54 protein-coding genes and 1 tRNA gene (1 of these 55 running past the window's edge) are annotated in these 57,671 nt (G+C 45.7%); 29 read left to right on the top strand and 26 right to left on the bottom strand.

Annotated features, from left to right (window positions below):
• A protein-coding gene (locus tag ABY436_RS01015; RefSeq protein WP_372737167.1) for a TonB-dependent receptor plug domain-containing protein crosses the window boundary here: on the top strand, window positions 1-1,608 show its 3' portion. Its footprint begins 477 nt before the window's first position; 1,608 of the gene's 2,085 nt are visible here — the last part of the coding sequence; its start codon lies off the left edge, out of view; it ends in the stop codon at window positions 1,606-1,608.
• A 2-nt stretch (window positions 1,609-1,610) separates the two neighbouring features.
• Window positions 1,611-2,183, top strand: coding sequence for a YfiR family protein (locus ABY436_RS01010; RefSeq protein WP_372737166.1), 573 nt, complete (start codon window positions 1,611-1,613; stop codon window positions 2,181-2,183).
• Window positions 2,184-2,381: 198 nt separating this feature from the next.
• Here the strand turns inward: ABY436_RS01010 and cysK are convergent, their stop codons facing one another.
• Window positions 2,382-3,350, bottom strand: coding sequence for a cysteine synthase A (gene cysK / locus ABY436_RS01005; RefSeq protein ID WP_372737165.1), 969 nt, complete (start codon window positions 3,348-3,350; stop codon window positions 2,382-2,384).
• 267 nt (window positions 3,351-3,617) lie between these two features.
• Between cysK and ABY436_RS01000 the strand changes: the two genes are divergently transcribed.
• The 3 genes from ABY436_RS01000 (at window position 3,618) to ABY436_RS00990 (ending at window position 8,968) form a co-directional block, all read left to right on the top strand.
• On the top strand, window positions 3,618-6,293 hold the full coding sequence (locus ABY436_RS01000) for an ATP-binding protein (protein WP_372737164.1): 2,676 nt from the start codon (window positions 3,618-3,620) through the stop codon (window positions 6,291-6,293).
• 17 nt (window positions 6,294-6,310) lie between these two features.
• Complete coding sequence (locus ABY436_RS00995) at window positions 6,311-8,422, top strand: putative bifunctional diguanylate cyclase/phosphodiesterase (protein WP_372737163.1); 2,112 nt, start codon at window positions 6,311-6,313, stop codon at window positions 8,420-8,422.
• Between the two features lie 63 nt (window positions 8,423-8,485).
• Window positions 8,486-8,968 carry a tetratricopeptide repeat protein gene (locus tag ABY436_RS00990; RefSeq protein ID WP_372737162.1) on the top strand — a complete coding sequence of 161 codons (483 nt, stop codon included), beginning with the start codon at window positions 8,486-8,488 and terminating at the stop codon, window positions 8,966-8,968.
• A gap of 53 nt (window positions 8,969-9,021) precedes the next feature.
• Here ABY436_RS00990 and ABY436_RS00985 read toward each other — a convergent pair whose 3' ends face one another.
• From ABY436_RS00985 to kdsA, 3 genes are all read right to left on the bottom strand, one after another.
• Window positions 9,022-10,422: a DUF4139 domain-containing protein gene (locus ABY436_RS00985; RefSeq protein ID WP_372737161.1), complete on the bottom strand. Its 1,401-nt coding sequence runs from the start codon at window positions 10,420-10,422 to the stop codon at window positions 9,022-9,024.
• Window positions 10,423-10,787: 365 nt separating this feature from the next.
• Window positions 10,788-12,755 (bottom strand): SUMF1/EgtB/PvdO family nonheme iron enzyme, encoded by a 1,968-nt coding sequence (locus ABY436_RS00980; protein WP_372737160.1) that lies wholly within the window; start codon window positions 12,753-12,755, stop codon window positions 10,788-10,790.
• 89 nt (window positions 12,756-12,844) lie between these two features.
• Window positions 12,845-13,690, bottom strand: a complete 846-nt coding sequence (gene kdsA, locus ABY436_RS00975) for a 3-deoxy-8-phosphooctulonate synthase (RefSeq protein WP_090728788.1) — start codon at window positions 13,688-13,690, stop codon at window positions 12,845-12,847.
• A 90-nt stretch (window positions 13,691-13,780) separates the two neighbouring features.
• Between kdsA and ABY436_RS00970 the strand changes: the two genes are divergently transcribed.
• The gene (locus tag ABY436_RS00970; protein ID WP_372737159.1) at window positions 13,781-14,284 is read left to right on the top strand and encodes a HugZ family protein; all 504 of its coding nucleotides are present in this window, start codon (window positions 13,781-13,783) and stop codon (window positions 14,282-14,284) included.
• Window positions 14,285-14,355: 71 nt separating this feature from the next.
• On the opposite strand, the gene ABY436_RS00965 is transcribed toward ABY436_RS00970, so the two are convergent.
• From ABY436_RS00965 to ABY436_RS00950, 4 genes are all read right to left on the bottom strand, one after another.
• Window positions 14,356-15,288, bottom strand: coding sequence for a GIDE domain-containing protein (locus ABY436_RS00965; protein ID WP_372737158.1), 933 nt, complete (start codon window positions 15,286-15,288; stop codon window positions 14,356-14,358).
• Between the two features lie 12 nt (window positions 15,289-15,300).
• On the bottom strand, window positions 15,301-15,879 hold the full coding sequence (locus ABY436_RS00960; protein ID WP_372737157.1) for a LemA family protein: 579 nt from the start codon (window positions 15,877-15,879) through the stop codon (window positions 15,301-15,303).
• 60 nt (window positions 15,880-15,939) lie between these two features.
• Window positions 15,940-16,146, bottom strand: coding sequence for a DUF2788 domain-containing protein (locus ABY436_RS00955; protein ID WP_372737156.1), 207 nt, complete (start codon window positions 16,144-16,146; stop codon window positions 15,940-15,942).
• 496 nt (window positions 16,147-16,642) lie between these two features.
• Window positions 16,643-16,726: transfer RNA gene (locus tag ABY436_RS00950), tRNA-Tyr, on the bottom strand.
• Window positions 16,727-17,314: 588 nt separating this feature from the next.
• On the opposite strand from ABY436_RS00950, the gene nrdA reads away from it, so the two are divergent.
• The 3 genes from nrdA (at window position 17,315) to yfaE (ending at window position 21,069) form a co-directional block, all read left to right on the top strand.
• Window positions 17,315-19,579 (top strand): class 1a ribonucleoside-diphosphate reductase subunit alpha, encoded by a 2,265-nt coding sequence (gene nrdA, locus ABY436_RS00945; RefSeq protein WP_372737155.1) that lies wholly within the window; start codon window positions 17,315-17,317, stop codon window positions 19,577-19,579.
• Window positions 19,580-19,664: 85 nt separating this feature from the next.
• Entirely contained in the window at window positions 19,665-20,795 is a 1,131-nt protein-coding gene (nrdB, locus tag ABY436_RS00940; RefSeq protein ID WP_372737154.1) for a class Ia ribonucleoside-diphosphate reductase subunit beta, read from the top strand.
• A gap of 10 nt (window positions 20,796-20,805) precedes the next feature.
• A complete protein-coding gene (yfaE, locus tag ABY436_RS00935; protein ID WP_372737153.1) occupies window positions 20,806-21,069 on the top strand; it encodes a class I ribonucleotide reductase maintenance protein YfaE in 264 nt (87 codons plus the stop codon).
• Between the two features lie 430 nt (window positions 21,070-21,499).
• Here yfaE and nth read toward each other — a convergent pair whose 3' ends face one another.
• The 9 genes from nth to cysD all read right to left on the bottom strand — a co-directional run bounded on the left by nth (window position 21,500) and on the right by cysD (window position 31,461).
• Window positions 21,500-22,144 carry an endonuclease III gene (gene nth, locus ABY436_RS00930; RefSeq protein ID WP_372737152.1) on the bottom strand — a complete coding sequence of 215 codons (645 nt, stop codon included), beginning with the start codon at window positions 22,142-22,144 and terminating at the stop codon, window positions 21,500-21,502.
• Between the two features lie 267 nt (window positions 22,145-22,411).
• Entirely contained in the window at window positions 22,412-23,128 is a 717-nt protein-coding gene (locus tag ABY436_RS00925; RefSeq protein WP_372737151.1) for an electron transport complex subunit E, read from the bottom strand.
• On the bottom strand, window positions 23,125-23,778 hold the full coding sequence (gene rsxG, locus ABY436_RS00920) for an electron transport complex subunit RsxG (RefSeq protein ID WP_372737150.1): 654 nt from the start codon (window positions 23,776-23,778) through the stop codon (window positions 23,125-23,127). Before rsxG ends, ABY436_RS00925 begins: the two co-directional genes overlap by 4 nt.
• Entirely contained in the window at window positions 23,778-24,827 is a 1,050-nt protein-coding gene (locus ABY436_RS00915; RefSeq protein WP_372737149.1) for an RnfABCDGE type electron transport complex subunit D, read from the bottom strand. The genes rsxG and ABY436_RS00915 overlap by 1 nt, the downstream gene beginning before the upstream one ends.
• A gap of 15 nt (window positions 24,828-24,842) precedes the next feature.
• The gene (rsxC, locus tag ABY436_RS00910; RefSeq protein WP_372737148.1) at window positions 24,843-27,416 is read right to left on the bottom strand and encodes an electron transport complex subunit RsxC; all 2,574 of its coding nucleotides are present in this window, start codon (window positions 27,414-27,416) and stop codon (window positions 24,843-24,845) included.
• Window positions 27,413-28,024 carry an electron transport complex subunit RsxB gene (rsxB, locus tag ABY436_RS00905; protein ID WP_372737147.1) on the bottom strand — a complete coding sequence of 204 codons (612 nt, stop codon included), beginning with the start codon at window positions 28,022-28,024 and terminating at the stop codon, window positions 27,413-27,415. The genes rsxC and rsxB overlap by 4 nt, the downstream gene beginning before the upstream one ends.
• 13 nt (window positions 28,025-28,037) lie before the next feature.
• Window positions 28,038-28,619, bottom strand: a complete 582-nt coding sequence (gene rsxA, locus ABY436_RS00900) for an electron transport complex subunit RsxA (RefSeq protein ID WP_372737146.1) — start codon at window positions 28,617-28,619, stop codon at window positions 28,038-28,040.
• Between the two features lie 163 nt (window positions 28,620-28,782).
• On the bottom strand, window positions 28,783-30,462 hold the full coding sequence (cysN, locus tag ABY436_RS00895) for a sulfate adenylyltransferase subunit CysN (RefSeq protein ID WP_372737145.1): 1,680 nt from the start codon (window positions 30,460-30,462) through the stop codon (window positions 28,783-28,785).
• A gap of 81 nt (window positions 30,463-30,543) precedes the next feature.
• Entirely contained in the window at window positions 30,544-31,461 is a 918-nt protein-coding gene (gene cysD / locus ABY436_RS00890) for a sulfate adenylyltransferase subunit CysD (protein WP_372737144.1), read from the bottom strand.
• Between the two features lie 268 nt (window positions 31,462-31,729).
• Between cysD and ABY436_RS00885 the strand changes: the two genes are divergently transcribed.
• The 7 genes from ABY436_RS00885 to ABY436_RS00855 all read left to right on the top strand — a co-directional run bounded on the left by ABY436_RS00885 (window position 31,730) and on the right by ABY436_RS00855 (window position 38,648).
• Window positions 31,730-32,515, top strand: a complete 786-nt coding sequence (locus ABY436_RS00885) for a sulfite exporter TauE/SafE family protein (RefSeq protein ID WP_372737143.1) — start codon at window positions 31,730-31,732, stop codon at window positions 32,513-32,515.
• Window positions 32,516-32,646: 131 nt separating this feature from the next.
• Window positions 32,647-34,305, top strand: a complete 1,659-nt coding sequence (locus tag ABY436_RS00880; protein WP_372737142.1) for a nitrite/sulfite reductase — start codon at window positions 32,647-32,649, stop codon at window positions 34,303-34,305.
• Window positions 34,289-34,792: a DUF934 domain-containing protein gene (locus ABY436_RS00875; protein WP_372737141.1), complete on the top strand. Its 504-nt coding sequence runs from the start codon at window positions 34,289-34,291 to the stop codon at window positions 34,790-34,792. Before ABY436_RS00880 ends, ABY436_RS00875 begins: the two co-directional genes overlap by 17 nt.
• Window positions 34,793-34,864: 72 nt before the next feature.
• Window positions 34,865-35,488, top strand: a complete 624-nt coding sequence (locus ABY436_RS00870) for a phosphoadenosine phosphosulfate reductase family protein (RefSeq protein WP_372737140.1) — start codon at window positions 34,865-34,867, stop codon at window positions 35,486-35,488.
• A 111-nt stretch (window positions 35,489-35,599) separates the two neighbouring features.
• Window positions 35,600-37,048 (top strand): siroheme synthase CysG, encoded by a 1,449-nt coding sequence (gene cysG, locus ABY436_RS00865; RefSeq protein ID WP_372737139.1) that lies wholly within the window; start codon window positions 35,600-35,602, stop codon window positions 37,046-37,048.
• 71 nt (window positions 37,049-37,119) lie between these two features.
• Window positions 37,120-37,365 (top strand): CDGSH iron-sulfur domain-containing protein, encoded by a 246-nt coding sequence (locus tag ABY436_RS00860; protein WP_372737138.1) that lies wholly within the window; start codon window positions 37,120-37,122, stop codon window positions 37,363-37,365.
• A gap of 74 nt (window positions 37,366-37,439) precedes the next feature.
• Complete coding sequence (locus ABY436_RS00855; RefSeq protein WP_372737137.1) at window positions 37,440-38,648, top strand: alpha/beta fold hydrolase; 1,209 nt, start codon at window positions 37,440-37,442, stop codon at window positions 38,646-38,648.
• Window positions 38,649-38,763: 115 nt separating this feature from the next.
• Here ABY436_RS00855 and ABY436_RS00850 read toward each other — a convergent pair whose 3' ends face one another.
• The 3 genes from ABY436_RS00850 to ABY436_RS00840 all read right to left on the bottom strand — a co-directional run bounded on the left by ABY436_RS00850 (window position 38,764) and on the right by ABY436_RS00840 (window position 41,064).
• Complete coding sequence (locus ABY436_RS00850) at window positions 38,764-39,192, bottom strand: SRPBCC family protein (RefSeq protein ID WP_372737136.1); 429 nt, start codon at window positions 39,190-39,192, stop codon at window positions 38,764-38,766.
• 242 nt (window positions 39,193-39,434) lie between these two features.
• A complete protein-coding gene (locus ABY436_RS00845) occupies window positions 39,435-40,310 on the bottom strand; it encodes a hypothetical protein (protein WP_372737135.1) in 876 nt (291 codons plus the stop codon).
• A 148-nt stretch (window positions 40,311-40,458) separates the two neighbouring features.
• Window positions 40,459-41,064 carry a M15 family metallopeptidase gene (locus ABY436_RS00840; RefSeq protein ID WP_372737134.1) on the bottom strand — a complete coding sequence of 202 codons (606 nt, stop codon included), beginning with the start codon at window positions 41,062-41,064 and terminating at the stop codon, window positions 40,459-40,461.
• 764 nt (window positions 41,065-41,828) lie between these two features.
• On the opposite strand from ABY436_RS00840, the gene ABY436_RS00835 reads away from it, so the two are divergent.
• On the top strand, window positions 41,829-42,206 hold the full coding sequence (locus tag ABY436_RS00835) for a thioredoxin family protein (RefSeq protein WP_372737133.1): 378 nt from the start codon (window positions 41,829-41,831) through the stop codon (window positions 42,204-42,206).
• Between the two features lie 88 nt (window positions 42,207-42,294).
• On the opposite strand, the gene nhaD is transcribed toward ABY436_RS00835, so the two are convergent.
• Window positions 42,295-43,539 (bottom strand): sodium:proton antiporter NhaD, encoded by a 1,245-nt coding sequence (gene nhaD / locus ABY436_RS00830; protein WP_372737132.1) that lies wholly within the window; start codon window positions 43,537-43,539, stop codon window positions 42,295-42,297.
• Between the two features lie 167 nt (window positions 43,540-43,706).
• On the opposite strand from nhaD, the gene ABY436_RS00825 reads away from it, so the two are divergent.
• The 9 genes from ABY436_RS00825 (at window position 43,707) to ABY436_RS00785 (ending at window position 51,111) form a co-directional block, all read left to right on the top strand.
• Window positions 43,707-43,970, top strand: a complete 264-nt coding sequence (locus ABY436_RS00825) for a GIY-YIG nuclease family protein (RefSeq protein ID WP_372737131.1) — start codon at window positions 43,707-43,709, stop codon at window positions 43,968-43,970.
• Window positions 43,971-44,166: 196 nt separating this feature from the next.
• Complete coding sequence (locus ABY436_RS00820) at window positions 44,167-44,799, top strand: DUF2796 domain-containing protein (RefSeq protein WP_372737130.1); 633 nt, start codon at window positions 44,167-44,169, stop codon at window positions 44,797-44,799.
• A 17-nt stretch (window positions 44,800-44,816) separates the two neighbouring features.
• Window positions 44,817-45,521 carry an ABC transporter ATP-binding protein gene (locus ABY436_RS00815; RefSeq protein ID WP_372737129.1) on the top strand — a complete coding sequence of 235 codons (705 nt, stop codon included), beginning with the start codon at window positions 44,817-44,819 and terminating at the stop codon, window positions 45,519-45,521.
• Window positions 45,511-46,767, top strand: a complete 1,257-nt coding sequence (locus ABY436_RS00810; RefSeq protein ID WP_372737128.1) for an ABC transporter permease — start codon at window positions 45,511-45,513, stop codon at window positions 46,765-46,767. Before ABY436_RS00815 ends, ABY436_RS00810 begins: the two co-directional genes overlap by 11 nt.
• Before the next feature lie 97 nt (window positions 46,768-46,864).
• The gene (locus ABY436_RS00805) at window positions 46,865-47,413 is read left to right on the top strand and encodes a DUF3299 domain-containing protein (RefSeq protein WP_372737127.1); all 549 of its coding nucleotides are present in this window, start codon (window positions 46,865-46,867) and stop codon (window positions 47,411-47,413) included.
• Between the two features lie 197 nt (window positions 47,414-47,610).
• Window positions 47,611-48,075, top strand: coding sequence for an ATP-dependent zinc protease (locus tag ABY436_RS00800; RefSeq protein WP_372737126.1), 465 nt, complete (start codon window positions 47,611-47,613; stop codon window positions 48,073-48,075).
• Window positions 48,072-48,977: a 30S ribosomal protein S6--L-glutamate ligase gene (rimK, locus tag ABY436_RS00795; protein WP_372737125.1), complete on the top strand. Its 906-nt coding sequence runs from the start codon at window positions 48,072-48,074 to the stop codon at window positions 48,975-48,977. The genes ABY436_RS00800 and rimK overlap by 4 nt, the downstream gene beginning before the upstream one ends.
• A 180-nt stretch (window positions 48,978-49,157) precedes the next feature.
• On the top strand, window positions 49,158-50,306 hold the full coding sequence (locus tag ABY436_RS00790) for a pyridoxal phosphate-dependent aminotransferase (RefSeq protein WP_372737124.1): 1,149 nt from the start codon (window positions 49,158-49,160) through the stop codon (window positions 50,304-50,306).
• Window positions 50,307-50,316: 10 nt separating this feature from the next.
• On the top strand, window positions 50,317-51,111 hold the full coding sequence (locus ABY436_RS00785) for an amidohydrolase (protein ID WP_372737123.1): 795 nt from the start codon (window positions 50,317-50,319) through the stop codon (window positions 51,109-51,111).
• A gap of 38 nt (window positions 51,112-51,149) precedes the next feature.
• Here ABY436_RS00785 and ABY436_RS00780 read toward each other — a convergent pair whose 3' ends face one another.
• The 3 genes from ABY436_RS00780 to ABY436_RS00770 form a co-directional block, all read right to left on the bottom strand.
• Window positions 51,150-52,139: a ChaN family lipoprotein gene (locus ABY436_RS00780; protein ID WP_372737122.1), complete on the bottom strand. Its 990-nt coding sequence runs from the start codon at window positions 52,137-52,139 to the stop codon at window positions 51,150-51,152.
• Between the two features lie 192 nt (window positions 52,140-52,331).
• Complete coding sequence (gene hpf / locus ABY436_RS00775; protein ID WP_372737121.1) at window positions 52,332-52,703, bottom strand: ribosome hibernation-promoting factor, HPF/YfiA family; 372 nt, start codon at window positions 52,701-52,703, stop codon at window positions 52,332-52,334.
• Between the two features lie 163 nt (window positions 52,704-52,866).
• Window positions 52,867-53,187 carry a hypothetical protein gene (locus ABY436_RS00770; RefSeq protein ID WP_372737120.1) on the bottom strand — a complete coding sequence of 107 codons (321 nt, stop codon included), beginning with the start codon at window positions 53,185-53,187 and terminating at the stop codon, window positions 52,867-52,869.
• Between the two features lie 128 nt (window positions 53,188-53,315).
• Here ABY436_RS00770 and ABY436_RS00765 point away from each other — a divergent pair, with 128 nt between their 5' ends.
• Window positions 53,316-53,789 (top strand): DUF2947 domain-containing protein, encoded by a 474-nt coding sequence (locus ABY436_RS00765; RefSeq protein WP_372737119.1) that lies wholly within the window; start codon window positions 53,316-53,318, stop codon window positions 53,787-53,789.
• Between the two features lie 133 nt (window positions 53,790-53,922).
• On the opposite strand, the gene ABY436_RS00760 is transcribed toward ABY436_RS00765, so the two are convergent.
• Window positions 53,923-54,294 carry an STAS/SEC14 domain-containing protein gene (locus ABY436_RS00760; RefSeq protein WP_372737118.1) on the bottom strand — a complete coding sequence of 124 codons (372 nt, stop codon included), beginning with the start codon at window positions 54,292-54,294 and terminating at the stop codon, window positions 53,923-53,925.
• Between the two features lie 54 nt (window positions 54,295-54,348).
• Window positions 54,349-54,993: a TetR family transcriptional regulator gene (locus tag ABY436_RS00755; RefSeq protein WP_372737117.1), complete on the bottom strand. Its 645-nt coding sequence runs from the start codon at window positions 54,991-54,993 to the stop codon at window positions 54,349-54,351.
• 89 nt (window positions 54,994-55,082) lie between these two features.
• Here ABY436_RS00755 and ABY436_RS00750 point away from each other — a divergent pair, with 89 nt between their 5' ends.
• Window positions 55,083-56,168 (top strand): efflux RND transporter periplasmic adaptor subunit, encoded by a 1,086-nt coding sequence (locus ABY436_RS00750; RefSeq protein WP_372737116.1) that lies wholly within the window; start codon window positions 55,083-55,085, stop codon window positions 56,166-56,168.
• Between the two features lie 13 nt (window positions 56,169-56,181).
• On the top strand, window positions 56,182-57,671 hold a 1,490-nt coding region (locus ABY436_RS00745), incomplete at its 3' end, for an efflux RND transporter permease subunit (RefSeq protein ID WP_372737115.1).

The raw sequence follows: 57,671 nt of genomic DNA, 5'->3' as shown, positions 1-57,671 counted from the left end.
GTTGGGTTATTGGGAAACCAGAATCGCGAAGTGGGATTGCGTTATGCTGGTGAGCTAAACAATAACAGCAGTTACCGGTTTAGTGTTAAAGGGTTAATGAACGAAGAGAACTCGCCTACCTCACATTCAGGTTTTGGTCAGGGTGCTGTGGCTAATGATGATGCCAGGCACACACGATTTTCATTGCGCACGGATACAGACTTTGGTGATGGAGAGTCATTATTGTTGGATGTTGGTTACTTTCGTGGAGAGTCAGATCAGCGTTTATTCGCTTCCGAAAAAGTTTCATCAGGGCCCGACTTTAATACGATCGTGGCTCCGGCAATTAATAATATGTTGCTTAATGGTGCCTCTGAGGATCAAGTATTTGCTGCCTTAGCGTTTCCGCAGTATGGACTGTGTACATTTTGCATGATGGACATCAGGGATAATCAAAAATACTCAGGTGCTCATCTGTTGGCTCGCTGGAAGCAGGTGAGCGATAATGATTGGCAAACTGTACAGGCGTATCTGGATTACTCGCAGCGGGAAGATTACCAATTAGATCAGCAAGCTAATGCACTTGATATCGACTTTGAGCGTGGCTGGAAAAATAGTCTGGGAAAGTTTGCCTGGGGTATGGGCGTCAGGACTGAGGCGGATGATCTGCAGCCCAATTTGTCACCCACGTCAGTTGTTTCTTTTGGGCCTGCCTCCCAGCGTAATAATGTGATAAATGCATTTGTGCAGAGTGAATTAAATGTTTCAGAGGATATCAGAGTCTTAACTGGGGTGGGTTATGAATATTCCTCAATTTCCGGTAACCAGTGGCAACCGACGATCAGAGGGATATGGTCAGCAAGCCCTGAGACTCAGCTATGGAGCGCTGTGTCTTACACTTCGCGCGTTCCTTCCCGGTTAGAAACCACGAACGCTAGTCCTAAGAATGCTTATGAGCTTACCGGTAATCCAAATCATGGCTCAGAAAAGCTCACTTCATGGGAGTTAGGTTTTAGGTATAATCCACAAAATACGTTAGCGTTCGATGTGACTGTATTTCGTTATTGGTACAGTGATCTAACGACTATTAATATTGATAATCTGTTTAATCCATTTATAAGCACTAGCACCCCGGGTCAACTGAGTATTCATAATGGTGCCAAGGCTGATGCCTATGGTGTTGAATTATCCAGCCGGTGGACGGTACAGCCAAATTGGCGTTTGGAGGCTTCCTACAGTGTGTTACAAACGTCGATGCGTCGCTTGCCCGCATTCACAGAACCTATGATATCTACAAATAAAGCCCCGGAACATCAGTTTTCACTACACTCTAGCTGGGATCTGACAGCAACTCTGGAGTTGGATCTTGGGATCTATTATGTATCATCGCTATCATCGACCGGATCAGACTTCCTGGTATTCGGAGACGATGCTATTGATGATTATGTCAGAACAGATGTCAGAGTCGGATGGCAGATCTCACCGGAGGTGGAGCTAAGTATTATCGGGCAGAACCTTCTTCAGGATACGCATCAGGAGTTTAGTTCATCACCTTTGAATGTAGGTGGCTACCCGGAAAGTACGGAAATAAATCGAAGTGTTTCAGCCAAAATCACGGTCAGGTTTTAAGTATGGGAATGCTATATTCCAGACTTAATAGTATTTTCAGACGACTATTATTGAGTGGGTTACTGGCCGCCTCCATGCTGACTGTTTCTCTACTGACTGGTAAGGAGGCCTTAGCTGATGGTCATGTTGTCGATAATATTAAGACGGTGTATATCTATAATTTCTTATCCTTTATTCAATGGCCTGAACATAAGAGTACATCTGCTGAATATCGGTTATGTACGCTTGCTGACCAAGCTTTGGTCGATAAACTGACGGCGGTTGTAAAAGATGAACAGATGAATGGCCGTTCACTGATTGTTGTACCTTATCGTTACGTCTCAGAGGCTGAAAACTGCCATCTTATCTACCTGCAGGAGAGTGCATTGTCGGAGGCTGATTCGTTGCTGGATTTTGATCAGCCCGGAACATTACTGATTGGTGATGCGGATGGTTTTGTATCAGGGGGAATGGGTATGGTCGGTTTTGAGACCCGGGGACGTAAAGTACGTGTGGCAATGAATCTGACACGTTTACAGGAAGCGGGCTTTAAAGTAAGTTCAAAGTTATTGCGGCTGGTTAGAATCGAGCGTTAATCATTCAGAGACCTTTGCACCTTTGCTCCTTTGTTTTCTGGCGGCGTTAAAAGCGAGCTCAATCGGTCATTTATAAACATAAACTCCCTTACTTCGTGCGCTTTTTCCTTGCCGGTAAACGAAATTCCTGCTCGTGCAAAGGCCTCGTTAAATATTAAATAATGGCCACACGAGGCGAGTGACCTTTGGTGCTTATTTTTACTGAACTTGTTCGTTTTCGGTAAATATTCCGTCATACAAAACTGTCGACAGGTAGCGTTCGCCTGAGTCAGGTAAAATCACGACAATGGTCTTTCCTTTGTATTCCGGGCGTGCCGCAAGTCGCAAAGCGGCGGCTGTTGCCGCACCACAGGATATGCCTGCCAGAATACCTTCCTCTTTCATTAAGCGTTGTGCCGTGGCGATTGCTTCTTCATTGCTGACCTGCTCAACAACATCCACGATGCTTAAATCCAGGTTTCCAGGTATAAAGCCCGCACCTATCCCCTGAATTTTGTGTGGCGAAGGTTTTAGTTCCATTTTATTTAAGGACTGAGTAATGACGGGTGAGTCGACGGGCTCGACAGCAACGCTGACAATGGCTTTGCCCTTATTTTGTTTGATATAACGAGAAATACCGGTAATTGTCCCACCCGTGCCAACGCCAGCAACGAGTACATCAATGCTGCCGTCAGTGTCATTCCAGATTTCAGGCCCAGTGGTTTGTTCATGGATGGCAGGGTTGGCTGGGTTCTGGAATTGTTGCAGCATTAAATTTTGTTCAGGGTTGCTATCAACAATTTCCTGGGCTTTATCGATGGCACCCTTCATACCTTTTTCCGGAGGTGTGAGGATGATTTCAGCTCCCAGCGCTTTCATTAATTTGCGCCTTTCAATACTCATAGAAGCGGGCATCGTGAGCTTTAACGAGTAACCACGTGATGCGGCGACAAAAGCGAGAGCAATGCCCGTATTACCACTGGTTGGTTCAACCAGCGTTATGCCGGGCTTGAGTTGACCCGATTTCTCAGCAGCCCAGATCATACTGGCACCAATGCGGCATTTTACCGAACCTGCCGGGTTGCGAGATTCTATCTTAGCTAAGATGGTCGCATCAGGTGCAAGTCTGGCGAGTCTGACGAGAGGGGTATTTCCAATAGAGAGTGAATTGTCTTGAAAAACCGGCATTTTGTTACCTTATCTTATTGGGTTCAGTTGCCTGAAGTGTACTGCCGATAAAGTTATTTTTACAGGTTCCTTTGCTATATGTTTATTGTTGATCATACTTAACTCATTCATCTTCTGTTAATTTTGCCAGGCGAATGTTATTTTCGAACGATTGTTCTAAAATATTGTGAAGTATGTATTGCCATAACCTACTGTTTAAATGGGTAATTATTTTTGAAACGGTTGCTCCGTAATCTGCCAGTTCGACACAAGTTGTCAGCTCTCGTCATGCTGACAGCCTCAACCGTACTGGCAATTTCCTATGCTTTTTTCATTGTCAATTTCTGGATCAGCAGCCGGGAACAATTGGTCAGCTCAGTTCACACGTTAACAAAGGCCGTGAGTATTAATGCAACAGCGGCACTGGTTTTTCACGATGAGCAGACAGCAACAGAGTTGTTAAATACGCTTAGCGCCGATATGGATATTGAATATGCTGTACTAAGGAATGCGAAAGGAAATGTATTTGCTGAATACCGGCGGATGAATAGTGCGCCGGAAAAGGAAACAGATCATCAGCAGCACATGACAGAGCTCTTGAAGGTTGAGGATACTACTGATTGGCACTATAAGTTTTATGCTGATCATTTAGCAGTTGAGCAGTTGATAAAAGAAAAAGATCGGTTTATCGGAAGTCTTGGAATTCGGGTGAGCCTGTCCAGTTATAAACACATGCTAAATAACTGGATGTTTTTTGGATTATTGGGGCTCTTAGTTGTGCTGTATTTTGGGTATTTTATCTCTTCCCGATTACAGGATGTCATTATTAAACCCATCGAGAAATTGATTCATGCGATGCACGCTGTATCTGAAATCAGCGATTATTCGAGACGCGTTGAGAACACTTCAACTGATGAGTTTGGTGTGATGGTTGATGGTTTTAATACCATGATAGAGCAGATTCAAGAGCGTGATGAGGCGCTAAAGCTCGCCAGAGATACTGCTGAAGAAGCGAGTTTGGCAAAATCTCGTTTTTTGGCAACCATGAGCCATGAAATCCGTACACCGATGAATGGCGTTTTAGGCATGACTGAGCTGTTGTTAAACTCATCCTTATCGCCTGAACAAAAACGCCAGGCTGATACAATTCAGCGCTCTGGTAATGCATTGCTCAATATTATCAATGACATTCTGGACTATTCAAAAATTGAAGCGGACCAGCTTAAGCTGGAATCTATCCGGTTTGATTTATATGAACAAATTGAGGAAGTTTTGCAGTTATTAAGTGAAACTGTAAATGGTAAAAAATTAACCGTTTCTCATGATTTTGATCCTGACTTTAATGGAAAGATGCTCGGTGATCCAGTAAGGATCCGGCAAATTCTGCTTAACCTTGTGGGCAACGCACTTAAATTTACGCATGCCGGATCTGTCAGTGTCGATGTCGCCGTTGTGTTTTCGGCTAAAAAACCTTACGTGCGCATTGAAGTTCATGATAGTGGTCCTGGTATTTCAGAAGATGCTAAGGAGAAAATTTTTGAATCTTTTTCACAAGCCGACTCCTCTACAACACGTAAATATGGAGGGACAGGGTTAGGGCTGGCTATTTCAAAACAACTGGTCGGGTTGATGCGAGGTAAAATTGGTGTTGAAAGCGAACTGGATACAGGATCAGTTTTTTGGTTTGAGCTACCTTTGGATCGTCAGAGTTTTAAATGTGTAATACAAGGCAAAACATTGCTTCAGGATATCCGGGCACTCATCTATGGGCAGAATAACGCCGAAATGGATTTCTTGCATGATTTGTTGGCGGGCTGGGGAGTGGTTATTGAAAGAGTAGCCGTCCAAAGTGAAGTAGAAGAAAAAATACAGGCGGCTGTAGAAAAACATAACGCTTTCAATTTAGTTTTGCTCGACACATTGGGCAATGAAACTGAGTTGGCTCGATTTATTCATGCGCTTAACTACCGGTATGGGCAATTTGCGACTAAGTTTATGGTGTTAGCTTCGAAAACATCAACTCTGATGGGGCTGCCGGGATACGTAGGCATCATTCGGGAAGATCAGGGGGAGATAAAGCCGTCGGTATTTTTGGCTGCATTATGTGATTTGTTAATTCCGGAAGGGAATGTCAGGAACTCAACTGCGCCGCTGATAGGAAAAACTGATACGGCGTTAGCTGAATTACAGGGACACATTTTATTGGTTGAAGATAATGCTGTGAATCAGCAGGTAGCCACAGGTTTGTTGAAGATGATGGGGTGTTCGCTTGATACAGCCACAAATGGGGCTGAAGCTATCGATAAATGGCGTAATCACCCTTACGATCTGATTTTAATGGATATAGAAATGCCCATTATGGATGGCATTACAGCCGCTTCCTATATACGTGAAGAGGAAATACGGCAGCATTTGTCCTATACACCTATCGTGGCAGTAACGGCGAATGCAATGGATGGTGATAGTGCATTGTATCTGAGTAGAGGGATGGACGACTATTTAAGTAAGCCTTATAGCCGTCAAAGCTTGCATCAAATGCTGACCCATTGGCTAAAAGAGCAAGTTCCTCTCAGGTTTTCTGACATGGATGTAATACAGAAAGTGAGTATTGATAGCGAGTTGTGTGATCTTAATATGCAGCAGGTGAATAGTTTTAATGGTCTGCAGGATGACGATGGTCAGCCTTTATTAGGCTCGTTGATTGCTACCTATATTGAGAACAGCAATCAAATTATTTTTGAGTTGAACGAGGCACTTAGCCAAAAGGATTTTGAAGAGATTCGTCGGCTTTCGCATGCTTTAAAGTCATCTAGCGGGACGCTCGGGCTTGATAAGGTTTACGCTTTAAGCAGGGAAATAGAAGAGGGGTGCAGGATGTCGCATACAGATAATATACAGGCGCAGTATCAATTATTGGTTAAGGCTAACCAAACATCACAGCAGAAACTTGTCAATTTAATGTGATGGAGCAAAAATCTGTTATGCCCAGAACCAATCGCCAGACAATACTTGTTGTCGATGATGACCCTACGATTCGAATGGTAGCGGCAGCACACCTTCGTCAGCAAGGATACGCTGTCGCATCAGCTGAAAATGGGCAGATGCTTCTCGATATTTTGCCGGATATCAATCCTGATCTGATTATGCTCGATGTAGACATGCCGGTGATGGATGGTTTTGAGGCGTGTCGGCGACTCAGAAAAACCCATTCAGGAAAGGCTGTTCCGGTTTTGATGATGACTGGGCTGGAGGGCGATAACTCGATAGAAGAGGCTTATAAAGCCGGAGCGACAGACTTTATTGCGAAACCGGTAAATTGGACGCTATTGAAGCAGCGCTTGCGTTTTATGTTACGCGCCGTTGATGCAATGAGTAGCCTTGTAGAAAGTGAAGCAAGGTTGGCAAAAGCACAATCAATCGCACGTCTGGATTACTGGCGTTGGGATGTGTTTAAGAACAAGATGATTATCTCTGAAGCACTAGCGGAAAGATTGCAGCTGGATGTGAATAATATCATGGCTGAACAATTGCTCTTCCAGGTAGCAGAGATCGATCGATCCCGCATTAGTCAAATAGTACAGCGTGCAGTCAACCAACAAACAATTCCTGCTGATTTTGAAATAACGCTTAACGCTGGGGGCGGTTCGACTACACATCAGGTTTTTCGGGTTCAGTCTGAACTTGAGTATGATAATCAGGACCAATTGGTTGCCATTGAAGGCACTCTGCAGGATATAACTGACCGTAAAGAAACCGAAGCGCGTATTCAGTTTCTTTCCCGGTTTGATCGCTTGACCGGTTTACAGAACCGGGAGGCCTTTAATCGTGCTATGCATGATTTGATTGGTGAGTGTGTCAGCAGGGATGGATGTATAGCCCTTATACTAGTAGATATTGACCGTTTTGTTCGAATCAATGACATGTTCGGGCATCGCACTGGTGATGCTGTTCTGATAGAAGTAAGCCGCAGAGTCGTAGCGCTTGTAGACCAGCTTAGTAAAAAAATGGGAGATCTGAGAACTGAAGCATGCCGTTGGGGAGGTGATAAATTCAGTTTAGCTATCTGCTGCTCCGCTGCTCATCCTTGTCATGTTGAGGTAGCGGCAATGCTGCTCGACTGTATATCGGCTCCTTTTAAAGTTAATGGGCATGAAGTGTCGCTTACCTCGTGTATTGGTTATGCCTACAGTGCTGATAGCGAATTGGACTTGGGGACTTTGCTTCGCAATGCTGAAAATGCAATGCGCCATGCTAAACGTCAAGGCCGCAATATTATATGCTGTTACGATAAAAGTATGCTGGCGAATACCCGGCGTCGTATGTTGTTGGAGGTCGAGCTGCACAAGGCATTACCAGAACAGCAATTCAGATTACACTATCAACCACGCATCAACGCAGATGATAAGCGTATTGTGGGTGGGGAAGCCTTGTTACGTTGGCAGCATCCGGATATCGGCCTTATCTCCCCTGATGAGTTTATACCCGTTCTAGAGGAGATGGGCGCAATCCACGAGGTTGGAGCCTGGGTGATGGAGGTCGCCTGTCAGCAACTGAAGCGCTGGCATGACGCTGGGCATACAGACTTTGTTATGTCGGTAAACTTAAGTGCCGTTCAATTCAGAGATATTCGTTTAGCTGAAGCAATCGGAGAGGTGATACAACGCATCGGCATTAATCCTGAGTTTTTAGAGGTTGAATTGACCGAAACCGCTATTATGGAGGATGTTTCCCAAACACAAACGACGCTGGCTTTACTCAAAGAGATAGGGGTACGTATTGCTGTTGATGACTTTGGTACGGGTTATTCATCATTAGGCTATTTGCGGAGTTTTCCACTTGATACATTAAAGATAGATCGAACTTTTGTTTCGGAGCTTCCCGGGAGCAGAGAAGATAGATCATTAGCGTTGGCTATTATTGCAATGGCGCGTTCACTGCATCTTCGGGTGGTAGCTGAAGGGATTGAGACTCAAGCTCAGGCTGCTTTTTTACAGGAGCAGGATTGTGACGAATTCCAGGGGTTTCTGTATTCGAGGCCTATTGATGATCAGGCTTTTGATCTGTTGTTGAGGAAAGGAATCATTGTCGTATAAGTGTGCGGATATTGTCAGAATAAATGATATATTAACATCATCTGATTTTAAGGTGGTTTGATAATGAATACTCTGATGAAATGGCTGGCTCCAGGAATTTTTAAGCTCGCATTTCTTCTCTTTCGTGCTCCATTGTTTAAAAGCTCCCGACGTAAACATCAGTGGATCATGCGTATATTTCGCTTTGCAGCGGATAATGACAGTTGTCAGGCGTTATCCGTTTATGGGCACCTGCTCCATTTTCGGGGGGAGGGAAAGGATAATCGCATACAGGGCGGTATCTACTTACAACGTGCTGCCGATAAAGGTGATATGAAAGCGCAGTACCAGATGGCCAGAATTTATGAGTCTGGTTTTGAACATTACTTTCCTGCTTCGAATGAAAAATCATTTCATTACTATCAGCTGGCGGCCTCACAAGGGCATGCGCTGGCCATATCACGACTGTTGAAGATATATCAGTTGGGAGAGTTGGGGCAGGCGGTTAATCCCAAAGAAGTTGAGCGTTGGCAGTCACTGCAACCAACGCTCACTGTTACTCCATAACTGACTGCGTAGGTTTTTAACACCGCCGGGAGTCTGTCGGACTTAACGCTGAGCTACTGCGGTTTGGTCAGTCTCACTCGCATAGTAAGTAATGATTCGCTGTTTCCTGGAACGGCTATTTTCCATTTTGCCATGCCTGCGTTTTGTTCAACGGGCTTTGATGTACTGCTAATGAGTTTCCATGGTTGTGAGAAAAGACTCGTCACTTCGATATCGCGGCTACTCAAAGCGCTGTTTCTGATACGTACTTCATAGGCAGTAACCGTACCGTCAAAAGCGGTCTGAAAATCAGTTTGTTTTCTAGTGATAGTGACATCAAACGCTTTCCCCATGGCTAATTCAACGTGCTCATCTTTTGCCGTCTGGTTGATATGGGAGCTGCCGATATAGTGGAGTTCACCTGTATTATCGGGTGAGAAAAAACGGACCTGACCCGCCGGTAACGGAGTCCCTAATCCGTGTTGCTGATTATTTGTGAAACGTATGAACGACTCAGGTTTAAGGATATGGGTTTGGTTATCGACACCATTACTCATATAAAACTGGTATCTTTGTAATGCTTTAATGCCAACCTTGTCAGCATGCATCAAGGGAACCTGAGTGCGCTGTTGATGCTGCAGGGTTACACGTTCCCCTAATGTATATAATTGGTAGTCATTGAGTGCCTCCGGCATGGGCGAGCTGGAGTCTTCAGCCATCGACTGCGCCATCATCACAGTTTTAGCTCTGTGGCGGGGGCTACTATCCTGATATACATCGCCAGCCAGAAGGCGTATGCGAGCATTCTTTAAGGGAGTGCCGGTATCGTTCATTAAAGAAGCCAGACCCTCTAGTCTAAGCTCACTACTATCCTCATTTAACGTCATCACATAGTCCATCTGCCAGCTAAGGCCATGAGTCAGATAACTGAATTGGGCCGTGCCTGCTGTGTGAGTGCCTTCGCTTCGAAAAGTCAGGCTTGGCTTTAATAAAAGATCGGCCGGGCTTGTCGGAAAAATAATCCGCCATTCTGACGAGAGCGGAATTGATTCAATACGGCCATTATTCTCAACAAGTGCGGTAGAGCCTTCTACATTGAGTAACTGAACCGTCTGTTGTATCTCCTGACCATTAGTTTGGCTGCGTGCCAGAATGATATTTTCTCCGATATGACGCTCTAACAATGCATAGTAGTTAAGTGATGCAGTATTTAGCGTCTGCTCTTTAATGGCGCCGGCATTTCTGATCTGTAGTGTTTCGGTTTGCATAAGCTTGCTAATATCGCGAATAACAATCGTTTCATCTTTTTTCAGAGGAGGGATGGATCTGCTATCTTGAATGAGGCCCAAATTTTGAGTGTATAAGGTAACTGCAAGATCTGTCTGTTCCTCATCAGTAATAACAGTGTTCGCTTGTGTGGCTAGCGGATAGAGAAGCGCAGTCAAGAGAGTGAATGAGAGAAGTTTAAATGGCATAGATGTAGTCCTTTATTCATTGCGATTCTGTGTGAGTATGCTGTGTAGAAGCTTCTATGTAGAAAGCTTCTATTTAGAAAGGTTCGATTAAAAGGCCTCTATGTAAAAAGCCTCTATGTAAAAAGCTGATATGTAAAATGCACGTGAAAAAACCAGTCACATTTCAACTGGATTGAGCCAAGATCCAGCAGGTCAGCGGTAGTGACATGATACTCCGGTGTTTTTGGTTATTCTGTACTGGCGGCAATCATTTTTGATGATTATGCCTGAGTTTTCGACGATCCCGCAGGAGGATTTTTGCTACAAGTAAGACGGGCGATACGCTTGAATGATTCAACCTGTAAACGTTAATCCGTCTGTAAATGTTAATCAGTCGATTTTTGTTCATTAGAAAGATCCAGTGCTACACGAAATCCCCAGGTATTGCGTGCCGCATCAGGCGGGTGTCGATAGCGGCTGGCAGAGCGAATAACCCGGCTAATATCAAACCATGAACCGCCGCGCATGGCGCGGTAAGCGCAATTGCTGGCTACGCGCGCACTGCCATCTGTCGGATGTCCGGTATAAGTATCTGAATAACAATCCTGCACCCACTCATCGACGTTTCCGTTCAGATCATGCAGCCCCCAGGGATTCGCGGGTAACGCGCCAACGGGTGCCGGCTGTTTTGCATCCCAGCGCGAGCCGCAACCATCACATACGGCTCGTTCGGTTGATAATTCATTACCCCACCAATAGGCTGAATTCGTGCCGCTACGTGCGGCGTATTCCCATTCTGCCTCTGAAGGTAAGCGGTAGGCTTGACCGGTTTGGGCAGCGAGCCATTTGACATAGGCGTTAGCGTCCTGCCAGCTCACATTAATGACGGGTTGTAAGCCGCGTCCCCAGCCTTCGTCTTCGGGGCGTTTTCTTTTTGTGACGTCAGCAAAATGATCATATTCATTAAACGTGACTTCATAACGGGAGAGGGCGAATGAGTCTGAAAATATGATGGTTTGGATGGGTTTTTCGTTATCGTCGCCCTGATTGTTCAGATCTCCCATCTGAAATTGGCCGGCAGGTAAGCTGATCATCTGCGGCCCATAAGCACCATCCAGCAAGGTATCCTGGAAAATCTTGAAGTTCTCCTGAGCTGGACTTTCTGCTCTGGACAATGGCTCTGTAGTATTGATATCAGTTGCATTTTGATTAGCGAGTTCTTCTTCTAATCGGGTTATCTTATTGGCTTGATCATCCGCTGTGGTTTTCCATATTCCGGCTTGCTCTTTCCAGGCGGCAAGATGCTGGTCGGTTGATGTCTGTTGCTGTTGATTGAAGAGGAAACTAGCAAAAAAACCTACTGCCACGCCTGTAATAAAGAGTGTGCTGCCTATGAATATAGAAGACCAGAATCGACTGAAGCCGCCGGATAGCTTGGCAGTCGTTGAAGCATCCGTTGTCTTAGTTTTCAGGGGCACACTTTCTGCAACAGGCGATGTGCTTTTATCCGCTTCCTCGATGAAAAGTGCACTGATAAGTTCAGCAGAATTGCGTTGACGTAGTTCCGGGTCAGTAGCGAGCGCTTGTTGTAGTGATGCCCATTGGTTTTTGTTTAAACCAGAAGGTTGCTTTAGCTCTTTGCGGACATGTAAGGCTTCATCCTCTTCCAGCCCGAATGGTGGGGATCCTGATAATGCCGCATAAGCGATACACGCCACTGAATAGGTGTCCGCAGCGTTGGGCAACAGATTGGGGTGAAATGCCTCGGGTGCCTGATAGGCAGGGAATTGAAACGCCGGGTCGAGTTTGAAGCTGGTTTTTTCCAATAAAATTCGTGGGCTAATGGGTAAAACTTTTACGCCACCCTGACGGTTAATGTAGATCAGATCCGGTGCCAGTGCTGCGTGAGGTTTATAGACTTTATTTATATAGACGTCAGCAGCGCTCGCTATTTGTGTGAGTAGGCCCTGTAATTGATTTTTTTTCAGTTTATTAATTTTTTTTGTTTGAATGAGCGTTTGCAGCGTTAACCCATCCAGCGCTTCACACGCAAAAAACAAAATTCCACCGCGTTGAACAAAATAGCCGTAGATAGCGGTGATATGCTTATGACGAAGATTCTTTGCAAGAATGATCTGCTGTTTGAAAGCGGCCAGGAATTCTTTATGTTTAGTAAGATTTTCTGAAAGAACTATCAGTGACACAGGCGTGGGGCTGGGCGTGCTGATATCGTCAGCTTGCCAGAACTCACCCAGAGGGTGAGGCGTGGCTGTACCTTTGAGTCTGAATTTATGGTGTTCCGGGCCAATGATCTGGCCATCATTCAGTGAAAGTGCTTGTTGTCGGATATCCATTGCCCGTGCCTGTCAGTATTTACTACTTAATAATAGACAAGAACGGGCAATGTTTTAAGTAAAATCAGTTGTTTATCTATTCCGCCTGGCTAGTCGGTCTGTAATGGCGGGAAGCTTTTAACCAGTTCATCAACGGCTTTCAGCTGAGCCAGATAAGGCTCAAGTTTGTCCAGAGGTAACGCACAAGGGCCGTCACATTTTGCTTCAGCCGGATTAGGGTGTGCTTCCAGAAACAAACCTGCAATCCCCTGAGAAATGCCCGCACGTGATAACTGAGCGACTAAACCGCGGCGACCATCAGCAGAGTCTGCACGCCCACCGGGTACTTGCAATGCATGAGTCGCATCAAACATGATTGGGTAACCAAACTCTTTCATGATGGCAAAGCCCAGCATATCAACTACCAGATTGTTGTAGCCAAATGTGCTGCCGCGTTCACAAAGAATCAGGCGATCGTTACCGGCTTCCTTACATTTGTGCAGAATGTGCTTCATTTCATGGGGGGCCAGAAACTGAGCCTTTTTGATATTGATCACAGCACCGGTAGCGGCCATCGCCTGAACAAGGTCGGTTTGGCGGGATAAAAATGCTGGTAGCTGAATAATGTCACATACCTCAGCAGCCGGAGCTGCCTGGTGTGGTTCGTGCACATCAGTGATTAATGGGACATTAAAAGTCGTTTTAATCTCTTGAAGAATTTTTAAACCTTCATCCAGGCCGGGTCCACGGAATGAAGTCAGTGATGAGCGGTTCGCTTTATCAAACGAAGCTTTGAACACGTAAGGAATGTTCAATTTATCGGTGACAGTGACGTAGTGTTCGGCAATACGTAATGCCATATCGCGTGATTCCAGTACATTCATGCCGCCGAATAGCACCATTGGTTTATCATTCGCAATTTCTATTTTGCCTACCTGAACGACTTTCTGTTGCATGATCTCTAACCTGATAACAGCTGTAAAGCCAGCATTATACGTGAAGGCTTGATAAAATGGTGCAAGTGATACTTGAAAATGAGTTTTCAGATGAATGATGAAGAAACAAAACGCCTTAAGGACTGTATGACTTTGCTGAATACCAGCAAAACACTGCAGTTAGCAACGGTTGATTCACAGGGAATACCGCATATTAGCTATGCCCCTTTTGTGCGACAGTGTGAACATTTTTTTATTTATGTCAGCCAGCTAGCCAGCCATACGGCGTATTTACAGCAAACACCTAAAGCAAGTCTGATGATTATTCGTGATGAAGCGCTGAGCCAGAATCTCTTTGCCCGTGAGCGCTTGATTGTTGAAGCTGACGTTGAAATGCTTGATCAGGTGGCTAACGTCACAGTCCTTGATAGTATGGAGGCGTCGTTAGGAGGAACGGTTGGCTTGTTGAGAAGCTTGCCTGACTTTTTGTTGTTCAAACTCTCGGCTGTTAGCGCTCGCTATATTGCGGGTTTTGGTAACGCATTTCAGTTAGATCTTCAAAAGCCGGAGCTGGCGCATGTCAGTGCTGAAAAACTGGCAGGTCGATCGCGTTAGTAGACTCTTTTCCTTAAAACGGCTATTAAATTATCGTTATAATTATGGGGCAGCAATACCATTAAACGCGGCTAACTCATTAAGAAGTGATGCAACAGGGTGCCTTCCCCGATGAGTGCAAGTAATGCTGCAAGGGCGTACCAGCCATATCGAATGGCGAGTTTCTCTTCGTCAAAAGTTGATATCAAAAAGGGGTTGTTGTTATCGGTCGGGCAGCAAAGGACATGCATAGTAGGAGCTGATGCCATGTCCGTTCGGCGTTTTACGGCTTCTTTTTGTGCGGCCTCCTGAACGTCGCTCCACTCCGGCATATCGAGTTTTTTGTCGTTATTTCTGTCAAAACGCTGCAACAGGTCATTATAAGACTGTTTCCATTCGCGGATAACTTCTCCCGAGAGTTGTTGCAATGGTGTCAGGTGCCTTCCCCCGCCAACACTTTGGAATTGTCCTAATGCGTATATCTGTTCATGAGTAAACAGCAAGGTTTCTTGATAGCGATAGCGTGAACCGCTCAGCTCTGTAAACAGCCGCTTGTTCAGGTCGAATCCTGATTGATGCATTGTTGGCTTATTCGGGTGGTGCGCCGCGTGCTTGTTTGGGTTGGGCGTGTCACCATACCAGGTGCGAGTGTTGATAGTTCTCACGGTGGCGCCAGCAGGGTCTATCAACCCGGTCGCAGTACCATCATTCACCTGAAACCAGGTATCAGATTCACCGCTGCGCTCTGTTCTCCAGTGCTTGGTTTTTCCGCTGCTTTGCAGGTGGGAAACTGAATACCGATACCATACACATTCCCGACCCGATAAAGGGGCTATTAAAGGGCCGTATTCGCCTTCAATAATATGGCCGGTAATTTCAACATAGCCTTGATGGGCTGAACGAATACGAGAGGTGGGCGTACCTGTTATCAAGCGGTAATGCTTTAGGTAGGCAAAGCCTTTCCACAGCGTAAAGGCTGTCGCTGCTAAGGTAATCATGATGCCAATGGCTGACTCGCTGATCATCAGACGTTCAGATCAATGGCTTTTGAAAAGCTGGCCGATATTGACATCCGTAAGTTCGGTATCTTTGAAAACGAGTAATGCCCGGGAGCTGAAATTTAGCTGCCGCGCGATGATCAGGTCAGGAAATTGTTCAATACGGACATTGTAAATATTGACGGATTCGTTATAAAACTCACGACGGTCTGCAATTGAGTTCTCAAGGCCGGTAATGCGGCTCTGCAGGTGTTGAAATGAGTCGTTTGCCTTGAGTTCAGGGTAATCTTCAGCAAGCGCAAACAGGCTTCCAAGGCCAATTCGCAGTTGAGTTTCAGCTTGGCCTAGTCCATTGATGTCTTGTTTTTCTCGCGCGGTCGCGACCTGTGAGCGAGCTTCAATGACACGGGTTAGCGTCTCCTGCTCATATTGCATATATTCACGACAGGTATCGACCAACTTTGGCAGCTCGTCATGACGTTGCTTTAGTAATACATCAATATTAGACCAGGCTTGAGATACATTGTGTTTCAGGCGCACCAGGTTGTTATACAGCGAGATAGCATAGAAGGTGATGATCGCGATAACGCCAATAAAAATCAGAGTACCTGGTTCCATTTTAATGATCCTTTAACAACTAAACACAAAAAGAAAGCGAGTCAGTTGTTGATCAGCACGCTAAACGTGACCTCCTATCATCTCGACGGCAACGGTCTTGATGATAAAGGCTGCTAATCCTAACCCTAAAGCAAAAAATAGCACAAGAGTTCCGAATTTGCCGGCATTAGAACGTTTTGCAAGATCATAGATGATGAAAAAAATGAAACAGGAGAAAACAATAATCCCGATGTTCAGCATCAGGCCTTCAATATCAGCTAGTCGCATAGTAGAAAAACCGAATATGTTTGAGAATATGGCGCGATATTATACATCAAAGATATACGTGAAAGGTATAGGTGTAAGAAATAGATTTATGGGCGGGTTTGTCTGATGATCAGAGTAACACTAAGAGTAATATTAAAAGTTAAATGCCTGGGCTGGAGGCTGGTTTGTCGCTTTTTGAAATGAGCATAGGCAAGGCTGCGACAATCATATCAACGGGGCGTTGGTGGTTTCCCGGGTTTGCTATGATGCAGTGGCTGCGGATATGTTGTTTCAGTTCGTTCGGGTTTAATTGTTCCCGGTCCGCTGGCTTGGGTGCCTGGCGCTAAAAGTCAGTAGGCTGGATATTTAACAGGTATTTTCAAAAGGATGAAAATCAGTGCTGCAGCGTTAGTGAAATCATGTTTTAAGCAGGGCATAAGCGTTAACAGAATTGTGCGTGGGGTCTATAAGGGGGTTGGATAAAACAGTTGTTTGTAAATGAAAGGCAATTAAAAACTGGTGGTGAGGGGTGGATTCGAACCACCGAAGCTCGCGCGTCAGATTTACAGTCTGATCCCTTTAGCCACTCGGGAACCTCACCAGAAGGGCGCAGATAATAGACTTAAATTTTCTGATTGTAAATGCCTGAACGGCACTTATTCGCATGTTTTTTAACATGAGTGTTTTGTTCGGTATTTGAACAGGCGCACCCCGTTGATTTGTAAGTTAGCTTAAGGGCTTATTAAGGAAGCAAAGCAGTGTTAACTTTACTCATGGTATGCTTTCTTGATCACCCTGCCAGTCGTGCCTTAATTAGCCAAAATAACAACCGCATTCTGCTGCATTTGTAAATCATTAAAGTACATTTTCAGTAAGTTTTTCTGCGTGATAAATGATGCATAGATATTCAAAAATTATCTAAAAATTCTTTTTAATTTGCTTGATTTTAGTGGCCGCCGCATGGGCGCTGTGTTTGCGTCAATCAGCCTCGGTTCGGCACAACAGATGATGAAAATCAAGACTGAAATAAGCTTGAAATAAAGCCGAATATAGCTATATTTAGTGCCGGATAACCAGCGGCGTACAAGATGTTGTGTGTTTTTTGCGACGATGGCACTAGTGAGCATTGCGAAAAAAAGCAACATGTTTTTTATAATTATTATATTTGGCGGAACGAAAGAGTCTTATTATGCAGAAAGATTTGATGGTCACTAAGCGTGACGGACGTCGTGAAAAAATTGATCTGGAAAAAATTCATCGGGTTGTTATCTGGGCAGCAAATGGCCTGGATCAGGTGTCTCCTTCTGAAGTAGAGTTAAAGGCACATATCCAGTTTTACGATGGCATCAAAACTTCTGATATTCATGAGACATTGATTAAATCTGCGGCTGACCTGATCTCTGAAACAGCGCCGGATTATCAATATTTAGCAGCCCGCCTGGCGATTTTTCACCTGCGTAAGCGTGCTTTTGATAGCTTTGATGCACCGCATCTGTTTGATCATGTTGCCAGTATGGTCGAGATGGGCCGGTATGATAAGCATCTGATAGAAGATTACAGCCGTGAGGATTTTAATCAGCTTAATGAGCATCTCGATCATAGCCGCGATATGAATTTCAGTTATGCAGCGGTTAAGCAACTGGAAGGAAAGTATCTGGTTCAGAATCGTGTATCCGGCGAAATTTATGAAAGCCCACAGATTCTTTATATGCTGGTGGCTGCTTGTTTGTTTGCTTCTTACCCGAAAGAAACGCGTTTAGGTTACGTTAAACGTTTTTATGATGCGACTTCGCTGTTCAAGCTGTCTTTGCCCACGCCTATCATGGCGGGCGTACGAACGCCTACACGTCAGTTCAGCTCCTGCGTATTAATAGAGTGCGGCGATAGCCTTGACTCTATTAACGCGACAGCAAGTTCTATTGTTAAATATGTATCGCAGCGTGCGGGTATTGGTATCAATGCCGGGCGTATTCGTGCGATAGGCAGCCCAATCCGCAATGGCGAAGCTTTTCATACGGGGTGTATTCCTTTTTATAAGCACTTTCAGACAGCCGTTAAATCATGCTCTCAGGGTGGTGTACGTGGTGGTGCTGCAACGCTGTTTTACCCACTGTGGCATCTTGAGGTTGAGTCGTTACTGGTGCTGAAGAACAACCGCGGCGTTGAAGAGAACCGTGTTCGCCACCTCGACTATGGTGTGCAATTGAACAAACTCATGTATCAGCGTTTGATTAAGGGCGGAAATATCACCCTGTTCAGCCCGCATGAAGTCCCTGGTCTGTATGATGCTTTCTTTGCAGATCAGAATGAGTTTGAGCGTCTTTATCAAATGTATGAAGCTGACGATTCTATCCGTAAACGTACGGTTAAAGCGGTTGAGCTGTTTGGTTTGCTGGCTTCCGAGCGTGCCTCTACTGGCCGTATCTATATTCAGAACGTTGATCACTGTAATACGCATAGCCCGTTTGACCCTGCTGTCGCGCCTGTGAAACAGTCAAATTTATGTTTGGAAATTGCGCTGCCTACTAAAGCGATGAACGACATTAATGATCCAGAAGGTGAGATCGCACTCTGTACTTTATCTGCATTTAACCTGGGTGCACTGAGTAATCTTGATGAGCTGGAAGAACTATCCGACCTGATTGTCAGAGCTTTGGACAGCTTGTTGGATTATCAGGATTATCCAATTCTGGCGGCACAAAATGCGACAGATAATCGTCGCACCTTAGGCGTAGGGGTGACAAATTTTGCCTATTATCTGGCAAAAAATGGTACGCGTTACTCAGATGGTTCTGCCAATGGGCTGGTGCACCGTACGTTTGAAGCGATTCAGTACTATATGCTGAAAGCGTCTAACCAACTGGCAAAAGAACTCGGCCCGTGTCTGAAATTTAAGGAAACAACGTACGCTAAAGGTATTCTTCCGATTGATACTTATAAGCGTGAAATTGATGCGTTCTGCGAGGAGCCATTGCATTATTTCTGGGAAACGCTGCGTGAAGATATTCGGGAGTTTGGTCTGCGCAACAGTACATTAACGGCGTTGATGCCTTGTGAAACCTCATCACAAATTACTAATTCAACCAATGGTATCGAACCACCGCGCGGTTATGTATCCGTTAAGGCCAGTAAAGATGGCATCATGAAACAGGTTGTACCTGATTATGTTGCATTAAAAGACAGTTATGAACTGCTTTGGAATATTCCAAACAACGAGGGGTATCTGCAGTTGGTCGGAATCATGCAGAAGTTTGTGGATCAGTCGATATCGGCTAACACTAATTATGATCCGAGTAAGTACCCGGGCGATAAAGTGCCGATGAAGCAATTATTAAAGGATCTGCTGACAGCTTATAAGTACGGCGTAAAAACACTTTATTATCATAATACCCGTGACGGTGCCAAAGATCAGCAAGACGACGATGGTTGTGAAGGCGGTGCCTGCAAGCTATAGGTTTAAATTCTGAGTGGCAGATATCCGCTGATAAGGCGTGATATCTGCTTAACCTCCAGTCAATGAATTAGCAGATTACTTATCAATGTCTTACTCTACTTTTAACACCAGCGGGCATGATGCTACGCTTGAGCCTATGTTTTTTGGTCGCAGCGTCAATGTGGCGCGTTACGATAAACAGAAATATCCGATTTTCGAGAAGCTCATTGAGAAGCAGCTGTCTTTTTTCTGGCGTCCGGAAGAGGTTGATCTATCAACTGACCGTAAAGACTTCATGAATATGCCTGATCATGAGCAGCATATTTTTCTGAGTAATCTTAAATATCAGACATTGCTGGATTCTGTGCAGGGTCGATCTCCGAATGTCGCTTTTTTACCTATCGTTTCATTGCCTGAGCTGGAAACCTGGTTTGAAACCTGGGCATTCAGTGAAACCATTCATAGCCGCTCTTATACGCATATTATTCGTAATATCATTACCGAGCCTTCAGAGGTGTTTGATGCGATCGTCACTAATGAAGAGATAGTAAAACGTGCGGAAGCGGTAACGCGTCTGTATGACGAGCTAATCGAGCTGACCAGTGTCTATTCCGTGCATGGCATCGGCGTGCATGTGATTGCAGGAAAAACGCATGATGTCAGCATGCGTAACCTGAAGAAAAAGCTATACCTGACATTGGTCTCGGTTAATGTACTGGAAGCTATTCGTTTTTATGTTAGTTTTGCCTGTTCATTTGCGTTTGCTGAGCGTGCCATTATGGAAGGTAACGCCAAGATTATTAAGCTGATTGCGCGAGACGAAGCGCTGCATCTCACCGGTACGCAGCATATGCTCAATATACTGGCGTCAGGGGCAGATGATCCGGAGTTTAAAGAGATCGCAATCGAATGCAGGGAAGAAGCGATCGCTATCTTTGCAGAAGCCGCTCAACAGGAAAAAGAGTGGTCGACCTACCTGTTTCGTGATGGCTCCATGATTGGTCTGAATGCGAAAATTCTCAGCGACTATGTTGAATATATTACCAACGTGCGTATGCGTGCTTTAGGCTTTGCTGATTTGTTCCCTGCCACACAGAACCCCTTACCCTGGATGAATGCCTGGTTGAGTAGTGACAATGTTCAGGTGGCGCCTCAGGAGTCTGAGATCAGCTCCTATTTAGTAGGGCAGATTGATAACCAGGTTGACGATAGTGATTTTGATGATTTTGACCTCTAAGGGGTAAGTGATGGCTATACCAAGAATCAAAGTTAATCACTTTCATACATTTTATTATCAGTATGAATCTACGCTGCTGGATGCACTGGAAGTTCAGAATATCCCGGCACCTTATAACTGTCGCGGGGGTTACTGCGGCTGTTGTAAAGTGCGCCTCATCGATGGGGAGGTAGAGTATGTTCAGGAAACACTGCTGGATATGGATGACGGAGAAATTCTGACCTGTTGTTGTATTCCTAAAACGCACCTGGAAATAGAGATCCCGGAAGCCTGATTGATAACAGGGTGCTTTCCTTCCAGTGAATCCCTTCTCGTGATAGTTCTCTTTATCTGTCAGCTCGCTTTATCGTGAGTAATTTTTCAGCTAATGAGGCTATTTCATGATTTTATCCACTGCGCAATCTTTATTCATCGAAAAAAGCCCAGATAATGACATTATCTGGGCACTTTTTATTGCGTCATCCACAAACCCTAATTCGATAATAGAATTTATATAAAAAACAACCAGAAAAATTAATATTTTACTATTGTAAAACATAACTCCTTGAAAAATATGAAATTATTTATTCTGTGTGAAATTCGGACAATTTAACATGGAGTGAGTAATGACGGGCGCTGCAGGTATCTACTCAAAAGATTTCCACAGAATTATCCACAGATTTTGGGGGTAACTATAAATTTATTGAGGTACTCAATTTTTATAGTTATTCACAGTCCATTTCCGTTTTTTCTTTGAATTCACACAGGTCTTCAATTAAACAACTGCCGCATTTCGGTTTACGTGCAGTGCAGACATATCGGCCATGTAAAATCATCCAATGGTGGGCATCGATCAAAAACTCTTTCGGGATTACCTTGAGGAGTTTCTTCTCTACTTCCAGTACATTTTTTCCGGGGGCTATCCGGGTACGGTTAGCCACTCTGAATATATGCGTGTCTACCGCCATGGCCGGCTGGCCAAAGGCTGTGTTCAACACCACATTGGCAGTTTTCCTGCCGACACCGGGAAGGGCTTCCAGGGCTTCCCTGTTATCAGGCACGATAGATTCGTGTTGATCCATCAAAATCTGGCAGGTTTTAATGATGTTTTCAGCTTTGGTGTTATATAAGCCAATAGTTTTGACATAGCTTTTTAGCTTTTCAATGCCGAGCTGCAAAATGGCTTCAGGCGTATTGGCAACAGGATATAGCTTGCGGGTTGCTTTATTGACGCCGACATCGGTCGATTGAGCCGACAGCAAAACAGCAATGAGTAGTTCAAAAGGGCTGCTATATTCCAGTTCAGTGGTTGGCTGTGGATTTTCTTCACGCCAGCGGCAAAAAATCTCGTGTCGTTTCAGCTGATTCATGTGTATTTCTGTTGATTTAAAGAGCCAGTATCTTATCGAGCTTGCGGGTAAAAAACCAATCTTCTCAGCCGGGAATGTCGTCAGCAGAGAGGGTGGTTAGAGGAATGCGCCGGTAATACAGAATGTCGTTAGAAAAGAGTGTGGTAAAAGCAGGGGTGGTAAAGAAGAGATGGGCAAGGAGAGATGAGCAAGAAGAGATGAGCAAGAAGAGGCAAGCAGACCCGGTGGCGTGTTTACGCTTTACCGGATCCTGCCTGGAGGTGCTTATTAGCTTATCTGGCCGGTTACCCGAACGCGTTTACTGCCAGCGTCCTGACTGTGCGCAGGCGCTTTAGCGGACTGGCGATCCTTAAGACGCTTATCAATGATATTTTTTAACGCGATGAGCAAGCCTAAGCCGACGAAAGCGCCGGGCGGCAAGATGGCGAACAGGAAGCCTTTGTAATCATCCACAAGAACAATCGTCCAGTTTTCAGCCATAGGACCGAACAGCAGGTGCATATCGGCGAATAAAGTCCCCGACCCCAAGGCTTCACGCAGGCCGCCTAACAGTACTAATACAGCGGTAAAGCCAATACCCATCATCGCACCATCCAGCAGTGATGCGGATACTGGGTTTTTAGATGCGAACGCATCTGCTCTGCCCATGATGACGCAGTTGGTAACGATTAACGGAATGAAGATTCCCAGAATCTGATAAAGTTCGTAAGTGACGGCCTGCATCAGCAGCTCGATACAGGTAACAAACGACGCGATGATCATCACAAACACCGGTAAGCGTACTGCATCAGGCACAAACCTTCTGAACATTGAAATCGTCAGGTTTGAGCCTGTTAATACCAGAGTGCTGGCGATGCCAAGGCTGATGGAGTTGACGACTGACGCAGTAACCGCCAGTAATGGACACAAGCCTAATAACTGCACAAGTGCAGGATTATTATGCCACAGCCCGTTTAATGTGATCTCTTTATAGTCGATACTCATGAAGCCTCCTTATCAGGCATAGAGCTTGGAGTGCTGGGGCTGGGAGTGAGAAGTGTGCTGCGATTGTTTTGAAAAAACTGAAGCGCACGACTAACGGCGATAACGATGGCACGTGGCGTAATAGTGGCGCCGGTAAATTGGTCAAACTGACCGCCATCTTTTTTCACCGCCCAGCGTTGGTCATCTGATCCCTGCATGCGGGTTTGGTTGAAGCTCAGTATCCAGTCTGATTTTCTCAGGTCGACTTTATCGCCAAGCCCGGGCGTTTCTTTATGTGAAAGAACCCGCACACCTGCAACGGACGCGTCAGCATTAATACCAACAATCAAAGATATGTCGCCGGAATAACCATCGGGTGTTATGACAGGAAGAATCACTGCAGTGACCTGGCCTTTTTGCATTGCCTGATAGGCTTTGGCATGAGGGTGGCCCAGCATAGGTGCCTGAATGTCGATCTGATAGTGTAACAGGTCATTATCGATACTATCTGCCGGGATAATTTCGTAAAGCGCTTTGGCTTGCTGTGCGCGCTCGTTTTCAATGATCTGTTCTTTGGTTGACACTTGTGTAAGGGCGATCAGTCCTGCTGTGACAATGGCAAAGATAGAAATGCCCAGTGTGTTTTGTCGAAGTGATATCAGGAGTTCCATCAAGCTTTTCCTTTCAGGCCGCTATTGGGTGCTTTGTGGCCATAGGCGCGCGGCTGTGTGTACTGATCAATAAAAGGTGCAGCAAGGTTCATTAACAGAATGCTGAAAGCCACCGCATCTGGGTAATTTCCCCAGGTTCGAATGGTGAAAATCAAAACGCCGATGCCAATACCAAACCAGATTTTGCCTTTATTACTGGTGGCCGAGGAGACCGGGTCGGTAGCGATAAAGAAGGCACCTAACATGGTTCCGCCTACCGTCAGATGAAAGAAAGGGTCGGCGTAAGTGTCGGGCGAGATAACATAAAAGAGGGTCGACATGGCGCCTAAAGAGATAAGTACAGCCGCCGGGGTGTGCCATGAGAATATTTTCTTATAAAGCAGAAAAATGCCGCCCATAAAGTAAGCGGCACTGACCGCGTGCCAGGCGCCGACATTCGCCAGAACATCTGATGCTCTCCATGCTTCCTCTGTCGTAAGGCCACCACGGTGACGCATGACGTCCAGAGGTGTGGCTGACGTGAAGGCATCGGCATGCTCAGCCCAGCCGCCAAATATCAATTGTAGCGTGTCCACAAAACCGAGAACATTCCAGCCATCACCCTGAAGCATAAAGGGGGCTGTCCAGCGGGTCATTTCCAGCGGAAATGAGATCAATACCAAGGCGTAAGCTACCATTGCCGGATTAAATGGATTTTGCCCAATCCCTCCGTAAAGTTGCTTGGCTATGACAATCGCAACAAACACAGCGACAGCGGTTAACCACCAAGGCACAAACGGTGGCAACGCCAGTGCTATCAACACGGCTGTTAGAATAGCGCTGTAATCTTTCAGATAAAAATAGAGCGGGCGTTTTCTCGCCTTTATGCAGATGGCTTCAAAGGTCACGGCCAACAGGGAGGCCCAGATGATATTGATCAGTGTGCCCCAGCCAAAGAAAAAAGTCATAGCCAGCAGGCCTGGCAAGGTGGCTAGAATCACCAGACGCATGATACCAGCCGTATCGACGGGTTTATGTACGTGGGGTGATGTGATACGAATCAGCGCCATAATCTACCGCATTTCCTATTCAAATTGGCTAAGTGTTTGGGTGAGCTTGTCTGCCTGCTGCTGGGCGGTAATCAGTTCTGCCTGCAGCGCATCCAGATTTTTTTGTTCAGATTCCTGCTCTTTTTTGATCGATCGTTGCAGTTTAGTGGCGGCGGCGCGGGCAAGCGCAGCGTCAATTTTTAACTGTTTAAGGTCAATGCCCTGAGCCGCGGCCGCTTTGATTCTAATGGCCTCTTCAGCGTCAAGTTGCGCTTTGGCTTCTGTATGCAACTGAGTCAGACGTGAAATCTCTTGTTGCAACTCAGAGGCTTCTGTTGAGTTCTCCTCTGCTGCCTCCAGCAGTTTTTCAGCTTTTTTCAGCTTGGTGCGCATAATAGAAACATTTTGTTTCAATGCTTTTAAGTCTATCGGTTTACCTTCAGCCGCTTGTTGGCCAGTAGATTTCTGGCCAGTAGATTCCTGAATAGGAGGTTGCTGCGTTTTGCTGCTCTGTTGCAGTTCAGATAATGCTTGTGTGTATTTGAGTTTTAGTTTTTCAACACCGGCTTGCATCTTGTCTGCTGCCGGGCTGTTTTTTTCTAATGCTGTGGCCAGAGCGGCTTCTGCTTTTTGTAACGTTTGTAATGCTTTGTCGGCAGCTTCCTGAAGCAGCGCTGACGGTTGAGAAGCGGCTCCGCCTGAACTATTACTCGCTTCAGCATCAGCAAATGCCTGTTGTGCATTGGCTGCTTTGGTTTCCAGCTGTGCTACCGTATTACGTAGCGTTTCTACACCCTCATGGCCTTTTTCTTCAGCCATTTTAAGTGCTTGTTGCGCTTTTTTGAGCTTGGTGCGTGCCACAGCAGCCTGTGTTTTTAGTTGTTTAATATCGGCTGTATTACTGGTCGCTGCAGAGGCAGATACAAGTGCGCCTTTTTCTGTGGCCTCAAGTGTTTTTTGTGCCTCTTCGGCCGCATGTTCCGCCTGCTTATATTGAAGGTCCAGTTGTGCGATATCATCACTGCTTTCAGCTTTGGCTTTTTCCAATGCAGCGAGCGCTTTTTTTAGCTTAGTGCGTGTTACTGCCGCTGCAGTTTTTAGCTGTTTGATCTGGTCTTCGGGGTTTGCTTGTGCAGTCTCAAGTGTGCTTTTCTTAGCTGCTTGAGCCGCTGCTGCCTGTGCAGCACGTTCTTTACGGCGTGTTTCTTTGTCAATTTTGTCCTGTTCCAGACGAGCCTGTCTGGCTTCAAAACGTAGCCGCGCCTGATCCGCTTTACGCTGTTCTGCTTCCTCGGCACGTATTTCGTTTTTAGCAAAACGGTAGTACTGCACTAATGGAATATTGCTTGGGCAAACATAGGAGCAGGCGCCGCATTCAATACAATCAAACAGGTTATGATGTTTGGCCTTTTCAAATTCTTTGCTTTTGGCAAACCAGTAAAGCTGTTGCGGTAGCAGGTCTGCGGGGCAGGCCTGTTCACATAGTCCGCAACGAATGCAGGCTTGCGCGGGTGGCGCTGGCGGCATCTCTTCTGCCGTCGCTGCAATAATGCAGTTGGAAGTTTTTATGATGGGAATGGAATCATTCTCAATGGTGTAACCCATCATAGGTCCCCCCATCACCAGTCTGCTGAGTTGGTCGTGGTTGATGCGGGCGGTTTCCAGCAAAGTATTAATGGGCGTTCCAATCAGCACTTCCAGGTTTTGCGGTTTGCTGACGGCACCTCCGGTGACGGTCACGATGCGCGAGATCAGAGGGATGCCGTGGTTAACGGCTTGGTTAATGGCCGCCGCCGTACCGATATTCTGGCAGACAATGCCGACATCGGCCGGGATATGCCCGCTGGGTACTTCGACACCTGTTAATAGCCGAATGAGCTGTTTCTCGCCGCCTGACGGGTATTTTGTCGGAACAACGATAATATCGATATTGAGTTCTGTGTGACGTAAGGCGTCTTCAAGAACGCGAATCGCATGTGCTTTGTTATCTTCAATACCGATAAGGATGTGAGTTGGCTTGAGCAGGTAATTGATGATCTCTATACCGCCAACAATCTGCTCAGCCCGTTCGCGGATCAGCATATCATCAGCCGTGATATAAGGTTCGCACTCGGCGGCATTGATAATCAGGGTGTTAACAATATGATCATCACCCAGATGTAGTTTTACATCGGTGGGAAATCCTGCGCCTCCCATACCCGCAATACCATGATCACGGATGTATTCGATAAGTACTTGCTTGGGAACGCGTCGATAGTCCTCCAGGCCCTGATGATCAATCCACTCATCTTTGCCGTCTGTATTAATGCTGATACAGGGGGCGTCGAGGCCGGAAGGATGCGGTACTGGCCTGGGGCTGATATCGGTGATAGTGCCTGAGCTGGAGGCATGGATAGAAACACTGATTCGGCCTTGCGCTTTCGCTATGATCTGGCCTTTTTGTACATAATCACCAGTCTTGACACAGGGTTTAGCGGGTGCGCCGATATGCTGCTGGATAGGAATCGTCAGCTGTGCGGGAACCGGAGCAGGGCGAATCGGAGATCGTGTCGATTGTTTTTTATTCTCAGGAGGATGAATGCCGCCATGAAAAGCAAAAATTTTACTCATGAGGCGGTCTCTTCTTCACGTAATGCTTTATCTAATCGTCTGCCGCTATCTGTCGCAATTAATTGCACACCCGGTACAGGAGGTGTCCACTTCCAGTTATTTAATGTGGTTTCAATCGGTATCATATCAATACAATCAACGGGACAGGGTTCAACACAAAGGTCACATCCGGTGCATTCCGAAATTATCACCGTATGCATCTGTTTGGCGGCGCCTAAAATAGCATCGACCGGGCAGGCCTGGATGCACTTGGTGCAGCCGATGCATTCATCTTCACGGATATAGGCGACGGTTTTAACACTTTCTTCGCCATGCTCAGCGTCAAGCGGAACCGCTTCGACATCTAAAAGATCGGCAAGCGCTTCTATGGTGTTTTGGCCGCCGGGAGGGCATTTATTAATCGCTTCGCCGTTAGCAATCGCTTCAGCATAAGGGCGGCAGCCCGGATAGCCGCATTGGCCACACTGAGTTTGTGGTAAAAGTTCATCGATCTGATCGACAATGGGGTTGCCTTCTACTTTGAACTGGACAGCCGCATAGCCGAGTATTAAGCCGAAAACGACGGCTAAACTTAGTAAAACCAGAATGGCAATTAAAATTGAACTCATCGATACGGCCTACTCAAAACTTAACCAGGCCGGTGAAGCCCATAAACGCCAGTGACATTAAGCCAGCAGTGACCATGCCGATGGCTGCACCACGAAACGGTGTAGGTACATCGGCCACCGCAACGCGTTCACGGATGGCTGAAAACAGAATCAGCGCTAACGAAAAACCTACCGCTGCGCCAAAGCCATAGAAAATAGACTCCATAAAACCGTTCTGCTTTTTAATATTCAACAGAGCAACACCTAATACGGCGCAGTTAGTGGTAATTAGCGGCAGGAATATCCCCAATACTTTATGCAGTAAGGGGCTGGTTTTCTTAACGACCATCTCGGTGAATTGCACAACAACAGCAATAACAAGAATAAATGAGATAGTTTTTAAATAGGCTAATTCAAACGGAAGCAGCAGGTAGGTGTATACCAGATAGCTGCACACTGACGAGAGGGTCAGTACAAAGGTGGTGGCCAGTGACATGCCCATGGCTGTTTCGAGCTTATTGGATACACCCATAAAAGGGCAGAGTCCGAGAAACTGAACCAGTACAAAGTTATTCACCAGCACGGTGCTGATTAAAATGAGAAGAAAATCTGTCATGATCTCTGCATCAAAATGCGAAAATCTACCTTGGTTTCCCCCGATAGATCTCTGAAGTAAGCTAAGGCTGAAGTGTACCCTAAACTGCCTCTGTAGGCACCGTTTAAGGCCTGATATTACACAATGCGAGGGCGGCCACAGCCGCCACTTGCACTGAGGTGCCTTATATCAGCTGTTGATCGCGCAATTGCTGAATGACGCTGGCTACCTGTTCACTACCTTTGGGTAGCTGATCAAGGCTGATTGTCATGGCCGGTGTCTGGATTTGGGTATCAGTCAGCACCAGTAAGCCATTCTGTTTTAACAGATCAGCCAGTGATGAAGCGTGCGGCGACAGTTCAGCTGGCAAGCTGCTATTGATTAGTGTGGCAACACCGTGACCTGCTTTGTGCAAAGCCTGTTCGATTGAGTATATCAATGTTTCAGTAGCTGCTGCTTCCCCCGACAGTGCGATCACGGCAGGCTGTTGGCTAAAGCGACGGGCTTTTTGCTCAGCGGTTACCTGGGCCGTGTTGAATAGCTCATAGGTTGTTGCATCTGTATTTCCATCGATGATCATACCGGCAGCAACGGTCGCGTTGCTCAGACGATCAACCACAATGAAGGAACCGGTACCGCGGAATGCTTTATAGTTATCCGCCAGGATCGGGCGCTCGAGAGTAATTTCGCAGCGGCCTATTTCATTCAGTTGCAATGTACTGGCATCTGAGCACTCATGCGTGTTGACATTAATTTGGTGGCGGATAGTTGTAACTGAGCCGGCTGTGCGGCTTGTCAGTAGCTTGATGTCATAGGTTTTACCGATGGCCAGAGGCTTTTCGTCCATCCACACCAGTGTTGCGTCAAAGCGATTGGTTGCTTTAGGAATATTTTGGCTGTGAACGATGATATCTCCACGGGAGATATCTATTTCATCTTCCAGTGTCAGCGTGATCGACATAGGCGGGAATGCTTCCTGAAGCTCGCCGTCAAAAGTTACGATCGATTTAACACGGGATGATTTGCCAGAAGGCAATACGGTGACTGCATCACCAGGCTTGACAATACCGGATGTTAATGTCCCGCAGTATCCACGAAAATCCAGATTCGGGCGGTTAACGTACTGCACAGGGAACCGCAGTTCTTCAAAGTTTTTGTCGCGTGCTATTTTTACCGTATTCAGTGTTTCCATCAATGGCAGACCCTTGTACCAAGACATATGCTCGGATGGGTTAACCACATTGTCGCCTTTCAGCGCGGATAATGGCACAAACTGAATGTCCTGTAGTTCCAGATCTGCAGTGAATGCCAGATAGTCAGCTTTAATCTGCTCATAGCGTTCTTCGCTGAAGTCAACCAGATCCATTTTGTTGATCGCGACGATGGTGTGTTTCAGGCCGAGCAGGGAGACAATAAAACTGTGTCGTTTTGTCTGGACCTGTACGCCATGACGGGCGTCAATCAGAATGATCGCCAGGTCACAGGTAGACGCGCCAGTCGCCATGTTGCGGGTGTACTGTTCATGCCCCGGGGTATCAGCAATAATGAATTTGCGCTCAGCAGTGGAAAAGTAACGATAAGCGACATCAATGGTAATACCTTGCTCGCGTTCTGCCTGCAGGCCATCGACCAGCAGTGCCAGGTCGAGTTCTTCACCGGCGTTGCCGACACGTGCGTTTTCACTCTGAATAGCGGCTAACTGATCTTCATAGATCATTTTCGAATCGTGAAGCAAGCGGCCGATCAGGGTTGATTTTCCGTCATCAACACTGCCGCAGGTTAAAAAGCGCAGCAGTTCTTTATTTTCGTGCTGGTGAAGATACGCTTCAATGTCTGTAGAAATTAGCTCAGATTGGTGGCTCATGGTTTCGCTCTCTAAATTCGGTATCAGAAAATGGTTAACAAGTGAGTCTGCTAGCGACTCACCAGAGACAACTAGCGGGTACTAGAAATACCCTTCCATTTTCTTTTTCTCCATTGAACCGGAAGAATCGTGGTCAATGGCTCGGCCCTGGCGCTCTGATGTGGTGGTCAGTAGCATTTCCTGAATAATTTCCTGCAATGTTTCTGCGTCGGATTCAACCGCGCCGGTCAGCGGGTAGCATCCCAGTGTTCTGAAGCGTACTTTGCGCATGACGGGGTGCTCGCCTTCTGCCAGAGGCAGGCGTTCGTCATCAACCATGATCATCATACCGTTGCGCTCAACGACAGGACGTTCCTCAGCCAGGTAAAGGGGAACAATCGGGATACTCTCAAGATAGATATATTGCCAGATGTCCAGCTCAGTCCAGTTAGACAGTGGGAATACACGAATACTTTCGCCCTGGTCTACCCGTGTATTAAAAATGTTCCACAATTCAGGGCGCTGATTTTTTGGATCCCAGCGGTGGTATTTATCACGGAATGAGAAAACACGTTCTTTAGCGCGTGATTTTTCTTCATCACGGCGCGCGCCGCCAAAGGCTGCATCAAATTTGTACTTGTCCAGCGCTTGCTTTAAGCCCTGAGTTTTCATAATGTCAGTATGTTTGGATGAGCCGTGAGAAAACGGGCCAACGCCCATATCTATACCTTCCTGATTGATGTGCACAATCAGATCCATTCCGGCTTCTTCGGCCATTTTGTCACGGAAGGCGATCATCTCTTTAAACTTCCATGTTGTATCAACGTGCAGTAGCGGAAAAGGTGGCTTGCCTGGATAAAAAGCTTTACGAGCCAGATGGAGCATTACAGCAGAGTCCTTCCCAATAGAATAAAGCATTACCGGGTTGTCAAACTCAGCTGCAACTTCGCGAATAATCTGAATGCTTTCAGCTTCCAGTTGTTTTAAATGGGTAAGACGGCGCTCTGGTATAGATGTCATCTGTTTCTGCCTGCTCGATATATAACCTGAATGATTAGCAGATAGGAAACCAGGGTCGCCTATCTGTCATATGTTGCGGCGCATTATTGCAAAGAGTTTTATTAATTAAAAGTAATAAATAGAAATCTGTTTATATGCTTATGGAATAAGCGCGTGATTATTTCGTTATTCTAAAAAAAAATAACAAAATGAAAAACTATTATTTTCTGTTATATAAAAATGCAGGTATGATGGCGCTCTGATTCGTTTAGTAGTGAGTGCTGATTTTATGGAATTTGCTTACAGCTTTGCTGGGCTGGTGGTAGGATTTATTGTCGGATTGACCGGTATCGGAGGCGGCGCTTTAATGACGCCTATTCTGATCGTCGTCTTCGGTATTCCTCCTATTATTGCCGTCAGTACCGATCTGCTCTATGCCTCTATCACCAAGTTTGGCGGGGTGTTTGCCTATGCCCGTAAAAAAATGATCGAGTGGCGCATTGTTATTTTGCTGCTGGCTGGCAGTATCCCCGGCAGCTTGTTGACGCTTGAATATCTTAAAGGTCTGGCGGCGCTGGAGCAGATTGAACACTTGATGAATCTGACGTTAGGGGTGTCACTGATTTTAACGTCAATTGCTGTCTTTGGGCGTAACAAAATTCGTCAATACGCACTAAAGGTAGAAGGGCGCCCTTGGGTGGCTAAAGCTAAAAAAGCACGTCCTACCGTGACCGTGCTGACTGGCATCTTATTAGGGGGATTGGTAACCTTGTCCTCCGTTGGTGCAGGTGCGTTAGGCACCGCTATGCTGATTACGCTTTATCCTCGGATGAGCATGCCCGCTATCGTGGGTACTGATCTGGTGCATGCGGTGGTGCTGACCGGCGTTGCCGGTGCTGGTCACTACAGTATGGGCAGTGTCGATCTGTCGTTGTTGGCATACTTGCTGATGGGCTCGCTTCCGGGCGTATTCATAGGAAGTCATATTGGGGCAAAGCTGTCACCAAAAGTAATGCAGCCTATAATGGGCTCACTTCTGTTCGCCATCGGTTTGCGCTTTGTGCTGGCAGGGTAGATGAACTACTAAGTAGATGAGCTACTAAAGATGATCTACTAAATAGTTAAACCACTATTATAACGAACAATTAATAAACATTTTTCTAGAATCAAAGTGGGCAGTAAAGCTGCCAAACGGGTGAAACATTCATGTATCAGTATAATGAAGTCGACCAGACCCTGGTTGATGAACGCGTCGAACAGTATCGTGATCAGACACGTCGCTATCTGGCAGGAGAACTGCCAGAGGATGAGTTTCTTGTCTTGCGACTGATGAATGGCCTTTATATTCAACGCTATGCACCGATGTTGAGAGTGGCTATCCCTTATGGACTGATCTCTTCAGTGCAGTTACGTAAATTGGCGCATATTGCCCGTACTTATGATAAAGGCTATGCGCACTTTACAACCCGTACGAATATTCAGTTTAACTGGCCTAAGCTGGAAGAGGTGCCGGATATCCTGGCTGAACTGGCTCAGGTGCAGATGCATGCGATTCAGACGTCGGGTAACTGTATTCGTAATACGACGACAGATCCATACTCCGGTGTTTATGCGGGCGAGCTGGAAGATCCGCGTGCCTATTGTGAAATTATCCGTCAATGGTCAACTCTGCACCCTGAGTTTGCCTATTTGCCACGTAAGTTTAAAATCGCCGTGACCGGTGGTGCGGAAGACCGTGCGGCCTCACAGGTTCACGATATTGGTCTGCATCTGGTGCAGAACGATGCAGGTGAAATAGGTTTTGAAGTATTGGTGGGTGGTGGTTTGGGGCGTACACCAGTGATCGGTAAAAAGATCCGTGACTTCCTGCCCAAAGAACATCTGTTAACCTATCTTGATGCTATTTTACGTGTTTATAACCTTAAAGGGCGTCGTGATAACAAGTATAAAGCGCGTATTAAAATACTGGTTAATGCTTTGGGTGCTGACGAGTTCCGCCGTTTGGTTGAAGAAGAGTGGGAATACTCACGCGGTGGTGAGCTGACGTTAACGGATGCGGAAATTGCACGGGCTAAGTCATTCTTTAAGCCATTTGATTATGATGCTAACGCCGCTGCAGATACCTCATTTGAACAGCAACGTGCAGCAGACAGTGCTTTTAATACCTGGTACGAACGTAACACGGTAGACCATAAGGTGCCCGGATATCGTATTGCGATTGTATCCCTTAAGCCTTACCTGAAACCCGCTGGTGATATTACTGATACCCAGATGGAGTTGGTTGCTGATCTGGCTGAAAAATATAGCTTTGGTGAAGTACGATCGACTCATGACCAGAATCTGGTATTGGCTGATGTTAAAAAGTCAGATCTTTATGCGGTATGGCAGGCACTGGATTCGAATAATTTAGCACGTCCGAATATCGGTACATTATTAGATATGATCGTTTGTCCGGGTTTTGATTTTTGTGCGCTGGCGAATGCTAAAACATTGAATATTGCTGATCAGATTAATGAGCGCTTTGATGATCTTGACCATCTTTATGATCTGGGTGATATCCAGCTGAATATGTCGGGTTGTATTAATGCATGCGGTCATCACCATGTGGCGGATATCGGTATTCTGGGGGTCGATAAAAAAGGTGAAGATTGGTATCAGATCACTTTGGGCGGATCTTCCCGGGAAGATGCGTCATTAGGCAAAGTGTTGGGTAAATCGGTTGCGGCTGATGATGTTGCTAATACGCTAGAGAAGATCCTGGAAGTGTTCGTAGAGCAGCGACAAGAAGAAGAATTATTCCGTGATACGTTTAAACGTGTCGGTATCGATCCGTTTAAGGAGAATGTTTATGCCGTTGCTCATTAATCAAAAAATTGTTGAGAACGACAGCTGGCAGCTGGTCGATATTGAGGCGCTGGAGCAACTTCAGGACCTATCTGATGCTGATATTCAGGGCGATATTATAGTCCCGCTGGCCTTTTATCTGCAGCATCGCGATCAGCTATTGAGCCGTTCGGGCCGTTTAGGTCTGCAAGTGAATGGTGATGACGATTTGGCAGCACTATATGCAGAGCAGGCCAATGTTGCGTTGATTGCCGTTGAGTTCCCGACTTTCAGAGACGGACGTGGGTTTAGTATTGCCCGTCAGTTGGTTCGTGTTGGCTTCGCCGGCGAGATACGTGCGGTCGGAGATGTTGCGCGTGACCGTCTGGCGTACATGCAAAGCTCCGGCTTTAATGCATTTTTGATCCCTGAAGATCGTTTTTCTGAAGACGATTTAGGTGCTTTTTCTGAAGTGAGTGTTAATTACCAAGGCACTGCGGCTGACCCCCGGCCAATTTTTCGCCGCTAATTCAACTGTCAGAGCTAATATCGCAGAGCTGAAATCAATAGTTTCAGCTCTGCACGAAGGAGAAATAATAAAATGAGTATTGATCTGGTTGCTGCCAATAAAGCACTCGAAGGTAAGACTCCCCAAGAGATCATTGCATGGGCTATTGCTCAATCTGCAAATCCATTGGTGACAACCAATTTTCGCCCCTACGAGTCTGTGATACTGCATATGGCCGTTCAGGCAAAGCCGGACATAAAAGTGTTATGGGTGGATTCGGGGTACAACACATCAGCGACTTATCGTTTTGCTGAAAAGATGATTCAGGATTTAAACCTGAATGTTGAAACCTATATCCCGCAGCAGACATCCGCACGTCGCAACGTGTTGATGAAAGGCATTCCTGATGTTGACGATCCTCAGCATGATGAATTTACACGTCAGGTTAAACTCGAGCCTTTCCAGCGGGCGCTGGCAGAATTGAAACCCGATTTGTGGTTAAACGCGATCCGTAAGGATCAGACGGAATTCCGTAACTCGTTAGAGATTGTCTCGGCCAGTAAAGATGGCATTATTAAGGTTGCGCCGTTGTTTAATTGGACGGAAGCCGATCTTGAAGCGTATCTGGCAGAACACAATTTGCCAAATGAGCATGATTATTTTGATCCGACCAAAGCGATTGAAACGCGCGAGTGCGGTTTGCATACGCAACTGTAAAGGCCTCAGGTAACGTTATTTTCATATAAATCAAGCAATGAGCCTGATCTAATCAGTGGTATTTAGCCGGATTATGCTAATCTGGGCTCATCAACTGACGGAGGGTTCATTGTGGATTTTTTACCTCTCTTTTTTAACCTCAAATCTCGCCAGGTACTGTTAATCGGTGGTGGTGATATTGCATTACGTAAAGCACGGCTGCTAAAGCGTGCGGGTGTTTTTCTGACGGTGGTTTCGCATACCGTTGAAGACGAATTAAAAGCACTGTTAGTCGATGCCCACGATCAGATTATCATTGGTGAATACCATAGCGCGCTGTTGGAGGGAAAAACACTCGTCGTGGCGGCCACAGATGACTGCAGTCTGCACGAACGTGTGCATTTTGATGCGATAGAGCGCAATATACCCATTAATGTGGTTGATACGCCTTCCTTGTGTACATTTATCTTTCCTGCGATTGTTGATCGTTCTCCTATCGTTATTGGCATCTCTTCTGGTGGCGAATCTCCTGTATTGGCACGCTTGTTACGGGCGCGTTTAGAAACACTCATCCCCGGTGGATACAGTCGGCTTGGCGCTCTGGTCGGGCGTTTTCGTCAGCAGGTCAAAGCAACCTTCGGATCAGTTAATCAGCGCCGCCGGTTCTGGGAGCATGTGCTCGAAGGTCAGATCGCAGAAAAGGTATTTTCCGGACGAGATGATGAAGCTGAGGCGTTACTAAAAGCGGCCATCGACAAAGGTGAAAGCGGACATCAGGTTGGCGAGGTCTATCTGGTCGGGGCGGGTCCGGGTGATCCTGAGTTACTCACTTTTAAAGCGTTGCGATTGATGCAGCAGGCCGATGTGGTATTTTACGATAATCTGGTGTCAGCCGATGTGCTGGATTTGTGTCGCCGTGATGCTGATCTTATCTATGTCGGCAAAAAACGTGATAACCACGCGGTGCCACAAGAAGGTATCAATGCACTGCTGGTTCAGCATGCGCAGCAGGGTAGGCGTGTTGTTCGGCTTAAAGGTGGTGATCCCTTTATTTTCGGGCGTGGGGGAGAGGAGCTGGAAACGCTAAAGTCGCACGGTATACCGTTCCAGGTAGTACCGGGGATTACGGCCGCCAGCGCCTGTTCAACCTATGCAGGTATACCTCTGACACATCGCGGTTATGCACAGTCGGTTAAATTTGTTACCGGGCAACTCAAGAATCGCAAAGATAAATTGAATTTTGCTGAGCTGGTACATCCCAATCAAACCGTTGTGTTTTATATGGGACTGCATACCTTACCTATCTTGGCTGAGGGGTTAATTGAGCATGGTAAGCCCGGGAGTACACCGGTAGCGATTGTCTCAAAAGGTACGGCGGCGGATCAGAAAGTATTGACCGGAACCTTGGCGGATATCGCGGAGAAACAGGTCAACGCTCAGTTAGAGGCACCTGCTCTGATTATTGTCGGTGAGGTTGTTGCATTGCAGGAACAGCTGGCGTGGTTCGGCGATAAAGCCGATGAGCAGAATATAACGCATGCACTGGGTATGATTAAAGGGCAAGATAAGTCATCCTGCTAAATCTGAAACGCAGAAAGCATAGCTGATCGGCGTTTTTGAAAATCGCTATCGAAGAATAATAAGGAAGATAAATGATGAGTGAAAAAGCTGTGATTGCGCAAAAAGCGCCATATGAGACGGATGTAGTGGCTGGTGAACGCTATCGCTGGTGTGCCTGCGGGCAAAGTAAGCGACAGCCATTTTGTGATGGTTCACATAAAGGCAGTGGTATAACCCCTGTTTTCTTTACTGCAGAAAAGACAGAAACAGTATATTTATGTGGATGTAAACAAACAAAGAACCAGCCTATGTGTGATGGGACTCATAAGTCTTTGTAAGTATTAATAACCGGGACTGTTGCGACTATGGTGAAGCAGTCCTTGGTGTATAAGTTTTTCCGGGAGGGGGTTCGATGCGTCTGAAGGTTCAGTTTGAAAGTCATGGACATAAGTTGGCAGGGCTGCTCGAAACCCCGGAAACAGCGATTCGTTGCTATGCACTGTTTGCACACTGCTTTACCTGCGGGAAAGATATTGCGGCCGCTTCGCGTATTGCACGAGCGCTTACCGAAAAAGGTATTGCGGTACTGCGTTTTGATTTTACGGGGTTAGGTAATAGTGATGGTGATTTTGCAAATACGCACTTTTCTTCCAATATTCAGGATTTGCTCGCGGCCACAGCGTTTTTGCGACAGGAGTACCAAGCGCCGGCAATTTTGATCGGTCATAGCTTAGGCGGGGCTGCTGTACTGGCTATGGCTGGGAAGGTGCCTGAAGCACAAGCGGTGGTCACCATAGGTGCTCCACATAATGCGAAACATGTGGTGCATAATTTTGCAGCATCATTAGATGAGATTCATGCTAACGGTGAAGCTGAAGTGTCTTTGGGGTCACGTAAGTTTCTGATCAAAAAGCAGTTTATAGATGATATTGAGACGCATACTGATAATGATATTGGGAAGTTAAAAAAAGCGTTGTTAGTCATGCACTCGCCGCTGGATAAAACCGTACCTATTTCTGAAGCAGAAAAAATTTATCGTAATGCCAAACACCCTAAAAGCTTTGTGAGTCTGGATGATGCAGACCACTTGCTGACTAAAAAGAAAGATTCAGAATATGTGGCAGAAACGATTGCCGGCTGGGCCAGCCGTTATCTACCTGAATCTGAAAATCATCACCTTGATGTTCAAAAAGGTCATGTGATGGTAGAAGAAAAAAATCACGTGTTCAGTCAGCATGTCAGCAGTGATAGTCACTATTGGTTAGCCGATGAACCAGTGTCTGTTGGCGGTTCAAATATAGGGCCTGATCCATATGAGCATTTGCTGGCGGGCTTAGGTGCCTGTACATCAATGACAGTGCGTATGTATGCAACCCGTAAAAAAATACCCTTGCAGCACGTAAGAGTGGAGCTGAGTCATAGCCGTAATTATTTTCGAGACTGTGAAAGCTGCGATGAAAAACCACAGGCAATCGAAGTGATAGAGCGTAAAGTAACCCTGATAGGGGATTTCACTGAATTACAGAGGCAAAAACTCTTGGAGATCGCCGATAAGTGCCCTGTACATAAAACCTTACACAGTAATCTTCAGGTAAAAACCAGGTTCATCGAACAGGAATGAGATACAGGCAGGAGGCGTACCAGACTTACTTAACAGGCCTTAACAGGCCTAATAAGGAAGCCAGTACGGCACTTATTTTATCAAAGATCGTGATCAAACAGGTTATGAAAAGCTGTTATGAAAAGTGTAGTTTCAATGACGCAAGTAAGCCTGCGTAGATTGGGTTACAAAAGTCAGCGACCTCATCAGGATCAGTAGAATCAAAAGTTGATGACCATTCTACAAATGTACTGCTCGAATCAGTGACAGGTAATAGTTTCACTTTGCCGATATAGTTTTGTACAGCGTCTTTAGCGACAGGGCCAGGACCATCATCAATACTGTAAGTGAAATTGAATTGAGAATTATCGATTGACAGCAGTGTTTCATGAAATGCATTGTTGAGCACACGTTGCGCACCAATTTCATCGCTATTTTTGCTGCCGACCTTGTCCGTCGACGTAACAACCGCAGAATCCCACGATAAATCATGAAAGTTTTTTATTGTTTGCCACACACGCTCAATTGGTGCGTCGATGACTGTCGAATTATAACATTTACCCATGGTGTTCCCCTTTATTGGAATGCGACCCGTTCTTATTGTCGTTGTTGTCTTCAGGTAACGAATATTTACTACAACAGCTATAAGACAAGCCGTTGCGAAAGATTCAAGATGCTTTTATGTATTCCAACGAACATACCATAAGGGCCGCTGTTAATACCTGCCTCAGAAGTTTAATACCAGGCCTTCTTTAGTACAGGGTTCCATCAGATACACCTTCAGATTTTAGTGGAATAGTGTCAGATTCATTCTTCTTTATTACTACCAAATATCCTTTTAAGTTTATCTTTCATAAAAAATAAAATGACACCAAAAATACTGACCAGAAGAGCCTCCCAGAACTCAAGTAACTTGCTCCACAAGACGTTCAGTAGCGTTAACCCTTTTTCTTCAGCAACCCCACGCAGGTCCACGCTAACGACAACATCCAGCGTCGCTGTTGTACGTGGAATAGGAGGGCCACTGCAGTCAGCGGTTTCAAATAGGTTAACATTGGCTCCCACCTTATAAGTGCCGGATTTTTCAGGCGTGATTTGAAACCTCACTTCTGATCCCTGAGGATGTATTTTTATACATTGAGCCTCATTGGGAGTGATAGCAAAGTCAGGTGCAAACGCCTCAACTTTCGCTGTTTCACCAACCGCCGGCAGCGAAGTGCTATCGCTCGTCATGTTGGTTGGGAATTGAGGATCGAAGAGACTGCTGCCAATCCAGACTCTTAATTCGCCTACCGGCCCGGGTAGCGTTAATTGAGAACTGGCAGCAACTTCAACCTTGTAGTCTTCCAGTGGAGAGGCTGCCTCAACGATGACAGGTGCTTCCATTACTGATGGTTCAAATGTAGGCGCGGGTAAAGGTAATGGGGCAACTTCTATGGCAACCGGCTCGGGGACTTGTGGTGGTGTTGCTTCATTGGGGAGGGCAACTCCTGCCGTTTCAGGCTTTTTGTCTACTTCTTCGACAGGAGATACACCTGAATTATTGGGTGTTTCTGTTTCATTGGATTTATTCGCATTAGCTGATTCGTTAGATTCCTGCGAGCAGGCCGTTAACAATATAATTATCCACACAAGCATTAACGTATGTAAGGTGGAATGTGATAATTTGTAATGGGCTTGCATCAATAGACTCCTGCATGGATGTTAGTACTGAAGGTCATCCTTATTTATTTATTTCTGACCTGACCAAGACCAAGACTTCAATCACCCTTTTTAGCTACCCCGCTCAGGTAATGGCGACCAGAAAATACCTGGCTCAGACAATACCCGGTCAGGCAATAAAGGTTTCACCATTTTCAAACTTGGTACGCACGATGGTAATCGGAAAAACTGTTTTCAATTGATAGTGGGGTGTGTCCGGAAAGGATCGCCAGTTACCTCCCCATTCAAGGTGATCCGAAATACCAAATTCTGCGGCCTTTATGTAATCCTGATGGTTACTTGAGTAACCTCCGTTGGCAGTAAAAATACCGATATCCCAGGCGATTCCAAAGTTATGATTACTTCTGCCACCACGTGCTTTTGTTACAATAGGACCGGGATTGTTGTATCTGCCTTGGCGATAGAGTTTGTTTTGTTCGTCGTAGGTACGTGTGCCTGAGATCATCTTGGCGTTGATATTATTACTTAGGAGCCGGTTCATAAAATGTCTGGCTTCTCGTTGGGCTTTAAGAGCGAGAGTGCAGATGTGTTTTTCAGTTCGATGGTCAAATGCACCGATCTGTTCCTTTAGCGCATCAGATCGCTGGTAGAATTCAGTGGCTCCTTTTTCTGTGAATTTACCCCAAATGCCATCCAGTGCTTTGTTATACAAACCTTCTGTTTTTAAGAGGCGTTGAAAGAAAAGTACATCATCTCCAAATAGTCCATAACTCATGACGTTCTCCTTGTAGCTAGTTTTTAGTAGGTAGTTCGGAGTCAGTATTTCAGAATTTCAGGTTGTTATTTGCCTGTTCGCTTCTATTTCTCCTGATAATAGATTAATAATCTAGTCAGCAATGAGGCTGGGGTTAGCAACGCTGATATTTTCGTATTATCTATAGGCTGATAACTATAATTTTTTGATAATTGGTGTTTTGCTACCTTTATGGTGTGTTAAAGAAAACATTTTTTACTACAGCCAAATAACAAATGCTTTGACTTTACCTTGTTACTATTTAAACTCAAACGGAGTGTAGCCGTCTAAGTCATTGAAATTTAACTATCTCTGCTGGATTTTATTATTGGTGCGCATTTTTTAAGATCGCAACGTGTGTGCAACACAGTGAGGGTATTGTTTATAAATAATGAAGAATATAAATCTGAAGGCAAACAAAACTTTGCGTGTGGAATCCACTTTTTCATTGCATCACCTACCGCTTTATTATTGCTTTTGGTAGCTTGTATTTTTTTGACTGGCGCTATTTCATAACATAAATCTATACTCTTTTTTAATTTTTATAGCAAACGTTTGTATGGATCTTGTTTTAATATTAACTGAAAATATCACTCATAATGGTTAATGTTCTTTCTGTATTATTATTAATAACCAAATAAAATCAGTATGTTATGTCACTATAATTTTAGTTTTAAGTTGGGTTGTACAGTTTATCCGACGTGCTTTTGATAATATTCAGTTTAGCAATCAGCGGTAGACCTAACATGGATCAACAAAAGAGGGAAAAGCAGGTGTGTTCTGCTGAATTGGATATAGCACAAGGTGCCGTCTTGGTTATGTTTGGCAGTAAGACTTGTGGCGTGTGCAGAGTGATATGGCCGCAGTTGCTGGCTGAGTTGGAATCTCGCTGGCCTGAATTGCAGCTTATATATGTAGATTGTGGGAGCGACCCGCAAGCGTGTGCTCAGAACAGTGTATTTTCACTCCCGGTGATTAAGTTGTTTTTTGATGGCCGGCAATATCTTGAACGAATACAGGTGTTCAGCCTCGGGCCGTTTGTCGGCGAGGTGAATCGTCTATGCGAGAAGTATCATTGGTCTGGTATTAATAGCTCTGGTATTGAAAGCTCAGGCACTGATTAGCCGTAACAGAGTACTCAACGTATAGCGACAGCGTGTACCTGTCGCTATACGTAAGCCAGTTCGTGAAACAAACAGTTATTCAAACTCACTAGTTAAATAGAACAGTTCCCACCGCAAAACTGCCAGCAAACCCCAGTGTGTAAGCCAGCAAGAGATAAAAGCTGAAGCGCATATAGCTAATAAAAGTAACTTCCGCAATTTTGCTCATGGCAACGATACCGGCGGCGGAACCGATTATCAGTAACGAGCCGCCTACACCAACGCCATAGGTTAATGATAACCAGCTGGCTGGAGACATCTCTATGTTAGCTTTCAACAAAGCGGCTGTCAGTGGCACGTTGTCTACCAGAGAAGAAAGTAATCCCATCACATAGTTTGCTTGTAACGGTGGCAGGGTGTCGTAGATTGTCACCAGATTATCAAGTACTCCGATCTCTTTTAACATGCCTACCAGGAGTAAAATACCCAGGAAGAATAACAGCGTATCAAACTCGATTACGCGAATGTAATCGAGCATGTTTTCTCGATTATCTTCACGATAAAACAAGCGACCGATTAAAAACATCATGGACAAGCCAAAGAGGAAGGTTAGCACCGGCGGCACGCCTGCCAGTACGTTAAGGATAATGGTTGCCAGAATAGTAAAGAGAAATAACACGGCAATACTCATGCCTACCCGGTCATAACGGCGTTCGACACCCTTGATGACTAATTCTTCTTTAAGTCCAAACGAGAGGAGGCCAGCAAGAAACAATACACTGACAAAAGAGGGAAGGGAAAGCCAGAGTAAGTTTTGTATCGCCACTTTGTCAGCCAGGAATATCATCAGTGTGGTGACATCCCCGGTTATCAGAGAAACGCCTCCTGAGTTCACTGCAAAAACGACCATCACGGCGAACTTTAAGGTTTTCTTGGGCGGAAGCTTGAGTGACAGTACTAATGCCACAGATACTAGTGTAGCTGTGATGTTGTCTGATAACGAGGAGAAAACGAAGGAGAAAATCGCGACCATAAAGAGTAATTTCTTTTCGCCAACCCTGGACGGTAAAAATTTATAGATGACGCTCTCTATCAACCCTTGATGGTTGAGAAAGGCGACAAAGGTCATGGCCGCCATCAGGAATAGCCATAAACTGGCAATTTCCAGTAGATTCTCGTTCAGCATTCCTTGAATCTGTTTCGGTGTTACACCATCTTCAGGAAAAACAAACAGTAATATCCACGCGAGTGTTCCAAGAAACAGAGTGGTTTTTGCTTTGTTGAGATGTAACACGTCTTCAAGCACAATCATAAAAAACGCGACGACAGCAATGATGATCAGAACAGTGTGCATCTGCACGACTCCACAAAGTTTAAGAGAGCAATATTTTAAGGGGGGAACATAATATTCGCATTGATTAATTCGATAAAATCGTTATATTTTTCCTTTTACTTTCATCATGTGGCTTTGTTAGTGCCACCCAATGAGTCTACGGGTTTATCTACATTGAGTTACCTGCATTGAATAATTCCCCGACATGGTACATTTATATCCTTCTTTGTGCGGATGGTAGTTTGTACACGGGTATTACAACGGATTGCGATAGGCGTCTGAAGGAACACAATGAGAGCCGTACTTCAGGTGCAAAATACACACGAACGCGGCGGCCGGTTGCTATGGTGTGGCGTGAAAATGTTGAGAGTCGCTCTTTGGCAAGTAAGCGTGAATATGCCATCAAGCAACTGTCCAGAGATAAGAAATTGGCGCTTATTGGCGGACTATAATCCGCTATCGGTTTCGATTGAGCGCTTACTGTATCTTTGCAAACAATCTATCAAAACAGGTCTGTTGATAAAATGTATGCTGAGTACGCCTAAGTGAATTTGCTCAGACAGCGATAATCACTTCGTGCTTTGTCGCTGTGATGATCATTATTGTTATGTTATATTATAACGTATTGTTTATAATCAAGGTGTTACTATGAAAATCTGTAAGAAAACCCGTGTGAAAGATCGCTCCCAGTGTGCGACATCGGTACTGGTTACCGCGCTTTCGTCATTCATGCTGACCTCTTTAGTGCATGCCGGTGAGGCGCATGAGCATGGTGTGGTAACGATAGATGCAGTAGTCGAGGAAAAATTGCTGGATGTGATGTTGATAACACCAGCGGTTAATGTTGTTGGGTTCGAACACACCCCCGAAACTGAAGCGCAGAAAGCAGAGGTTCTTCAGGCGATAAATTCGTTAAAGCAAGGTTATCAAATTATTCAGTTACCCCGTGCTGCTCTGTGCCTGTTGAAAGAAGCAGATGTTACCCAATCGTTACTTGAATCGCAGCATGAGCATGAAGAAGAGCACGCGCATGAGCATGAAGAAGAGCACGAGCATGAAGAAGAGCACGGGCATGAGCACAAAGAAGAGCACGGGCATGCGGATATTAGGGTTCATTATCAGTTTGTTTGCGCTAAACCCGAACAATTAACGAAAATCACGGTCGGACTGTTTGAGCAGTTTCCGATGGTTGAATCCGTTCGTTATCAGATGGTAAGTCAAGCGGGACAGACGGGTGGAACCTTGCTCTCTTCACACGATGAAATTTTAATTCGCGAATAGCATATATAGGAATAAACATGGCAACGGTAACGTTGGATCAGGTTACGTTTTCCTGGAAGTCAGGAGCTCCTGTCATTGATATACCAAAATGTGAGATCAAAAGTGGTGAACACATTTTTATACAAGGTCCATCAGGCAGTGGTAAAAGCACACTACTTAATTTGCTAACGGGACTGTTGCTGCCGGACTCCGGAGAAATACGAATTGCCGGTTGTTGTATCTCCTCGCTTTCATCATCGGAGCGAGATTGTTTCCGAGCTGACCATATAGGGTTTATCTTTCAGATGTTTAATCTGCTGCCGTACCTCTCTTTAAGAGATAATGTCATGCTGGCATGTCGCTTTTCTACTGTACGTAAGCAGCGTGCAATCGCGCAAGCGGGGAGTGTTTCGCAGGCGGCTGATCAGTTATTGCTCGAGTTGGGATTGGAGAAACAGTTGCACCAGAGGCTGACTGTTGCAGAGTTATCAGTAGGGCAGCAGCAGCGTGTGGCGGTGGCGCGTGCTTTAATAGGCTCCCCTGATGTGTTGATTGCTGATGAGCCTACCTCGGCTTTAGATCGTGAGACGCGTGACACCTTTATTCAGTTACTGCTCACAGAGGTATCTCAACGCAACAGTACCTTATTGTTGGTAAGTCACGATGATACCTTGAGCCCCTTTTTTGATAGAACGCTTTCGTTGCAGCAGATTAATTGTGCTGGAGTATCTGATGCTATTTAACGTTGCGTTAGCGAGTAGCTGGAGTCGCCGTCACACTTTGCTTTTTATTGTGCTGACGATCGCTCTCAGTGTTGCGTTATTGATCGGTGTAGAAAAGATTCGGACAGAAGTTCGTGATAGTTTTAACCGCTCGGTTTCCGGTACCGATTTGATTGTTGGTGCCCGGGGTGGAGAGTTGCAACTGATCTTGTATTCTATTTTTCATATTGGACAGGCTTCCAATAATATTAGCTGGGAAAGTTTCGAACTGATTAGTAATAATAAAAATGTTGCCTGGGCTGTGCCAATTTCCTTGGGGGATTCACATAAAGGGTTTCGTGTAGTGGGAACTTCATCAGGCTTCTTTAAGCATTATCAAACGGGGCAGCAGCAATCACTGCTGTTTCAAAAAGGTAAGGCATTTGATGACCTGTTTGATGCGGTTATCGGGGCGGATGTGGCGCTACAGCTTGGCTATCAGGTGGGTAGTCGTCTTACGCTTTCTCATGGGGTGGGTAGTACCAGTTTTTCTCAGCATGATGATCGGCCTTTTATCGTGGCTGGTGTGTTACGTCCGACAGGTACCCCTGTTGATCAATCGGTGTTTATTAGTTCCGAAGCCATTGTTGCCATTCATGACGGCTGGCAGTCGGGTAGCCGCATATCTGGACAGCAAATCTCTGTTGAGGAGGTGAGGAAAAAAGTACTTCAACCTAAAGAGCTAACGGCAATTTTACTGGGTATGAAATCAAAATTAAGCACTTTTCATTTGCAACGCCAGATTAATAACTATAAAGCAGAGCCTTTACAGGCAGTTTTACCGGGCGTAGCGTTACAGCAATTGTGGCAACTGATTCGGGTGGCTGAAAATGCACTGCGCTTAGTCTCCGCCTGTGTCGTGCTGGCAGGATTGATCGGTATGCTGGCCGTATTGCTTACCAGTTTGGGCGCCCGCCGAAAAGAGATGGCTATTATGCGCGCCATTGGCGCCAGGCCATGGCACATCATCACTTTGCTGGTATTCGAATCTACATTGGTCAGTGCCATGGGAACCTTGCTCGGGGTGCTGCTGTCTGTTGTGTTACTGATGTTGGCTCAGCCCGTATTAGAAGCGCAATTCGGATTGTTTATTCAGTCGACAGGATTGTCGCTGGATGACGCGCCGTTGTTGGCTGGTGTTGTATTTGCGGGCGCAGCGACGGGGTTATGGCCGGGTTATCGGGCTTATCAAATGACGGCTGCTGATGGGTTAACGCTACGATGCTAAAGACTCTTTTATTGTAGAATTATTCAGTGTGTCACTTTTAGTCAATAGTTTTTATTAATAGAGAGTATGCCAGGCTACTCTCAATGAGGATGGTTCAATGCAGATTTACCGCTTAATTTTTATTGTGTTTGCCTCGTGTGTTGCATTGCTTGCTACCAGTATTCACGCGGCTGACGAAGAGCTCAACGGTGAGAAACTAGAACAAATTGAGTGGGAGCAACTGATGCCTGCTGATTATTCGCTGGATGGCTTATTTGGTGATCGCGATCTCGGGGCGTTGGATGATCTTGACCCTAAAGCGGCTTTGCTGATGGATGAGCTACAGCAAGCATTACAGTCGGCTCCTGTTGTGCCTGAGATGAACGGTAAAATGGTACGTATCCCGGGTTTTGTGGTTCCTGTCGAGAGCGAAGATCAAAACGTGTATAAGTTTTTTTTGGTACCCTACTTCGGTGCCTGTATTCATGTTCCGCCCCCGCCGTCAAATCAGATCATTTATGCGCATTACGAACCAGGGGTTAAGGTGGAGAGCCTTTTTGATGCTGTTTGGATTAGTGGAAAACTCAAAACTGAGACCTTCAGTCATGAGTTAGCTTCATCCGGTTACACGCTGGAAGTCTTTCGTATTGAGCCTTATGAAGAGTAGCGCAACGCACTTCCGGCTTTGAGTCTTAATATTCTTATTTCTGTTACCTGAAACCGTTATTCTATTATTGAAAACCGCTATGCTATAGGGAATAACGGGCTTATAATCGCCGAAAATTTCAACCCTGCCTTACATTTTCAATGTGCAATCAAACTTATTTTTTGGATAGAGACCATGACTTTATCGGGGACACAGTATTGAACGATCAACTTCAGCCTCAAGATGAGCTATTAGTTGCCGGTTGGCGGGAATGGGTTTCTTTGCCCGGTTTAGGTATCGGCTCTATTAAGGCAAAGATGGATACCGGTGCCCGAACATCATGTTTGCATGCTTTTAAAGTAGAGGCGTTTGAGAAAAAAGGTAAGTCATGGGTCAGGTTTTCTATTCACCCGAATCAAAACGAGACTGATACGGTTATTCAGTGTGAGGCAAGGGTACTGGATTACCGCAAAGTGACAGACTCCGGTGGCCACAGTGAGTTACGTTATGTAATTCGAACCACTGTACATTTTGGTGATCATCAATGGCCTGCAGAGGTTACTCTGACTAATAGAGACAATATGAAGTTTCGTATGTTGATAGGGCGTACTGCCATGTCAGATCGTATCGTTATCAATCCAGCACTATCATTCCAGTTTGGGTTGACGGGAGTAAAAAAATGAAAATTGGTATTTTATCCAGAAACTCAAAGCTCTACTCCACGCGTCGTCTGATCGAGGCTTGTGAGGCAAGAGGGCATGAAACGAAGGTGATCGACGCATTACGCTGTTATATGAATATCAATTCAGAACAGCCTTCGATCCATTTTAAGGGTGAAGATTTAGTCGGCTTCGATGCGATTATTCCGCGTATCGGTGCTTCGGTTACTTTTTACGGATGTGCAGTTTTACGTCAGTTTGAAATGATGGGTGTTTATCCCGTCAATGAGTCGGTAGCCATTACAAGGTCGCGTGATAAATTGCGTTCTATGCAACTGTTGTCACGAAAAAACATCGGTATGCCAGTGACGGGATTTGCCAGCAAACCGGATGATATAAAAGATCTGCTGGATATGGTGGGCGGAGCGCCAGTGGTTATCAAATTGCTCGAAGGTACGCAGGGTATTGGTGTTGTGCTTGCTGAAACCCGTAAAGCGGCAGAAAGTGTGCTCGAAGCTTTCATGGGACTCAAAGCTAATATCATGGTTCAGGAGTTTATTAAGGAAGCTGGCGGTGCGGATATCCGTTGTTTCGTTATCGGTGATAAGGTTATTGCCGCGATGAAACGTCAGGGCGCAGAAGGTGAATTTCGTTCTAATCTGCACCGTGGTGGTAATGCATCGCTGATCAGAATTACACCAGATGAGCGCAAAACAGCCGTTACTGCGGCAAAAGCGATGGGCTTGAGTGTTGCGGGTGTAGATCTTCTTCGTTCCAGCCGTGGGCCACTCGTGATGGAAGTTAACTCATCACCGGGCCTTGAAGGTATTGAAGCCGCAACGGGTAAAGACGTTGCGAGTATGATCATTGAGCATATCGAAAAAAGTGCTAAACCGCAGAGCACGACAACCCGAGGTCGGGGTTAGTTATTAGTAGTTAGCTGTTAACCCCCTTTAATGACAGCTCGATAGTTAATCCATTCGATTCCTGTTGTTCTTCTCTGTGAGCAGAGCAACAGGATCTCCCTAAAAGCAGAATTTTTATACTGTTTGTAATAAAATCCTCCCTCATAGTGATTCTCTTCTCCATATGGCTGGTTTTCTGACATGAATTATCCGACAACAAAATTGCCGAAAGTCGGCACAACTATTTTCACAGTTATGTCTCAGATGGCCGCCGAGTATAAGGCAATTAATCTGTCTCAGGGTTTTCCTGATTTTGATGGCCCTAAACAGTTGTTAGATGCCGTTGGGCAATATATTGCTCAAGGGGCAAATCAATATGCACCTATGACAGGTGTTCCGGCATTGCGTGAAGAGATCGCTAAAAAAGTGGCCATGTTGTATGGCAATACAGTCTCACCTGAAACAGAAGTGACAGTAACCTCCGGTGCCACAGAAGCGCTGTTTGCTGCGATTGCTGCTGTGGTCAGGCGTGATGATGAAGTGATAGTTTTTGATCCCGCTTATGATAGTTATGAACCGGCGATTGAACTCAATGGGGGCGTAGCGGTTCATTTGCAGTTGCAGCCACCCGCTTTTCATATCGATTGGCAGCAGTTAAAAGATGCGATTACGCCGAAAACACGGATGATAATCATCAATACACCGCATAATCCAACCGGTTCTATTTTATCCGCTGAGGATTTAGCGCAACTGGCAGAATTGGTGCGAGATACTGATATTCTGCTGTTGGGTGATGAGGTGTACGAACATATTGTCTTTGATGGTCATCAACACCATAGTTTACTCAGCCACCCTGAGTTATATCAGCGTAGTTTTGTGGTGTCCTCGTTTGGAAAAACTTACCACACGACCGGTTGGAAAGTTGGCTATTGTGTCGCGCCGGCAGCGTTGTCGGTTGAGTTACGTAAAGTGCATCAGTACCTGACTTTTTCTACATCAACGCCGATGCAGTTGGCGCTTGCCGATATTATGCGTGAACAGCCATCTCACTATCAGGCGTTGCCGGCGTTTTATCAACACAAACGCGACCTGTTCAACACACTGATTGCACCCGGTAAATTTACTTTTACTGCAGCACCAGGCACTTATTTTCAGCTGGTGGACTACAGCAACATCAGTGATATGAATGACATAGACTTCTGCCAATGGTTAATCAAAGAGGTGGGTGTAGCGGCTATCCCTGTGTCTGTTTTCTGTAACACACCCCCACACATGCGCTTGATTCGTTTCTGTTTTGCTAAAGGTGATGAAACCTTGAAAAGTGCTGCTGCCAGAATTGTGGCTATTTAGGAGAAAGGCTATGGAGCAAAAAGATGAATTACGGGTAACACTGGTTCAGACCGAGCTACTTTGGCAATTACCCGAAGCAAACCGTACGCTTTTGGCTGAGAAGCTTCACCCGTTGGCAGGGCATACCGATCTGATTATTCTGCCAGAAATGTTTACCACCTGTTTCATGATGAATCCTGAAGATCATGCCGAACCGATGTATTCAGAAACATTGGCGTGGATGCGCGCACAGGCGGCGGCGTTAAATGCCGCTGTCTGCGGTTCTGTCGCTATGCAGGAGGGTGATGCCTATATGAATCGAATGCTGTTAGTTAGCCCTGCAGGTGAAGTGCAATTTTATGATAAGAGCCACTTGTTCAGAATGGGTAATGAACATCAGCATTATCGGGCGGGTATTGAGCGTGTGATATTTGAATATGCCGGCTGGCGTATATTGCCGACTATCTGTTATGACTTGCGCTTTCCGGTATTTATGCGGTGTCAGAATGACTATGATCTGGCGATATGTGTTGCTAACTGGCCCGCGCCGCGCCGCATGCCCTGGCGAACACTGTTGCAAGCAAGAGCGATCGAAAATCAATGCTACATGCTGGGTGTTAACCGCATCGGCGAAGATGGCGTGGGTCTGCAGTACAGTGGCGATTCGTTAGCGGTGAATTTCAAAGGTGAGTTGCTGTTGGATAAGCCTCAGGGTGAAAGCTTTGTAGCAACAGTTCCTCTCCACTTGAAAGAGCTTCAGCAGTTTCGTGATGTATTTCCTGCGTGGCAAGACGCTGATACTTTTGCGCTTAACATTGGCCGTTAAGCGTTGTTGCTGGTTTTATAAAAGTCATAAAGAGCCGCTTAGGGCTCTGGCTGCCTGGCTGTTTTAGCCCGTAAGCCTGCACAGTAATCAATATCCAGTTGTTTAGGTGTAAACCAGATATAGTCTGCCTCAAGGGATGTTGCATAATCCCCAGGGTTTTCGTCAGTCTCACTGACTTCCGTCAGCCGTAGCGTTTTAATCCGCTGGCGGGTTAGCTGGCTAAGATGCAGCGGTACACCGATGTTTTTCTGCGTATGAAAACTACCGGCAATCAGGATGGAAGGGCGCTGCGTTTCTTCTGTCTGCACATCAGAGATCATGGCGTGTGCCATGCTGGCATCCCGTGCGAGTTGAATGTTCAGCATCGGTGTCAGTTGGTCTTTCGGCATCGTCTCGCAATGGCTCTGATAAACCTGATCCAGTATCTTTTCTCTTACCATCCGGGGAATCGACAGCATGCTATTAAAGCGAGAGGTGGCTAATTCCGCCGCAGTACTCCCTTGCTGATAGATCTTTTTGAGTAACGCTGAACTGATATTACCGGCTGTTATGCTTGCACCCTGCTGCACCGCTGTATTGATCAGCGGGCCATAATCATTCCACGGCCAGCCTTTGCCATTCCATTGCAGTTTTTGATACATCTGCTTCAGCGTGTCGTTTGGATGAAGTGTGCTTATTAGTGGCTGCTGTTCGTCTGTCAGCATTTCAAAGACGATGTGTGCCGGGGCTTCACTACTCAGCGCTATGAGGATTTTTTCTTCAAGGCGATGATGGTCTGGGTTATCGTGTTTTTCGCCGACCAGAACATAAGGTGTTTTCTGTAGTTGGGAAAATAACTCAGCTTCACTGATAAAGGTTTGCTGTTCAAGGCTATATATCTTGCCAACAAGCGGGTGGTGTTGTAATAGCGGTGCAAGCCAGTGGTTAGTCGCGCTGGCATAAGCAGGTAACAACATGATTAACAGGCCTGCTAGCAGCGGCTTTATCGTTAACCGCCTGATAATCGCAATAAATCGTCTGGTTCTCACTGCTCTGTGTCCCCCACGGTTTTGTATAACCACGGCATAGTGTAAGCATTCCTATTCTATTAGCCTGATCATAACGCATGTTTTGCTCTGATATTAACTCAGATATTCATTAGGGCATTAAAAAAGACCCCGAAGGGCCTTTTTTATACAAAGCATGATTACTGCTGTTAACTGTTAATTAACGCTGCTCTATTAGGCCTGATAGACCTCTTCATCTTCGATATCATCATCGTTGACGGAATCCTCACCAATCAGAGTAGTGTGCTTAGGCGTCCCTTTTTTTTGTACCTGTTTGTCATGAAGTTTGCCAAGCTGGCGATCAATTTTTTGAGCCATGGCATCGAGTGCGGCAAAGAGATTTTCATCAGATGCTTTAGCGTTAATTTCTCGTCCGGCCGCATGTAGGGTGGCCTCTACTTCTTCTAGTCTGTCGGTTTTATCAAGAGTGACCTGAGCGCTTGATATTACATCGTAACGTTCTTGGCTGTGTTCGAGCCATGACTCAATTTTTTCGCGAAGGGCTGGAGAAACTTTATCGTGACGATTAGTGATGTTGATGATCATATAATTTCCTTACTACGTAAAATGCAACGCCAAGGTTGCGTATAAAACAACATTGAAAACTTAATGAAGCGTGGCTCCTATCTCTATCGTTGTTTTGATTTTTTACATGGTGCAAAATCACTATAGCGCTGAATTTACAAAAAAGGAAAGAGATTTTTCTGCTTTATTCCTCGACCCATATTTCGCGCACCGGTTCACCAAAATCATCATAGATGATTTTCTTGCGAGGGCGCTTTGAGTGTGGCAATGTGGCTTTTTCGGTTTTAGAACGGCGCCTGGCATCAATCGCATTCAGTGCTTCAGGCACCGGTGTACGTTCTTGCTTGGGATGTCCAAAAACAAAGCTATTACGATGATAGGCACCGTCTTCAAGTCCAGTGGCACCACTGTCGACCTCTTTGACTGTGCCCCCTTTATTGAGGAATTCTTGAGTTTTACGTTCAAGCTCTTCACGTGTTTCTGCTTTGGTGGGACGTTTATTCATGGAGCGTATTATGCCTGATTGCTCGGTGTGATGAAATGTATTGAAAAGATAACCTTGCCAGCCTACACAGGTGTGTCTGTCAACGCTAGCCGGTATACTCTGCAAAAATGTCTGAATTGAGTCGATAGATGAATTATATCCCTTTAAATAAGTACCGCTACCTGTGGTTTTATCAACATCAGGATATGCCAGTGCCAGTGGTTGACCTGGAATTTATTAAACCGCTGACAGAGTCGCGCTCTTTAGAAATATGGACGCTCAATGTCAGTAAAGATAGTCTGGACGCCAGCGAATTAGAGAAGGACGATTGGGCCAGCCAGGCGGATACCTGGTTAGAAAAAGGTTTTTGGCAAAGTGCCTGGGACAGCGACGATGCCGCATTGCCGGAGCAACTCGCTGATTTTATCCAATGGGAAGACAATACGATTGTCTATTTCTGTTATGCCGGTGAGCATGTGGTGGAAACCACATGGGGTGTTTTTAAACGGCATTGGAAAAACTTTCTTTTTCTTGATGATGGCTCGTTACTTCTTGGTAAAAAACGTAAAGAAGTGGTCCAGTTTCAGCAAAATGGCACTTTTTCGCTCGGAAAACGACCATAATCAGCTGTTTGCAAAACGTTCCTGGTACATATTCAGGACACACATATTTCGTAGTTGCAAACAGCGTTTTTCTAAAGTGAAGCCAGGAAGCGTGATTCGATAGTTAAAAAAGTTAAAGCAACAGTCGTCTCAATCAGGCGTTAGCATCATCGACCCAATGCAGCGCCTGTAGGAACTGGCGTTCTTCAAAGTGTTGAGTTTCACCTTTTATAAGATAGTTGCCCAGCTTGGTTGCCCATTCTATCCATTCGGGGCCGCCAACGACTGCCAGGCGTATGAAATCTTCAGTATGTGATAGCCCCAGTTTGGCGTCTTCCCAAATAGCACCGGCTGTCATCCCTTTGAATGAAGGATCCAGATAGATGACAACTCGCAGTGGACCGTAGGTTGGCAGTTTTTCTTCAATAAGCGGCGCCAATACGTTTTGATAATCCTCAGCGTTGAGTGTTTCTGAAGCCTGCACAACGATCAGGTCGCCAGCCGTGTCGGGTAAAATTGATAGCATAGTTTTTACTCTGAAGTAGTCTTTGAATGGGTAGCCGATATTATGACGAATTCTTTATAAGGAATTGTCCACGAAAAAGCTATTCAGGAACAGATCTATTAAGAGATCGCCATCGTTAGCCAGATCTGTTTTTTTCATCCGAAGGTGCAGGTTTACTTCAATTAAGCCATGCAGATAACTGTACAAAGCCCCGGCAATAAATTCCGGACTGTGTTGGGTGTGTAATAGCTGCTGCTGATGCAAATGAGTTAGCGCACTGACCAGTGCCTGGTAGACAGCGTCCGACTTGCTTTCGAGGTAGGTCTGCAACTCGGTTTGATGGTGAGTTGCTTCGAAATAATTAAAAGTGATGCGTATGGCCTGGCTATTTTTCGGATCTTGCGTTACCTGACGTAGCATCTCTTTGATTGTGTTTTTGAAGTAGAGGTCCGCTCGGATATCAGTTTGACGGGAGACTTCATCCGTGAGCTTAGCGATGAAAATATTAAAAAAGGGGGCTGCATCCCGTTCCCACAGCGCCTTAATAACATCTTCTTTGTTTTCGAAGTGCCAGTAAACAGCGCCGCGAGTCATCCCTGTGAATTTAGCTATTTCCAGTAGTGTCGTATGGCTGATACCTTGGTAGCTGAATAGCTCAGCCGCAGCATCCAGCAATAAATGATAGGTTTTCAGTGCTTCTTCTTTGGTTTTTCTTGCCATGAGATGTCGCTGTCTTTTTGATAAATTCTTTATTCAGCATAGTATATCGGATAATATACATACATTCATGAATGTTTATGGTCCCCGTAATGAAAACGTTAACTCGTATTGTCTCTCTCGCACTGATGAGTGCTTTATTAACAGCCTGTGATAATCCTTCAGCGATGACGGAGGAGCCCGTTGAATTGGTGCGTCCCGTGAAATTAGCAATAGCTGAATCGAGTGCGGCTGAAATGAAGCGTGTTTTTCCCGGAACTATTGAAGCTTCAAAACATTCGGCACTGGCGTTTCGGGTTTCTGGCCAGCTAAGAGAGCTGCCTGTTAAGGCGGGAGTTGAAGTGAAAGAGGGGGATGTACTGGCGCAGCTGGATCAGGCTGATTTTAAAAATACACTGGCAGATCGTCAGGCGCGTTATGATCTGGCAAAAATTCAGTTTGAACAGATAGAATCTTTGATAAAGAAAAAATATGCCAGCCAGACAAAGCTGGATGAAGCACGTGCAAACCTGAAAGGCGCCGCTGCAGCACTGGCGGTAGCAAAAGATAATGTTAGCTATACACAGTTAATAGCGCCCTTTGATGGTGTGATTGGGCGCGTTGATATTGAAAACTTCCAGTCAGTTCAGGCTCAAACGCCGATTATACAGCTGCAGGATACCCATGAGATTGATATCAAGTTCAGTGTGCCGGAAGGGTTGTTAACTCAGCTTAAGCCCGACATGGATGCGAACAGTGTCTGCGCTAACGTAACTTTTGAAAGCCAATCTGATGCCTCGTTTACTGCCTGTTACAAAAAACATGACTCTGTTCCTGATTCTGTAACGCGCACTTACCGTGTGGTATTCAGCATGGACAGGCCGTTAGCGTTCACAGTATTGCCGGGTATGTCCGTGAATATTGAGTTGGATCTTACCGATGTGTTGCAGGGACAGCCAAGTGACCATGCGGTGAGTGTGCCGCTGGCTGCTGTTTTTGAGCAAGCCTCACAAACTTACGTATGGCGCGTGAATGCACAAATGCAGGCCGAGCAAGTCGCAGTGAAAACAGTGCGCATATTTGATGAGAAAATCTTGGTTAGCGGCCTTTCTCCCGGTGATCAGGTGATTGCAGCGGGTGTTGCCTATATTCAAGCAGGCCAGAAAGTCAGGGCAATTAAAAAAGAGCGTGGGCTATAAGGAACATAGAGCGATGAATCTGGCTGAATATGGTATTCGTAATACAACAATTACCTGGATGGTGGTCGTTCTCCTGATCATCGGTGGAATATTTTCATTTATGGGGTTGGGGCGCCTTGAAGACCCGGCGTTCACGATTAAAGAAGCGTTAGTTAATACAGTCTATCCCGGTGCTTCCCCTTTGGAAGTAGAAGAAGAGGTTACCTTAGTGCTGGAAAATGCGATCCAGCAACTTCCTTATGTAGAAGAGGTTATCTCTACCTCCAGTGCAGGTTTGTCACAGATTAAAGTGGAGATGAAAAGCATCTACCGCAAAGATGATTTGGCACAGATCTGGGATGAGATGCGGCGAAAAGTAAACGATATAACGGCTACGTTACCTCCTGGCGCATACCCGCCGCAGATTATTGATGATTTTAGTGACGTATACGGTGTCTTCATGTCAGTTACCGGGCAGGGGTACGATTATGAGCAGTTAGCCGACTATGCCGACTTTCTCAAGCGTGAACTGGTGCTGGTGCCAGGTGTTAGCAAGGTAAACGTGGGCGGTGAGCGGAGTGAGCAGATCAGCATCGAAATTGATCGTGCTCGTTTGGTGGCGTCGGGTTTTTCTGTGGCCGCGCTGCAGCAAGTGCTGAGTACTCATAATGTGGTCGCTGATGCGGGAAACATTAAGGTCGGTAGTGAATATATCCGGATCAGCCCGGTAAGCCAAAACAGCGAGCTGGCGGCAGGTTTAGGAGGCATTTTACTCGGTGAGGCCAATGGTGAACTGATTTATTTAATTGATGTAGCCAACATCAAAAAAGACTATGTCGATCCACCTACACATTTGTATCGTTTTAATGGTGATGCCGCGCTTACCGTTAATGTCTCATTTGCATCGGGCGTGAATGTCGTCGATGTTGGCCATCTGTTAAAGCAAAGGCTTGCAGAGCTTGAATATGCACGCCCTGTAGGAATGCAGATTGATTATATTTACAACCAGCCGGCACAGGTTGAGACCTCCGTTAATGATTTCCTGATCAGCCTGGCACAAGCGGTGGCGATTGTCGTCGTGGTGCTGCTGGTGTCTATGGGGATCGGCCCGGGTGTGTTGATGAGTGTTGTGTTATTGCTGACGATTCTCGGTACGTTTATTGTCATGCGCATCACCGGTATTGAGTTGCATCGAATCTCATTAGGTGCCTTGATTATCGCCCTGGGAATGCTGGTGGATAATGCCATCGTTATTACCGAAGGTGTGATTATCGGTATGCAGCGTGGGCTCACCCGTTTACAGGCCGCCAATAAAATAGTCAGTAACACCAGTTGGCCCTTGTTAGGCGCCACGGTGATTGCGATTACTGCTTTTGCCCCTATCGGCTTATCGCCCGATGCCAGCGGCGAGTTCACCAATAGTTTGTTTTGGGTGCTGTTTATCTCGTTACTGCTGAGTTGGGTTCTGGCGATTACCATCACCCCCTTCTTTTGTTATCTGATCTTTAAAGATAAACCCATGTT

Source organism: Neptunomonas sp., from assembly GCF_041601355.1.
Lineage (GTDB): Bacteria > Pseudomonadota > Gammaproteobacteria > Pseudomonadales > Balneatricaceae > Neptunomonas.
Note: the sequence above shows the minus strand (reverse complement) of the source record. Positions and strands in the feature narration are given on the sequence as shown.

Excerpts from the sequence above, each read along its gene's own strand:
- rsxB (WP_372737147.1), bottom strand. The coding sequence starts at position 28,024 with ATGAGTTCAATTTTAATTGCCATTCTGGTTTTACTAAGTTTAGCCGTC.
- rsxG (WP_372737150.1), bottom strand. The coding sequence starts at position 23,778 with ATGGAACTCCTGATATCACTTCGACAAAACACACTGGGCATTTCTATC.
- nhaD (WP_372737132.1), bottom strand. The coding sequence starts at position 43,539 with ATGCACACTGTTCTGATCATCATTGCTGTCGTCGCGTTTTTTATGATT.
- ABY436_RS00855 (WP_372737137.1), top strand. The coding sequence starts at position 37,440 with ATGCGTCTGAAGGTTCAGTTTGAAAGTCATGGACATAAGTTGGCAGGG.
- ABY436_RS00760 (WP_372737118.1), bottom strand. The coding sequence starts at position 54,294 with ATGCTATCAATTTTACCCGACACGGCTGGCGACCTGATCGTTGTGCAG.
- ABY436_RS00960 (WP_372737157.1), bottom strand. The coding sequence starts at position 15,879 with ATGGAACCAGGTACTCTGATTTTTATTGGCGTTATCGCGATCATCACC.
- nrdB (WP_372737154.1), top strand. The coding sequence starts at position 19,665 with ATGTCTTACTCTACTTTTAACACCAGCGGGCATGATGCTACGCTTGAG.
- ABY436_RS00925 (WP_372737151.1), bottom strand. The coding sequence starts at position 23,128 with ATGAGTATCGACTATAAAGAGATCACATTAAACGGGCTGTGGCATAAT.
- ABY436_RS00965 (WP_372737158.1), bottom strand. The coding sequence starts at position 15,288 with ATGATCAGCGAGTCAGCCATTGGCATCATGATTACCTTAGCAGCGACA.
- ABY436_RS00770 (WP_372737120.1), bottom strand. The coding sequence starts at position 53,187 with ATGAATAAACGTCCCACCAAAGCAGAAACACGTGAAGAGCTTGAACGT.
- ABY436_RS00885 (WP_372737143.1), top strand. The coding sequence starts at position 31,730 with ATGGAATTTGCTTACAGCTTTGCTGGGCTGGTGGTAGGATTTATTGTC.
- rsxA (WP_372737146.1), bottom strand. The coding sequence starts at position 28,619 with ATGACAGATTTTCTTCTCATTTTAATCAGCACCGTGCTGGTGAATAAC.
- cysK (WP_372737165.1), bottom strand. The coding sequence starts at position 3,350 with ATGCCGGTTTTTCAAGACAATTCACTCTCTATTGGAAATACCCCTCTC.
- hpf (WP_372737121.1), bottom strand. The coding sequence starts at position 52,703 with ATGATCATCAACATCACTAATCGTCACGATAAAGTTTCTCCAGCCCTT.
- nrdA (WP_372737155.1), top strand. The coding sequence starts at position 17,315 with ATGCAGAAAGATTTGATGGTCACTAAGCGTGACGGACGTCGTGAAAAA.
- ABY436_RS00955 (WP_372737156.1), bottom strand. The coding sequence starts at position 16,146 with ATGCGACTAGCTGATATTGAAGGCCTGATGCTGAACATCGGGATTATT.
- ABY436_RS00880 (WP_372737142.1), top strand. The coding sequence starts at position 32,647 with ATGTATCAGTATAATGAAGTCGACCAGACCCTGGTTGATGAACGCGTC.
- ABY436_RS00790 (WP_372737124.1), top strand. The coding sequence starts at position 49,158 with ATGAATTATCCGACAACAAAATTGCCGAAAGTCGGCACAACTATTTTC.
- cysN (WP_372737145.1), bottom strand. The coding sequence starts at position 30,462 with ATGAGCCACCAATCTGAGCTAATTTCTACAGACATTGAAGCGTATCTT.
- ABY436_RS00870 (WP_372737140.1), top strand. The coding sequence starts at position 34,865 with ATGAGTATTGATCTGGTTGCTGCCAATAAAGCACTCGAAGGTAAGACT.
- ABY436_RS00850 (WP_372737136.1), bottom strand. The coding sequence starts at position 39,192 with ATGGGTAAATGTTATAATTCGACAGTCATCGACGCACCAATTGAGCGT.
- ABY436_RS00970 (WP_372737159.1), top strand. The coding sequence starts at position 13,781 with ATGAATGATGAAGAAACAAAACGCCTTAAGGACTGTATGACTTTGCTG.
- rsxC (WP_372737148.1), bottom strand. The coding sequence starts at position 27,416 with ATGAGTAAAATTTTTGCTTTTCATGGCGGCATTCATCCTCCTGAGAAT.
- ABY436_RS00765 (WP_372737119.1), top strand. The coding sequence starts at position 53,316 with ATGAATTATATCCCTTTAAATAAGTACCGCTACCTGTGGTTTTATCAA.
- ABY436_RS00785 (WP_372737123.1), top strand. The coding sequence starts at position 50,317 with ATGGAGCAAAAAGATGAATTACGGGTAACACTGGTTCAGACCGAGCTA.
- cysD (WP_372737144.1), bottom strand. The coding sequence starts at position 31,461 with ATGACATCTATACCAGAGCGCCGTCTTACCCATTTAAAACAACTGGAA.
- ABY436_RS00995 (WP_372737163.1), top strand. The coding sequence starts at position 6,311 with ATGCCCAGAACCAATCGCCAGACAATACTTGTTGTCGATGATGACCCT.
- ABY436_RS00840 (WP_372737134.1), bottom strand. The coding sequence starts at position 41,064 with ATGAGTTATGGACTATTTGGAGATGATGTACTTTTCTTTCAACGCCTC.
- ABY436_RS00980 (WP_372737160.1), bottom strand. The coding sequence starts at position 12,755 with ATGGATATCCGACAACAAGCACTTTCACTGAATGATGGCCAGATCATT.
- ABY436_RS00820 (WP_372737130.1), top strand. The coding sequence starts at position 44,167 with ATGAAAATCTGTAAGAAAACCCGTGTGAAAGATCGCTCCCAGTGTGCG.
- ABY436_RS00845 (WP_372737135.1), bottom strand. The coding sequence starts at position 40,310 with ATGCAAGCCCATTACAAATTATCACATTCCACCTTACATACGTTAATG.
- ABY436_RS00815 (WP_372737129.1), top strand. The coding sequence starts at position 44,817 with ATGGCAACGGTAACGTTGGATCAGGTTACGTTTTCCTGGAAGTCAGGA.
- rimK (WP_372737125.1), top strand. The coding sequence starts at position 48,072 with ATGAAAATTGGTATTTTATCCAGAAACTCAAAGCTCTACTCCACGCGT.
- nth (WP_372737152.1), bottom strand. The coding sequence starts at position 22,144 with ATGAATCAGCTGAAACGACACGAGATTTTTTGCCGCTGGCGTGAAGAA.
- ABY436_RS00860 (WP_372737138.1), top strand. The coding sequence starts at position 37,120 with ATGATGAGTGAAAAAGCTGTGATTGCGCAAAAAGCGCCATATGAGACG.
- kdsA (WP_090728788.1), bottom strand. The coding sequence starts at position 13,690 with ATGCAACAGAAAGTCGTTCAGGTAGGCAAAATAGAAATTGCGAATGAT.
- ABY436_RS01010 (WP_372737166.1), top strand. The coding sequence starts at position 1,611 with ATGGGAATGCTATATTCCAGACTTAATAGTATTTTCAGACGACTATTA.
- ABY436_RS00810 (WP_372737128.1), top strand. The coding sequence starts at position 45,511 with ATGCTATTTAACGTTGCGTTAGCGAGTAGCTGGAGTCGCCGTCACACT.
- ABY436_RS00805 (WP_372737127.1), top strand. The coding sequence starts at position 46,865 with ATGCAGATTTACCGCTTAATTTTTATTGTGTTTGCCTCGTGTGTTGCA.
- ABY436_RS00985 (WP_372737161.1), bottom strand. The coding sequence starts at position 10,422 with ATGCCATTTAAACTTCTCTCATTCACTCTCTTGACTGCGCTTCTCTAT.
- ABY436_RS00750 (WP_372737116.1), top strand. The coding sequence starts at position 55,083 with ATGAAAACGTTAACTCGTATTGTCTCTCTCGCACTGATGAGTGCTTTA.
- ABY436_RS00990 (WP_372737162.1), top strand. The coding sequence starts at position 8,486 with ATGAATACTCTGATGAAATGGCTGGCTCCAGGAATTTTTAAGCTCGCA.
- ABY436_RS00835 (WP_372737133.1), top strand. The coding sequence starts at position 41,829 with ATGGATCAACAAAAGAGGGAAAAGCAGGTGTGTTCTGCTGAATTGGAT.
- ABY436_RS00915 (WP_372737149.1), bottom strand. The coding sequence starts at position 24,827 with ATGGCGCTGATTCGTATCACATCACCCCACGTACATAAACCCGTCGAT.
- yfaE (WP_372737153.1), top strand. The coding sequence starts at position 20,806 with ATGGCTATACCAAGAATCAAAGTTAATCACTTTCATACATTTTATTAT.
- ABY436_RS00755 (WP_372737117.1), bottom strand. The coding sequence starts at position 54,993 with ATGGCAAGAAAAACCAAAGAAGAAGCACTGAAAACCTATCATTTATTG.
- ABY436_RS01000 (WP_372737164.1), top strand. The coding sequence starts at position 3,618 with ATGCTGACAGCCTCAACCGTACTGGCAATTTCCTATGCTTTTTTCATT.
- ABY436_RS00875 (WP_372737141.1), top strand. The coding sequence starts at position 34,289 with ATGCCGTTGCTCATTAATCAAAAAATTGTTGAGAACGACAGCTGGCAG.